This is a genomic window from Actinophytocola sp. (genome assembly GCF_035942955.1).
GTDB lineage: Bacteria > Actinomycetota > Actinomycetes > Mycobacteriales > Pseudonocardiaceae > DASYTH01.
The window spans coordinates 1-57671 of sequence record NZ_DASZCQ010000204.1 but is presented as its reverse complement, the minus strand read 5'-3'; the positions used below and the strand labels follow the sequence as shown (position 1 = coordinate 57671).

Below are 57671 nucleotides of genomic sequence, written 5' to 3'. Positions count from 1 at the left end.
AACCTCGAGATCCCCAGGAAGTTCGAGCAGCTGGTCGACCGGGCGCACCAGGCCGCGGCCGCGTTCTTCCGGCCGAACTCACGCAAGTACGACCGGGCCGAGCACACCTATCCCAAGGAGCTGGACACGCTGGCCGCCCTGCTGGACGGATTGAACGCCTCGGGCAGCGGCGCAGGCGCGGGCGGGGTCCGGCGCAGCACCAAGGGCGGCAACGGGCAGGTCGTCAACGGCTCGAACCTCGCGCTGGCGCTCGGCACGATCGAGATGTGCTGGGGTGACGTCGCGCTGCTGCTGTCCATGCCGCGCCAGGGCCTCGGCAACGCGGCGATCGCCTCGGTGGCCAACGAGGAGCAGCTCGAACGGTTCGGCGGAAAGTGGGCCGCGATGGCCATCACCGAGCCCGACTGCGGTTCCGACTCGGCCGCGATCCGGACCACGGCGACGCTGGACGGCGACCACTACGTGCTCAACGGTGAGAAGATCTTCGTCACCTCCGGCGAGCGGGCGGACGCGGTCGTCGTCTGGGCCACCGTGGACAAGTCGAAGGGCCGGGCCGCGATCAAGTCCTTTGTGGTCGAACGCGGAACCCCCGGGTTCGAGCTGGTGCGGCTGGAGCACAAGCTCGGCATCCGCGCCTCGGACACCGCGCACCTGCGGCTGGACAACGTGCGCGTGCCCAAGGAGAACCTGCTGGGCAGCCCCGAGATCAACACCGAGCAGGGGTTCGCCGGGGTCATGCAGACCTTCGACAACACCCGCCCGCTGGTCGCCGCCATGGCCGTCGGCGTGGCCCGCGCCGCTCTCGAGGAGACCCGGCGCGTGCTCGAGGAGGCCGGCATCGAGATCGACTACGACCGCCCGGCCGACTCCCAGCCCGCCGCCGCGGCCGCGTTCCTGGCCATGGAGGCCGACTTCGAGGCGATGTACCTGCTCACCCTCGAGGCCGCGTGGATGGCCGACAACGGCAAGCCCAACTCGCTGCACGCCTCCTACGCCAAGGCCAAGGCCGGCCGCTGCGCCACCGAGATCACCCTCCGCTGCGTCGAACTGTGCGGCAGCCTGGCCTACTCGGAGAACAGCCTGCTGGAAAAATGGGCCCGAGACGCCAAGATCCTCGACATCTTCGAGGGCACCCAACAAATCCAGCAACTGATCATCGCCCGCCGCCTGCTCGGCAAGACCTCGGCGGAACTGAAGTAACACACCGCCGTCCGGACCCGATCACCGGCACGTGCGCGTCTACGTTTCCTCGACCTATAAGGATCTCGTCGAGTGCCGCCAGGTCGTGCACACGACGCTGCGGAAGCTGCGTCAGGACGACGTCGCCATGGAGTATTACGTCGCCGAACCCGATCGCCCCGTCGACGTTTGCCTGCGGGACGTCCGGGACGCGGAACTGTACATCGGACTGTTCGCGTGGCGGTACGGGCACGTTCCGGACGGGTACACCCAATCGATCACCGAGTTGGAGTACCGAACGGCAGTCGAGGCCGGCATCCCGTGCCTCATCTTCCTGCTCGGCGAGGACGCCATGTGGCCGCGGAACATGGTCGATCGCGGCGATGCGGCCGACCAGATCGAGGCGCTCCGCGCCGAGCTCGCCGAAAAGCACACGGTGACGTTCTTTGCCAATGCGCAGGAACTGGGTACGGCGGTGGCCACCGCCATGTCCCGGCAGCTGGTACAGCAGTCCGACATCCCGGAGAAGATTCACCAGCTCGATCCGGAGATGCTCCGCCAGTATTTTCAGCGGCTGCGCCAGCAATACGGCCGCCTCGATCTCGATGCGCTCACTCCGCCGGAGCGGGAGGAATACCTGCAGATCAGGCTCGAGTCGGTGTTCGTCGAGCAGTACGTGCGGGAGGATCCACCACCGATCGAGGTTCCGCGCGAGCTGCTCCAGCGGCTGCTCGCGCAGGGCGAGATCGACGAGGACGAGCTGCCGGACGGTTTCGACGTGGAGCGCCTCCGCGAGGCCCGGGCGGCATACCGCGCGAAGCCCCGGGTCAAGGCCATCGGCGTCATCCAGGGCCCCGCGCGATGTGTGGTGATCCTCGGCGACCCCGGCTCCGGAAAGTCGACACTCGCCCGGTTCCTGATGCTCAGCCTGGCCGGGCTTGGTGAAGACCTCGGCCCACTGACCGGGCATCTGCCGCTGCTGATCGAGTTGAAGCGTTACGTGGCACTGCGCGCGGAGGGGTCGTGCCGCTCGATTCTCGACCTTCTCGATCACCTCTGGGACACGCAGGGGCTCGGCATCGCCCAGGGAGAGCTCGGTCCGTACCTGGCCGGCGGCGGTCCGGCGGTCGCCGTGTTCGACGGTCTCGACGAGGTGTTCGAGCCACGGCAGCGCGAGGAGATCGCCGGCGAGATCGCGGCGTTCGCGGTTCGGTTCCCGTCGGTGCGGATCGTGGTGACGTCCCGCATCGCGGGTTACCGCAGATCACTGCTGACCAATGCCGGGTTCGCGCACTACACGCTGCAGGATCTCGATGAGGACCAGATCGCCGAGTTCCTCCGCAGCTGGTACGCCCTGGCCCTGAGCGACCGTCCGGATCAGGCCGGCAACCGCCAGGCAAGGCTGCTCCTGGCCGTGCGCGAGTCCCGACCGATCGGCGAGCTCGCCGGAAATCCCCTGCTCCTCACCATCCTCGCGATCATCGGCAAGCATCAGGCGCTGCCCCGCGAGCGCTGGAAGGTTTACGACCACGCCGCCCGCGTCCTTGTCCAGCACTGGGACATCAACCGGCAACTGCAGGCGGGAAGCCCGGTCGCCGAGTACCTCGGCGAGGACGACAAGCGCGAGATGCTGCGCAGGCTTGCCTGGTCCATGCAGACGGCCGAGGCGGGAATGGCCGGGAACTTCGTCCACCGCGAGGAGCTGCAGCGGACGTTCGAGGCCTACCTCACCGAGAGGTATGCCAGCGACCCGGCGACCGCAAAGCGTCTGGCTTCGCTGATGATCGACCAGTTCCGGGAGCGGAACTTCATCCTGAGCCGATACGGGCCGGACCTCTACGGCTTCGTGCACCGGGCCTTCATGGAGTTCTTCTGCGCGGATTCCATCGTCCAGAAGTTCCAACGCCACCAGGTCATGTCTCTCGACGACCTGACCACGCTGTTCACCGAGCACGCTCATGATTCCGAGTGGCGGGAGATCCTGCGGCTGCTCGCCTCCGTGCTGGCCGAGCACCACACGGCCGCCATCATCGAGCGGCTGCTACAGCTCGACCGGCCGTGGCCGCTTGGAGTATTCGGTCAGCGACCCCCACTCGGGCTCGCCCTCGCGGTGGAGTGCCTGGCCGACGTCGCGAACCCACGCGCCGTGGAATCGGCATCGGCTGTGCTCAACGAGATCGTGCTGCTGCTGGAACATGGCGTCGGCATAGCGGACGCTCGCGCCAACGACGTTCTCGGCTCCCGCATCATTCCCGCCGCCCGAGCCATCGGCGAGGCGTGGCCCGACCGGGACGCGTTCGCCGCCTGGTATGAGCATCGGGGCTGCCGCATCGTCTGGACCCCGATCTCGACGCACATCGCCCGGCTCGCGGCGGCGGTCCTCGCCGACCGCCCCGCGGCGCTCCTCCCCATGGTAATCACCGCCGAGATCACGGATGGACGCGCATGGACTGCCGTGCGGGCCGGGATCGAGGAACTCGTCAGACGCTCACCACGAGTCGCTGCGACCGGTACCGTGCGTGTCGATCCGCCATGCACACCAAGCGATCCACCGAGCCGGCTCGTCCGGCGGCTCGAAGAGCTCGCAAACGCCGAGCGTAGACTGCTGCGCGCTCTCGGGACGGCGTTACACGACCGGCTGGCACCGGACGATCCCCGCATCACCGACACCCTGCGCGAACGCCTGCGCAACGACCCTGACGCCGACGTCTTCCGAGCCGCCGCCCAGGCCCTGCTGCGCCGCCACCCCCGCGACCCCGAAGTCCGCCAGATCATCCTCGACAAAACCCGGACCGAAGTGGACGCATATGGGTGGGAGTTGGTGCGCGACCTCGTCAACGCCCAATGGCCCGACGATCCCGACTTCTGGCCCTTCCGCGCCGCGCCCTCCTCCGATTTGCTCGACGATGCACGCGCCGCCAATCTGGTCGCCCAGCTTCCCACCGGTATACCGATCGAAACGATCGTGAACACCCTGCTCGCGATGACCACCCACGACGACAGCTACCAGCGCAAACACAACGCCCTCGCGCTGCTCGACCGCCTGGCCCCCGACGACCCCCGCACCGCCGACACCCTACGCGAACGCCTGCGCAACGACCCTGACGCCGACGTCTTCCGAGCCGCCGCCCAGGCCCTGCTGCGCCGCCACCCACACGACCCCGAAGTCCGCCAAACCCTCCTCGACAAGGCCAAGACCACAGCCGACGAACGGTGGTGGAAGGTGCTGCGCGACCTCGCCACCACCCACTGGCCCGACGACCCCGACTTCTGGCCGCTCCGCGCCATACCCGCGCCTGAGCTACTCGACAACGCACGCGCCACCGACTTGGCCGCCCACCCGCCCACCGACATCCCAACCGAATCGATCGTCAACACACTGCTCACGATGACCACCCAGGGCACCTATCGGCTCAGACACAACGCCCTCGCGCTGCTCGACCACCTGGCCCCCGACGACCCCCGCACCACCGACACCCTACGCGACCGCCTGCACAACGACGATGACGACGACGTCTTCCGAGCCGCCGCCCAGGCCCTGCTGCGCCGCCACCCCCGCGACCCCGAAGTCCGCCAAACCCTCCTCGACAAGGCCAAGACCACAGCCGACAGATGGTGGTGGAAGGTGCTGCGCGACCTCGCCGACACCTACTGGCCCGATGACTCCGACTTCGGGCCGCTCCGCGCTCAGCCGATGTCGGATCCGTTCGACGATTCGCCGGCACCGGACGACGAGATGTGGGCCGACATTCGACGCCAGGTGTCCCGAGACAGCGTCGGCATCGAACACCTGCCAGCGCTCGACCGCGCCGGACCGCAGGATCTGCCGTTGCCAGGCTTCGACGACAGCATCAGGTCGCGTCGCCGACCTCGGGGTACTTGATCCCGGCGCCGGTGTTGAGCACGACGACTTCGTCGTCTTCGCTGAGCCAGCCGGTGGTGCGCAGGTGGCGGACGGCGGCGAGGGTGGCGGCGCCCTCGGGGCAGAGGAAGGCGCCCTCGAGGCGGGCGCAGCGGGACTGCTCGGCCAGGATCTCCTCGTCGGGGACGGCGATGGCCGTCCCGTTGGTGGCGTAGAGCGCATCGAGGATCAGCCTGTCGCCGAGGGGTTTGGGGACGGTCAGTCCGAAAGCGACGGTGTGGGGGTCGGGCCAGGGCTCGGCGTGGGTGGCGCGCTGCTCGAAGGCGCGGACGACTGGGGCGCAACCGGTGGACTGCACCGCGACCAGCCGGGGTGGGGTGCCGTTGAGCCAGCCGAGGTCGCGCAACTCGAGCATGGCTTTGTGGATGCCGATCAGGCCGACGCCACCTCCGGTGGGGTACAGGATGACGTCCGGCGCCCGCCAGCCGAGCTGCTCGGCCAGCTCGAGGCCCATGGTTTTCTTGCCCTCAAGGCGGTACGGCTCCTTGAGCGTGGACACGTCCTGGAATCCCGGGCGCCGCTCGAGCTCCCGCGCGATCAATTGGCCGCACTGTCCGATGTGTCCGTCCACAATGTGCAGCTCAGCGCCGGCGATGGCGCACTCCCGCCTGGTGATCAGCGGCGCGCCGGTTGGCATCGCGATCAGGCTGCGCATTCCGCCGCGGGCCGCGTAGGTCGCCCACGCCGCGCCGGCGTTGCCGTTGGTCGGCATGGCGATCCCGGTCACTCCCAGCTCCCGCGCCCGCGAGGCGCCCACCGCCGCGCCGCGGGCCTTGAACGTGCCGGTCGGGATCAGGCCCTCGTCCTTCATCAGCAGCCGGGGCACCCCGTACTCCGCGCCGAGCCGGGGCAGCGCCACCAGCGGGGTCATGCCCTCCCCCAGGCTCAGCACGTTCTCGGGCGCGCGCACCGGCAGCAGCTCGTGATAGCGCCACAGCGTCGGCGGCCGCCCGGCGATCTCCTCGCGGGCGACGGTGATCCGGTCGAGCCGGTACGCCGCCAGCAGCGGAGATCCGCAGCCGCACAGGTTGGTGACCCGATCGGCGTCGTGCTCCGCCCCGCAGGCCGGGCACCGGAGCAGGTCGAGCGCGGAGTACGCCATCAGCCGGGGAGGGGGTTGTGGGTGGCCAGGAAGGCGTCGATGCGCGGCCACGTGGTGTGCCGGGCGCGGCGGCCGGTGAGCACACCGAGGTGGCCGCCGGGGCAGACGTCGAAGTGGACGGACGCGGCGTTGGTGAGGACGTCGGCGAGCTTGCGCACGGCCGGTTCGGGGGCGATGGCGTCGGTCGCGCCGGCGATCACGAGCACCGGGGCCTTGACGTTGGCCAGACAGATGCGGCGGCCGCCGAGGTCGACCTCGCCTTCGACCAGGTCGTTGGCGCGGAAGAGACGGTGATAGAGCTGGCCGAACGTGCGGCCGGGGTAGGCGACCATGTTGTCGGTGAAGCGGTCCACGGCCTCGAGCTGGGCGAGGAAATCGCGATCGTCCAAATGCGACAGTATGGCGGCGGGCCTTGTGACGAGCTTGTCGATGGCCGAGAGCTGGAAGGCGCGCTTGACCAGGGCGCGGGGAGCGCCGCCGAGCAGCCGGTAGGCGGGCGTGAGGATCCAGCCCTTGGTGACGTCGACCAGCGGCTTGATCGGGGCGACGAGCGGGATGGCGGTCATGTCGATCGGCGCGGCGACCGACACGATCGACGCGATCGGCAGGCGCGGCTGGTCGGCGTGGGTCAGCAGGGACATGATGCCGCCCAGGCACCACGCCACGATGTGCACCGGCGCCCCGCCTGCGTCGCGGCTGACCGCCCGGACCGTGCGCGGCAGGACCTCGTCGATCCAGTGCTCGAGGCCGAGGCGCCGGTTGGCGAAGCTGACCGTGCCGTAGTCGACGAGGTACAGCAGGCGGCCGCCGTCGATCAGGTGCTCGGCGAGGCTGCAGCCGCGGCGCAGGTCGAAGCAGAGCACCGGCGCGGCGAGCGGCGGGACCAGGAGGACGGGCTCGCCGGCCAGCGTGCGGCCGGGAGCGAGGAAGCGGTAGACCGAGCGGGTCGGGCCCTTGTCGATCAGCGTGCGCGGGACGGGTCGCAGGTCGGCGACTCCGCCGCGCAGCGCCTTGGCGAGCACGTTGGACGTGGCTGCGGACACCCACTCGGGAGCCGAGGTCATGGGCCGTCCTCACTGAAGATCGGCGGGTCGGGCCAGCCAACGGTACAACGGCGTCCGCCCGGTGCGCGGGGCCGCGGTTGGACCGGATGGGCCAGCCGCAACCGCTCCAAGGGCGATAGCTGATCATCCGCACGGCTGACTTCCCAGGCCTCATACGATGGGGGCTATGCCGGCCGAGCGACCCTCCTGGGCACCCCAGAACATCGACCTGGAGCGGCCGAACGCCGCCCGGATCTACGACTACTACCTCGGTGGTGCGTGCAACTTCGAGCACGACCGGGACTTCGCCCAGAAGTTCCTGGCGCTGATGCCGGACGCCGAGCTGGCCGCCCGGCGCAACCGGGCGTTCCTGCGCAGGGCCGTCCGGTTCTGCGTCAACGCCGGCATCCGGCAGTTCCTCGACCTCGGATCGGGCATCCCGACGGTCGGCAACGTGCACGAGATCGCCCAGGAGATGGCGCCGGAGTCCCGGATCGTCTACGTCGACAACGAGCCGGTCGCGGTCGCGCACAGCGAGCTGATCCTGGAGGGCAACGAGAACGCCGCGATCGTCCAGGCCGACCTGTGCGACCCGGACACGATCCTCAACTCCGAGTCGACGCGCCGGCTGCTGAACTTCGACGAGCCGATGGCACTGTTGATCGTGTCGGTGCTGCACTTCGTCCCGGACAGCGCCGGCCCCCGCGCGGCGATCGCCCGCTACCTGGACGCCATGGCGTCGGGCAGCTACCTGGTGCTCTCCCACGGCACCAGCCACGGGCGCGACCGCCCGCCGCGGGAGGCCGCGGCGGGATACGAGCGCACCACGACCCCCGGGGTGGACCGCGGCCGGCAGGAGATCCTCAGCCTGATGGCCGGCACCGAGCTGGTCGAGCCCGGCCTGGTCTGGACCCCGCAGTGGCGACCCGACAACCCCGAGGACGCCCACGACCACCCGGAGCGCTCGCTGGTCCTGGCCGGAGTCGGCCGCAAACCCTAGCTCCGGGGGCCGGGGTGCGCCCCGCCGGGAGGGTGGGCCGGGCGGTTTCGTTGGGGTTGGGCCGCGTCGCGGGCTGCCGCTCCTACCAGTCCGGGCGCAGCGGCATTCCCGAGCGGGTGCCGTCCAGCTTGACCGCGAGCACCTGGTGCAGCTGCACGGTGTTGCGCTCGAAGCCCAGCCGCGACGCTGCCATGTACAGCCGCCACACTCGGGCCCGGCCCTCGCCGACCTCGCGTACCGCTTCGTCCCAGTGGGCGTCGAGGTTGGCGCACCATGCGGCCAGGGTGAGCGCGTAGTGCTCGCGCAGGTTCTCCTCGTGGCGCACCTCGAAGCCGTTGTCGTGGATCGCCGACACGATGGTGCCCGGCCCCTCCAGCTCGCCGTCGGGGAAAACGTAGCGGTTGATGAAGCCGCCGGTGCGCGCCGGGGCGTGGTTGTCCGGCCGGGTGATGCAGTGGTTGAGCAGCCGCCCGCCGGGCCGCAGCCGGCTGTGCAGGAACCGGACGTAGGACGCCAGGTTGGCCTTGCCGATGTGCTCGGTGAGCCCGATGGAGCTCACCGCGTCGAAGCCGGACTCGGGGACGTCCCGGTAGTCGAGGTGGCGCACCTCGGCCAGCTCGGAAAGGCCCGCCTCGGCGATGGCCTTCTGCGCCCACTCGGCCTGCTTGCGGGACAGCGTGACGCCCAGCGCGCGCACCCGGTAGTGCCGCGCGGCGTGCATGACCATGCCGCCCCAGCCGCAGCCGACGTCGAGCAGCCGCATCCCCTCGGTCAGCCCGAGCTTGCGGGCGACCAGGTCGTGCTTGGTCCACTGGGCCTGCTCGAGCGTGGTGTCCTCGGTGGGGTACACCGCGCAGGTGTAGGCCATCGACGGGCCGAGGATCCATTCGTAGAACCGGTTGGACACGTCGTAGTGGTGGGCGATCGCCTTCTGGTCGCGCGCCTTGGAGTGCCGCCGGCCGCGCAGCCGCGACTCCACCGGCGGCCGGCGCACCGGCCACCACAGCCGCGACCAGCTCAGCCGCAACGCCAGCTCCGCCTTCACCTTGGCGGGGATGCCCTCCAGGGTGGAGGTGGCCATGCTCGCCAGCGCGGTGTACATGTCCCCGACGATGTCCAGGTGGCCGCTGACGTACGCCCTGGCCAGCCCGAGCTCACCGGGCGCCGAGGCGAGGTAGGACAGCGCGAGCGGCGAGCGCACCTCGACCCGGACCGGCGCGTCCCGATCTCCGGCCCGGGAACCGTCGTAGGCCTGGAACTCGACCGGGGCCTCGTGCCCCATCACACGCTCGAAGATCTCGGCCAGCCGCATGCTCGCTCCTCTCCGTCACCGGTTTCGCACGCACTTGTCGTACAGGTCGGGCAGCCGACCGCGCGGGTCGTAGGCGTCCTTCAGCGTCCGGTACCGCGTTCCGTTGTACAGCGCCCAGAACTCGTCCTCGCCGAAGTATGAGGTGGAATACAGCGACTTGTGCCCGCCGAGCTCGGCGACCTTGCGCTCGATCAGCCGGTTGTGCGTGCCGTCCGGCTCGTCGGGATCGAGCGCCACCGTGGCCCAGAAGCCGACGTTGACGTACAGCGTCGCCGGGTCCATCGGGTACAGCGGCCAGGTCGTGTCGGTCCGCAGCCGCACCGGGCACAGCCACACCGGGCTGATCCCGATGTCGGCGTGGAAGAAGTCCATGAACTCGGCGAGCCGGTCCACCGGGATCTCCACGTCCTGGATGACCGCCTCGCGGGCCGGGTCGTTGCGCAGCCGCCCGATCCGGTCGGACAGCCGGTGCCGGCGGTCCAGCGCGACCAGCTTGCGGTACACGTCGGACCGCAGGTACCGCTTGGGCCACAGCCGGCGGATCACCGGGTGCTGCGCCCCGAGCGCCTTGGAGCACCAGAACCAGTCGGTGTCCCACCGCCACAGGTAGTCGCGTGTGGACAGACGGTCGGTGGCGCGCTCGCGGATGGACTTGTAGTAGATGTCGCGTCCGGTGTAGTCGGAAAGGCCGGACGCCCCGCCGGCGAACGCGCCGAGCGTGAGGTACAACTCGTCGCCGGAGAACACCGTGCCGTCGATGAAGTCGACGGTCCGGCCCTCGTAGGAGCGCTCCGCGCAGATCCGTTCGATCGCGACGGCGCACGCGGCGGTGTCGGCGAAGCGGACGTGCCGCAGCGCCACGGTCGGTTGCACCGGCTCGAGCTCGATGCGCAGTCGCAGGGTGTAGCCGAGCGTGCCGTAGGAGTTGGGGAAGCCGTGGAACAGGTCGCGGTGCTCGTTGTCCGGCCGGGCCAGCACCACGTCGCCGGCGCCGGTGAGGATCTCCATCTCCTGCACGGACTCGTGCGGCATGCCGTTGCGGAACGAGGACGACTCGATGCCCAGCCCGGCCACCGCGCCACCCAGCGTGATCGTCTTGAGCTGCGGCACGACCAGCGGCATCAGCCCGTACGGCAGCGTGGCGTCGACCAGCCGCTCGTAGGTGGTCATCCCGCCGACGTCGGCGGTGCGGGTCAGCGGGTCGACGTACAGCACGTCGCCGAACGCCGAGACGTCCAGCGCCTGACCCGTCGGCGGCTCGCGGAACCGGAACAGGTTCGAGGTGGGCTTGGCCAGCCGGATCGGCGCGCCCTCCGGCAGCGCGGCCAGCTGTTCCCGCAACCGGTCCACCGCCCGGTCGTGCCACACCTGGGTGCTCATTCCTCCGATGCTAATCGGAGGTGTCCACCAGGTACTCGTCGAACAGCTCGGCGACGTACGCCAGGAACAGCCCGGCCACGCCGACGACGCCGGCGATCGGGTGCAGCTGGGCGAACCCGTAGGCCATCTCGCAGCCCTTGTAGGACGGCGCCGACCGGCTCACGTCGGTGAACCAGTCGTAGAACGGCACCCGCAGCCGGGCAAGCGCCGGGTGGATCAGCGGGCCGTACACCGCGAGCAGGTCGAGCACCACCGGCCGGTTGCGCAGCGCCCACCGGTACACCTCGGAGAACTGGTAGAAGCGCCACTCCACTGGCGTGGCGTGCTGACCGTGCGCGGCGGCCAGCGCGTCGCCGTGCTCGGTGGAGGCCTGCTCGGCCTCGCTCCACGCCCGGTCGTGCGCCGACCGGGTGCCAAGCGCCCCGGTGCTGAGCCTGGTCAGGTAGCTGGCCCAGAGCGCCGATCCCGGATTGCCGAACGTGTCGGACGACCATCCCAACGCGATCGCGATCCCACGCTCGATCCCCTCGACGATCCCGGCGTCCACATAGGACACCCAGCTGCCGGACGGCCCGAGCGAATGATCACGGAAGAACGTGATCACGCCCTCGATGTTGCGCCACCGGTCGGTCGCGCCGAGCGCCGCCGCCGGCCCGGCCTGCATGCCGCGCACGAGCTCCAGCCGCTCGGCCATCGTCATCAGATCGATGTCGGCCGCGGTGCAGTCCAGCGCGGCGGCACAGTCCGCCGGGGTGCGCCGGACGTCCGCCGCGGCCGGGACCGCCAGCCCCGCCAGCAGCACGGCCAAGGCGGACAACAACGCGGTGGTGCGGCGCCGAACCAGCATGGGCCCGCAGCCTACTGGCACGGCGCCAATACACCAACCGGCGCGGCCCTCCGGTCAGAACAGGCCCGTCGTACCTCCCACGATCGGCAGCGTGACCTCGCTGCGGGCCGGGAAGACGGTCAGCTCGGTGCCGGGCAGCGGGCGCAGCGTGTAGTGCATGTCGGTGGACACGACCACGAGACCGATCCGGTGCCCGGCCGGGAAGACGTAGTCGTCGGCCTGCAGGTCGAAGTCGAAGGTGTACTCCTGACCCTGCTGGATCGGCCGGCTGCGGTCCAGCTCCCGGCGGTTCTGCACGTCCATCCAGCCGCGGGTCACCATGACCGGCGGGTCGGCGCTGCCGACGGGTCCGTAGTCGACCAGCACGGCGGTCAGGTTCGCCGCGTACCGGTTGTCCACCGACGCGCGCAGCGACACGGTCGGCGTGCCGCTCAGCTGCGCGGTCCTTGCCAGCGGCGGGGACACGTAGACCAGCCGGTTCGGGTTGGCCGTGTCCGGGTTGGGCAGCAGGTCGACGTCGGTGTCGAGCTCGCGCCCGCGGTCGACGAAGCTCTGCCGCGGCCTTGGTCCGGTGAGCTGCGGCTCGGTGCCGAGCCCGCCCGGCTCGGTGGCGTTGGTGGCCGACAGGAACAGGGTGGCGTCGCGGGTGCCGGGGACCGGCCAGTCGGCGAACTTCTGGTAGGTGCCGTCCGGCCGCTGCACGTCGGCCCGGGGATCGTTCATGATCCCGTTGTCCACCCCGAACAGCCAGTGGTCGAACCAGCGGTTGAGCGTGCGCTGGTAGTCACTGGGCGCGCGCGGGCCGCCGTGCCCGTCCTTGTGCAGCCAGATCTTGCGCGGCACGTTGAGCCGGGTCAGCCGGTCCCACCAGGACGCGAACGCCTTGGTCATGACGTTGTAGTCCTCGAGCCCGTGCACCACGAACACGCTGGCCTCGACGCCGCCGGCGCGGTGCAGGTAGTCCCGCTCGTGCCAGTACGGGCTGTAGTCGCCGGTGATCCGGTCCTGGAACTGCAGCAGCTGCTCGGTGATGTGCGCGCACTTGGCGAACCGCGACTCGCCCTGGGTGAAGATCGCCAGCACGTCGAGGTCCTCACCCTGGAACTCGTTGAGGCCCACGCCCGACTGGGCCGAGTGCGGCGCGCGGACCAGGCCGTTGGCCCGGTAGTAGTCGTACCAGCTGGCGATCGCCGACACCGGAACGATCGTGCGCAGGCCCTCGACCCCGGTGGTGGCCACCATGTTCGGCAGGGTCCCGTTGTACGACGTGCCGATCATGCCGACGTCGCCGGTGGTCCAGTCCGCGGCGACCGGCTGCCCCTGCTCGTTCCATCCCTTGGCGCGGCCGTTGAGCCAGTCGATGATCGCCTTGGTGCCCAGCGTCTCCTTCATGTCGCCGATGGTCGGGCAGCCGTCGGAGAACGCCGTGCCGATGCTCTCGCCGAGCACCACCGCGTAGCCGCGCGGCACCCAGAAGTTGTCCAGCCCTCCCGGTAGGTCGGGCAGCGGCCGAGGCTGCGCGGCCTGGATGCTCAACTCCGGCTGTGCTTGCGGCTGGATGAACTCCTGCGGCAGCACGTCGAAGTCCACGTTGTGGTTGGGCGCGCCGTCGGTGCCGAACCGGTACGGGCTGTGCTCGAAGATCACCGGCACCTTGATGCCCTGGGTCCTGGTCTCGCCCGGCCGGGACAGCCGCAGCCGCACCCGGTCGCGCTTGCCGTCGAGGTCCGAGTCGACCACCGTCTCGACGAACACGGTCTCCTCGATCGCGTCGGCCAGCGAGAACTGGGGCTGGCTCACCCCGTCCTGGATCACCAGCCACGGCGGCGGCGTCGGCCGGTCATCCACCGGGCCGGCCGCGGCCGCGACGGGCACGGTGACCGACAGTGCGATCACGGAAGCGGACAGGAGCGCGAGCAGGCGGCGCATGCGAACCTCCATGTCGGCGAACGACAAGGGCGGCTCATCGTACGGCCGGACCGGGCCCGGACGTCAGGTCCGATCTTCGGGCATTTGCCGGGCTCAGCTCTGTCGCAACGCGGGCATCGGGACCGGGATCGCGTACGCCGTCGCGCCCGCGCCGACGCCGCCCTCGCAGGTGTTCGGCGGGGTGGTGGTCACGCCTCGGGTCGACGGCCGCTCGGCCGCCCAGAACATGTAACCGAGCAGGCCGGCCGTGCTGCCCGCGCCGTTGGGCGCCGCGTTCTGCAGCCAGCTCCCGGTGCTGTTCTGCAGCGAGGCGGCGAAGTCGTTGCACTCCGGCCGAACCTTGCCGCCCTCGGCGATGTACAGGCCGCCGGTGAACTTCGCCGGCGCCAGCGGCGGAACCGGCGGCGAGTACTGCGGCTTGCCGTCGATGTGCTCCTGCCAGTTGGCGATCGCGCCGGACGTCGACGGCTGCCGCGCCGGCACCATCGCGTTGGCGTAGTCCAGCACCGGCGCGTCGGGCCGCAACCAGTCCGCGGTGGCCTTGCGGTTGAGGTCGATGAGCCACCGGTCGCCGGCCGCCACGTCGATCGTCAGCCGCGCCGCCGGGTTCGCGCCGGACGCGTCGTACGGCAGCACCGCCCGGTAGGCGTCGATGAACGCCTGCAGCCCGGCCAGGTTCGGCCCGGAGTTCTCCTCGTAGTCGATCTCGATCCCCACCCCGAGCCGGCGCGCCACGTCGGCGGCGTTGCGGCCGAGCTGCGCCGCGTTCGCCGCCAGCGCCTGGTTCCACGGGTCCACGTAGGTGATCCCGCCGATCGACAGCTGCACTCTGATCCCGCGGGCGGTGAAGTAGCCGACCAGCTCCGGCGTGAACCCGCGCGGGATCCCGTTGAGCGTGGTCGAGTCCGTGGTCAGGTTCAGCAGCTTCACCGGATGCACGAAGCTGAGCACCACCAGGTTCACCGACGGCCGCCCGTCGCCGCGGTCGACGATCCAGTGGTTGCGCGCCCGCAGCAGGGCCGCGTCCGGGGTGGGCAGCGTCGCCCAGCGGATCAGGATGAGCACCAGCGCCGCGGCCGCCATGGCCAGCCACAGGACCGGGACACCGCGCACCCGCAACCCGAACCCGGGCGCCAGGATCAGCGCGCCCGCCCCGGCGAGCAGCAGCACCGGAAGCCAGCCGGTGACCCCGCTGCCCCACGCCGTGTACCAGGTCTTCACGCCAAGCGTGCGGAGCAGGTCGACCACCTCCGGGCTGCCCTTCACGTGCCGCCAGGACAGGAATCCGTCCACAAGCGCCAGCGCGCCGGCCGCCACGCCGACCCATTCCAGCGGCGCCACCCGCCCGCCGTCGAACCTGGCCACGTCCCCTCCTTGATCGGTGGCAGCCAGTATGAGGTAGGACTAGCAGAGTGACCACGTCGAGCATCCGGTGCCGGGTCTGGTGGGCCCGGCCGTCGATCGAGACGCCCCGACTGCTCGGCCTGCTGGACACCGTGGAACGGGAGCGGCACGCGGCCTACCGGCTTGCGGTCGACCAGGTCCGGTTCCTCACCGCGCGGGTGGTCGCCAAGGCGCTGGCCGCCGACGCGCTCGGCATCGAGCCGGGGCGGGTGAACCTGGACAGCACCTGCCCGGACTGCGGCCGCACGCACGGCAAGCCGCGGGTCGTCGCCCCGCAGGGCCACCCGCCCGGCCGGGCGCTGCCCGAGCTGTCGATCTCGCACTCCGGCGACCTGGTCGCGGTGGCCATCACCGACGGGCTGCCGGTCGGCGTTGACGTCGAGCAGGAGCGCGACGTGTCGGTGGACGACCTGGTCCGGCTGACGCTGTCGGCGGGCGAGCTGGACAGCTTCGCCGCGGTGGCGCCGCCCGACAAGGACGCCGCGTTCTTCACCTACTGGGCCCGCAAGGAGGCCATCCTCAAGGCCACCGGCCGGGGCCTGGCCATCCCGATGACCAGGATCACCGTCACGCCATGGGACACCGAGCCTCGGGTCGTCGACTCCCAAGCGTCCGAAGTGGACGCCAACCGGATGCGGATGGCCCAGCTGGACGCCGGTTCCGGCTACCGCGCCTGCGTCGCCGTGATCGCCGGCCCCGATTTCCCGGCAACCGGCTGGGTTTCCGAGCACGACGCCGACCCTCTGGTCGCCAAGCTCGCCTAGTAGTGCTTGTTAGCTCGGGCTGTGCTTGTTAGCTCGGGCAAGGCCGCCGGGCGCCTTCGGCGCCGGCCTGGGGTTGGGTTGCTTGGGTGGTTGCGGGCCGGGGTGGGTGGTTGGGTGTCGTGGGTGGTTGGCTGACGGCGCCTGCGGGCAGGGCTCGTTCCTCGCCCTGCCCTGGTCGTCGTGTGGCGGCCGCCCTCGCCAAAGATTTGCCGACCCCGGCGCAGTTTGACCTCAGCGCAGTTTGGCCTGCGCGGTTTGACCCCAGCGCAGTTGATCTCAGCGCGGTTTGACCTCAGCGGATTTGACCTCGGCGCACCTTCGAAGCTCGCGCTAGGACTTCCCCAGCCGCTGGCGGGCGACGCTCAGGTAGTGGTCGACCAGGCTGGTGTCGGGTTGACCGGCGCGCAGGGACTTTGCCTTCTCCAGCAAGGATAGCGCGACACGCGCGGCCTCGGGCGGGGTGAGTGCGGCCGGCCGGCCGTCGCGGATCTGCCCGGCGGCGGTGGCGTCGGTCAGCGCCGCCGATCCGAGGTGCTGCAGGCAGCGCGCCTCTCCCTGCTCGTCGCCGGTGCGCTCGTACCACTCCTTGGCACGCAGCCACCGGTGCACCGCTTCCGGCAGGTCACCGGCGGCCAGTGCCACGCCCTGCAGTTCCACGGCATGCGCCTCGCATCCGGTGTCGCGTTGCTCGGCGGCCAGCCCCCTGGCCCGGTCGAGGTGCTCGAGCGCCTCCCGCCACCGTTGCCGGCCGAGGCACAGCGCACCCAGGTTGAGCCGTACGATGGTCAGCTCAGGGTGGCCGCTCTGCGCGTCGGCGACCCGATCCAGCTCCCGTTCGGCCGCCGCGAGCCGGTCCGGGTCCGCCCGGCCCGGTCCGGCGAGGGCCAGCAGTGCCCGCTCGATCCGGATCCGGACGCGCAGCCCGGCGGCCGCCTCCGCAGGCAACCGGTCGACGTACCGGGCGGCCGCGTCGAGCCGCTGGCCGGCCTCGTCCAGTGCCGCGGCGATGCGGCTCGCGGCCGCCATCCGCACGGCCGCCAGCCCGGCCAGATCCGTGCGGCCGGCCCGCTCGGCAAGGTCGCGCAGCGCCTGGCTGACCGTGAACAGCCCGCCGGACTGCTGCTCGCGCACGTACCACGCCTCGAGGGCGTCCGCGATTGCGGCCAGGTCGTCGATCACCTGCTTGACCAGATCGTCGTCCGGATAGCCGTCCGTGGTGAACAGGGGCCGCAGCGACAGCTCGGCGTCGTGGAACCACTCGACCGCGACGGGCGTGGTGCCGAGCCGGGGCAACCAGAGCGCGGTCTCCCGGGCATGGTGGCGGACCAGCGCGGGCACGGCCTCGTGGGCGTACCTGCGGCGGTCGGACCTCGGGGTGGTGAGCACCTCACGCAGCTCGATGGGCAGCCGGTACCGGCCGTCGTCGGTCTCCCGCACCAGGTTGCGGATCCGCAGCTCCTCGAGCGGATCACCGGTGGTCTCCAGCAGTGCCGCGATCTCGCCTGCGGACAGCGCGGTGACCGGCAGCTCGGCGAGCGCGTGCAGCAGCCACACCGCATCCGCCGACAGGCCGGCCCGGACGTGGTTGAGGTAGACCGTCCACACCCCGCCGCTGCGCAGGGCCTCGACGGTGAGCGTGCTGCCCGGGCGCATCATCTCCCGGACGAATGCCATGAGCACTCCGGGCAGCCCGCCGCAGACGTCGAGCAGCGGGTCCAGCCGGCCGGCCCGGCCGCGGCCGGCAAGCAGCTCCCGCAGGCGCCGCCACCACGGCGTGCCGGCCGGCCCGACCTCCGCCTCCCAGATGGCCCTGAGCCCGTGCCGGCTCAGCTCGCCGAGGACCTCCACGCTGCGGTGCACGGCCGGCCGCACCGCCGACTCACCCGCGATCACCAGCCACGGCCGCCCGGCCACCGGCCACCGGTCGGTCAGCCACTCGACCTCCTCCGGTGCGGAGACGTTGTCGAGCAGCAGGACGTCGTGGGACGACCGCAACGCCCGCTCGAGGCGCTCGCTGGCGTCGGCCAGCCGCTCCGGCGAGCCGTCCGCCGGCTCGTCGAGCCCGAACGTGGACAGCACGCGACCGGCGGCGTCCCGAGCGGTGTCGGGCCGCCGGCTGGACCGGCTGCGCATGTCGATCCGGGTGGCCCGGCCGGCCCGGCGCTCGTCGAGCAGCCGCTGCACCACGCTCGCCGCCACGGCCGAGGTTCCGACGTCGCGCGCTCCGATGACCGCGACGAACCCGTTGTCGAGCAGCAACCGCACCGCATTGTCTACTTCGGACTTCCGGTGCTGGAGCGGCTTCGGCCGCTGCCAGGCCGGCGGCTCGCGCCGCTTGACGGGTTCCCGCTCGGGCGGCTTTGCCTTGCGGCCCAACAGCTTGCGGCCCCAGAGGTAGTGCACGGCCAGAGCAACCAGGCCAAGCGGCAGGCCGGCGACCACGGCGACGAACAGGATGTAGCCCACCAGCCGGCCGATCGCCGTGTCGTTGACCCGGTCGCCGAGCAACTCGAAGCTGAGGTTCAGCAGGATGACACCGAGCGCCGCGATGAGCCAGCCCGCTATCCGGTTGAGGAAGCTCTTGTCGGAACTCACCGCAGGACGCCTCCGGTCAGCCCGGCGACCACGCGGGGCCAGGTGGCCAGCAGCACCGCGACCGGAACCACCGCCGACACGACCGACAGCGCGGCCACGGTGCCGGCCGAGGTGCCGAACTGGCGCGCCTCGCCCCACAGCAGCAACGTGAACGGCGTCTGCCCCGGCCCGCCGATCAGGAACCCGACGATGAAGTCGTTCCACACCAGGATGAGCTCGAGCACGACCACGGCGATCAGCGCCGGCCGGTACCTGCCCCGCCGCCACACCGTGTCCAGCAGGGGCCGCCCGTCGCGCACGTTGGCCACCGGCGCGGCGTCGAAAGCGGTGCGCAGGACCAGGATCGCGAACGGCAGCCCGGCGGCGGCGTGCACCAGCACCAGCGGGGTCCGGCTTCCGGTCAACCCCAGCGAGGTGAACGCCTCGCCGAGCGGCCCGGCGTACATCTGCACCGGCGCCACGGCGAGCACGACCAGCAGCATGGTCAGGCCGCGGGACAGCCAGGCCGGCAGGCGACCCCAGACCAGCAGGTACGCCGCGGGCACGGCGGCCGCCACCACCAGCGCGATGGTCAGCGCCACCAGCAGCACGTTGCCGATCAGCGCCGAGCCCAACCCGGCGTCGGCGACCGCCGCGAACGACCCGAGGCCCAGCCCGGCCGGCCGCCACCAGCCGGCCGAGCCCGCGGCCGCCGGCTCGTGCAGCGCCGTCGCCACCAGGATCACGGCCGGCAGCAACCACAGCACCCCGACCCCGATTCCGATCACCCAGCTCCACCCGCGATGCGGGTCCTGTGCCGGCTCCCGATCCGAAGTGGACCGTTCGGGCCGGCTCGGTCCCGCCCGCACACCGAACAGCGCGATCGCCGCCACGGCCAGGAACAGCACCACGGCCAGCGCCGCCGGCTCACCGTCCCGTGTGGACTCGGAGACCATCCGCCACCAGCGCAGCCCGACCACGTCCACGTCGTCGCGCACCGACGCCGGCGCGGCGATGAGCACCAGGTCGAACACCCGGATCGCGGCCACCAGCACGGTGAGCACGACGATCGTGGTGACCGGCCCGGCCCGGCGGTGCCCGGGGTCGGCGTCCAGGCCGGCGCGGAACAGCACCACGATGAACCCCAGCCAGGTCCAGGCGAACGCCGACGCCAGCACCAGCCAGATCAGCTCCGGCCCCAGCCAGACGATCCCACCGCCGAACAGCGCGCTGGCCATGCCGCGCTCGGGCACCGGGTCGAAGATCATCCGAAACACCGCGCCGGACGCCAGCGCGGACACCCCGAACGGCAGGATCAGCACGTACAGCAGCACCCGCCACAGGCCGTGCACCAGCCGGCTGAGCCGCGCGATGCCGTAGCCCAGCGCGACCAGCAGCAACGCGATGACCACCCACACCAGGCTGCGCAGACCCGCGGCCATGGTGCCCGGATCGGTGAGCACGGCGCCGAAGTTGCCGAGCACCGCGCCGTCCCCGCCGAACGCCCGGACCACGGTCCAGACCATGGGAACCATCAGGAACACCAGCAGGACGGCGGCCAGCACGCCGAGCAGGTAGTACCCCCGGTGCCACCCGGCCGACTCCGGCTCGCCGGCCCGGCCGGCCGACAGCTCCCTGCCGGCGACCTCCAACCGCAGGTCCGGCCGGGTCTCGACATACATGGCTCAGCTCACCCGGATTCGTCGACGTTGACCATGGCGGCGCACGCCGCGTGCGCCGCGTCCGCGCGCGGGGCACCGTCGCCCAGCTCGCGCAGGAAGTCCACCAGCACCCGGTCCAGGCCGCCGCCGACCACACCCAGCTCGTCGGTCAGGTCGAACCGGACGTCGCCGCCACGCAGCTCGGCGGCCAGCCGGCCCAGGATCGGGCTGTACGCGCCGGTGCCCGGGTGGCCGGCGATGAACCCGCCGGTGTCGCGGATCCAGGGCACCGGCGCCTCCGGCCGGCCGAGCCGGTCGACCAGCCGGCGCGCCTCCTCGGTGGCCGGGTGGGTGAGCACGAGCAGGTCGCCGCCGAACACCAGCGGGCCGGTGCCCGACTTCGACGGGAAGGTGAACGTGCCGACCTCGCCGTCCGGCACCCCGAAGTGCCGGATCACCGACTCGGTGAAGTCGGGCGCCACCACCATGGCCGCCCGGTGGTAGACGAAAACCTCGAGCACGGCCTCGGGGAACTGCTGCACCAGCCCGCCGCGCAGCCCACCGGCGAACGCTCCCGGCCGGCCGCACAGCTCGCCGACCATCTCGAACGCGGCCCGCATGTCGGGACTGTCCCACAGCCCCGGCCGGTGCCCGCGCTGGGTCAGCGCGTCGTACAGGCCGGCGAAGTTGCGCAGCAGCACGTTCTCGAAGATCCCGGACAGCATCCACCCGTCCGCGCCGCCGAGCGCCAGCGGCGCGCCGGCCGCCGGGCTGGCGATGATCGACTCATTGAGCGCGAGCCACTCCTCCCAGGTGTCCGGGGGACGCAGCCCGTGCTCGGCGAACAGCGTTTTCCGGTACCACACCACCGACTTGTGCGCGAGCTTGAACGGCAGCGCGTAGCCACCCCCCGGCAGGCTCCGGCGCCAGATCTCGGTGTAGGCGGGGTGGTTCTCGACCCCGAGCACGGGCTCGAGGCGTTTCACGTTGTCCCGGACCAGGCCGCCGCGGGGCAGCGCCACCACGTCCGGTCGCCCCGCGGTCCGCGCGCCGAGCGCGGCGTCGATGTCGTCGCCGAGCGGGATCAGCTCGTAGTTGTCGATGCCCTGCCCGCGCAGCACCGCGCGGAACGCCGCGAGCTCGGTCGCCGACCAGCTCACCGCGATCCGGACCGGGTTCACCAGCCCCACCGTGCGCGCCACGCCGGCGCATCCGGCGGCGGCCCCAAGCGCGGACAGCCCGCCGGCCCGCAGCACCGTTCGCCGACGAACTCCCGCCATGACCCCTCACCTTATGTGAGGCAAACATCCCCCAGTGTGGCAAACGGCTCACTTACACGCGAAGGTCGAGACCCATCGCCCGGAGCAGCGTCTGGAACTTGGCGGACGTCTCGGCCAGCTCCAGGTGGGGTTGGGAGGCCGGCATGATCCCGGCCCCGGAGAACAGCCGCAACGACGCGCCGCTCACCTCCGCACACCGGATCGCGACCGCCCACTGCCCGTCACCGCTGGCGTCGCACCAGCCGACCGCCCCGGCGTAGAACCCCCGATCGAACGGCTCCAGCTCGGCGATCGTGCGCCGCGCCAGGTCGGACGGCGTGCCACACACCGCAGGCGTCGGGTGCAGCGCGCACGCCAACCGCAGCGCCGACACCCCCGGGTCGATCAGCTGCCCGGTCACCCGCGTGGACAGATGCCACACCGCCGGCGTTGCGACCAGCGACGGCTCGGGCGCCACGCTCAGCCGCCTGCAGTACGGCCGCAGCGCCTCCACCACCGCCTCCACCACGACGGAGTGCTCGTCCTGATCCTTCGCCGACGCCAGCAGCGCCTCCGCGTTGCGCCGATCGTCGGCCGGATCGGCACACCGCGGCAGCGTCCCGGCGATCGGGTTGGCTCCCACCCGCACCCCCCGCCGCCGCACCAGCAGCTCCGGGCTGGCCCCCACCAACGTCCGCCGCGCCCCGCTGGACGGCAGATCCACCGCGTACGTGTAGCCCGCCGCGTTGTCCCGAACCAGGTTCCCCAGCAACCCCCGAATCTCCACCGGCGCGTCGAACGTCAACCGCAACGCCCTGGCCAGCACCACCTTGCGCAGCTCCCCGCCGAGCGCCGCCACCGCCCGGCCGACGCACCGCTCGAACTCCCCGGGCTCCGGCACCGGCTCGACGCGGCAACCCGACGCCACCGTGGCCCGCTCGCCCACCCGAGCGGCCCGCGGCGGCCCACCCCACGCCACCGCCTCGGGCACCACGACATGCGGAGCAGCCGCCGAGTCGAACGGCAACGCCCCGACCGCCAGCGGCGCGTCGGAGTCGGCCAGCAGCTTGGTCACCACCGTCGACAGCTCATCGGGATCCCGCTCGTCGACGGTGTCCAACACCCCGGTGGCCAGCAACGACCGCTGCGGCGTAGCCAGAAAGAAGGAGCCCGGCCGGTAGTCCTCCACCAACCCGATCGGGTCAGCATCCAATCCACCGTAAGCGGGACTCACCACCCCATCATGACGACCGAGCGTCCCAATGGCCCGACGCCCCCGGTGTGTCATTGAACACGTTCAACTGGAAGCAAAATGCGATGAAGGGAGCCTCCCTCACGCCGAGCGTGCCGAAAGCCCCCTTCATCGCATGAAACCGCAGCCGCCAATCCAACCCGACCGCCAAGTCACGCCCCGCGGCACCAACCGGCGGCACGAACCCAACTCGACCGCCAAGCCAAGCCCCGCGACACCAACCGGCAGCCGTCGACGCCACCCAACCACCACGTCAAACCCCGCGACACCACCGGCGGCCACCAAGCCAACCCGACCACCGCGTCACGCCCCGCGGTACCAACCGGCGGCCACCAACCCAACCCGACCGCCAAACCAAGCCCCGCGACACCAGCCGCCGGCCGCCAACCCGACCACCAACCCGAAGCGCTGCGCCCCCTCCCCCCGGGGACCCACCTTTCAGTTCAACGCGTCGATCAGCGCCGCGCGCTGCCGTTCCCCCAGACCCGCGACACGCTTGTTGGGGTCGATGCCGGCCTGCTCGAGCAGGGCGGCCGCCTTCACCGCGCCAATGCCCGGGACCGCCTTGAGCAGAGCCGCCACCTTGGTCTTGCCGACGGTCTGGTCATCCTTGGCCCGCTTCAGCACCGACGCGATGGACTGCTTACCGGACTTGATCGACGCCAGCAGCTCGGACCGCGCCTTGCGCGCCTCGGCCGCCTTCGCCAACGCCTCAGCGCGCTGCTCGGGAGTCAACGTGGGCAGAGCCACCTGATGATCCTTCCTAGTCAGAGGTAGTGCCTCCGACCAGTAAACGACAACCCGCGCGGATGCACCGCGCGACACGCGCAAACGTCGCCGCGCTCCCACCCAACGGGGACCAGGCACAACTGTGCGTGACGACCATGCCGCGGGGCCCGCGTGCCGCATAGGGTTGGTGACCATGCGCAGCACGATGCAGGACGGTCAACTGTCCATTGCCAACCTCGTGCGACACGGCTGCCGGGTGCACGCCGGCAGCGAGATCGTCACCTGGACCGGCGAAGGTTCCCGCAGGTCGAGCTATGCCGAGGTGGGTCGGGAGGCGGCTCGGCTTGCGCATGCCCTGCGCGGTCTCGGGGTCACCGGCGACCAGCGGGTGGCCACGTTCATGTGGAACAACACCGAGCACTTCGTGGCCTACCTCGCCGTGCCCGCCATGGGCGCGGTGCTGCACACGCTCAACCTGCGCCTGTTCCCCGATCAGCTGACCTACGTCGCCAACCACGCCGAGGACCACGTGATCCTGGTCGACGCCACGGTGGTGCCGCTGCTGGCCAAGGTGCTGCCGACGTTCCGGACGGTGCGGCACGTGATCGTGGTCAACGGTGACACCAGCGCGCTGCAGGCCCCGGACGGCGTCCAGGTCCACTCGTATGCCGACCTGCTGGCCGGTCAGCCGGAGGAGTTCCCGTGGCCCGACGTGGACGAGCGCTCGGCCGCGGCGATGTGCTACACGTCCGGCACCACCGGCAACCCCAAGGGCGTGGTCTACTCGCACCGCTCGATCTGGCTGCACTCCATGCAGGTGTGCATGACCGACTCGCAGGCGCTGTCCCAGGCCGACCGCGCGCTGGTGATTGTGCCGCAGTTCCACGCGATGTCCTGGGGCCTGCCGTACGCGGCGCTGATGGTCGGCGCCTCGCTGATCATGCCGGACCGGTTCCTCCAGCCCGAGCCGCTGGCCAGGCTGATCGCCGCGGAGAAGCCGACGATGGGCGGGGCGGTGCCGACGATCTGGCAGGGCCTGCTCGCCCACCTCAAGGAGCACCCGCAGGACCTGGCCCCGCTGCGTGAGGTGATCGTCGGCGGCTCGGCCTGCCCGCCGGCGCTGATGCGGGCGTTCGACGAGTTGGGCGTGACGCTCGTGCACGCCTGGGGGATGACCGAGACGTCGCCGCTGGGCTGCGTGTCCCGTCCGCCGGCCGGGCTGCCTCCGGAGCGGGCCTGGGAGTACCGCATCCTGCAGGGCCGCTTCCCGGCGTCGGTGCGCGCCCGCCTCGTCGACGACGACGGCAAGGAGGTCCCGTGGGACGGCGAGAGCGTCGGCGAGCTCGAGGTGGCCGGTCCCTGGGTGACCGAGTCGTACTACCGGATGTCGGAGGGTGACGAGGGGTCCGAGAAGTTCGACTCCGGCTGGCTGCGCACCGGCGACGTCGGCACCATCACCCCGGACGGCTTCCTGCGCCTGACCGACCGGGCCAAGGACATCATCAAGTCCGGCGGTGAGTGGATCTCCTCGGTCGACCTCGAGAACGCCGTGATGGCGCACCCCGCCGTGGCCGAGGCCGCGGTGATCGGCGTCCCGGACGAGAAGTGGGACGAGCGCCCGCTGGTGGCCGTCGTCCTGCGGGAGGGCCACACCGCCGATCCGGAGGAGCTGCGCGCCTTCCTGGCCGACAAGGTGGCCAAGTGGCAGCTGCCGGAGCACTGGGCGTTCGTCGAGGAGGTCCCCAAGACCAGCGTCGGCAAGTTCGACAAGAAGCGCCTGCGCGCCGCCCATGCCGAGGGGAAGCTGGACATTCACCACTTGAGCTGAAATCCCGCCCGTTGCCCGCGGATCGCCGAATTGTGGTGTGCGGGGCGGATATGGTGGGCATTGCGGACGACGGCGGCCGGCTCGTCGCGGGGTCACGGTGGGCCGGGCCGTCCGATGACGTCCAATGGCCGGGTTGATCCGCCGTCACGCGGCTAACCTCCCGGTTGGTATGTATCTTCGGGCCGATCACCCGAGGGAGGTGACCCGCCTGCCAGCCGAGTCCGTGGCCCCGGTGCCCGCGCGCGCCGGCGACCGCACGCGCAAGCTCAACGCGACGTCGTACGTCGTGCTGGGCATGCTGTGCCACGGCCCGGCCACCAGCTACGACCTCAAGCAGCGGATCGCCTACACCATCGGCAACTTCTGGGCGTTCGCACACTCCCAGCTGTACGACGAGCCGATGCGGCTGGTGGCCGACGGCCTGGTGACCGAGAGCGTCGAGCAGGGCGGCCGGCGCAAGCGCACCTACTCGATCACCCGGGCCGGCCGCAAGGCCCTGCGCGACTGGCTGGCCACCCCGACGCGCGAGCAGACCGAGGTGCGCGATCTCGGCCTGCTGAAGCTGTTCTTCGCGGCCTTCGGCGAGCGGGAGGACCTGATCCAGCTGGCCCGCGACCGGTACGAGTCGCATCGCGCCAGGGCCGACGGCTACCTCAAGCAGCACGAGCGCATCGTCGACGTCGCCGACGAGTGGCAGGTCAAGACCCTGGAGCTGGGCCTGCGCTACGAGCGCACGGTCGAGCAGTTCTGGGCGGACTTCCTGGCCGAGCTGGAGGCGGACAAGCAGGACGAGAAGTAGGTCAGGCGAACTATTTACAGGATCTTCGTTGAGCGCGAAAATCACCACCATGAGCGCCCATCCGTTCCGGTCTCGCCTTGCCCACCTGCTCCTCGCCGGACTCGCCGGGGCCGCCATGGCCGTGTCGCTGCCGGCCGGGGCCGCGGCCGACCCGGCCACCGACAGCGCGCCGGTCGACTTCCACCAGTGGCGGTCCCGGCTCGACTTCCTCACCGGCCAGTCCGAGGGCCTGCTCCCGGCCGCCCGCGGCGGGGTGCGGATCGGTTGGCCCGTCGGCACGATCGAGCACACCGAGCCGGGTCTTGGCACCACCCGGCGGTACGACTACGCCCGGTGGACCTCGCCGATGTACCGGCAGGGCTTCGACGCCACCCAGCTCGTCGCGTCCTGGAACGCCAGCACGCCGGCCGGCACCTGGCTGCAGGTCGAGATGCAGGGCCGGACCGCGGCCGGGGCCACCACGTCCTGGTACGTCATGGGCCGGTGGGCGTTCGGCGACACCGACATCCTGCGCACCAGCGTGCCCGACCAGTCCGACGCGTCCGGCTTCGTCGACGTCGACACGTTCGTGGCGGCCAGCGGCGTGACGCTGCGGTCCTACCGGTTGCGCGTCACGCTCTACCGGGAGGCGGGCAGCCGGGTCACCCCGACGCTGACCATGGTCGGCGCCATGGCGTCGGCGATCCCGGACCGGTTCACGGTGCCGATCTCACCGCCGGCCGGCGCGTGGGGCCGCGAGCTGCCGGTGCCGCGCTACTCGCAGAACGTCCACATTGGTGAGTACCCGCAGTACGGCGGGGGCGGCGAGGCGTGGTGCAGCCCGACGTCGACCGAGATGGTCGTGGAGTACTGGGGCCGGCGGCCGAGCTCCGAGGACCTGTCCTGGGTGGATCCGTCCATTGCGGACCCGTCGGTCGACCACGCCGCGCGGTTCACCTACGACCGCGACTACGACGGCACCGGCAACTGGCCGTTCAACACCGCCTACGCGGCGAGCTTCGGCCTGTCCGGCCACGTGACCCGGCTGCACTCGCTCGCCGAGCTCGAGCGCTACATCCTGGCCGGCATCCCGGTGATCACCTCGCAGTCGTTCCGCGAGGACGAGCTGGACGGCGCCGGTTACGGCACTGCGGGCCACCTGATGGTGATCGTCGGCTTCACCGAGAACGGTGACGTGATCGCCAACGACCCCGCGTCGAGCAGCAACGAGGAGGTGCGCAACGTGTACCGCCGGGATCAGTTCGAGACGATCTGGTTGCGCACCAAGCGGTACACGGCCAGCGGCAAGGTCGCCAGCGGCTCGGGCGGCATCGCGTACATCATCAAGCCGGTGGGCCACCCCGGCCCGTAACCTGGATCGAGTGAGCGGAGCTTGCGGAGCGAACCATAGGCACCGTCCTGTCGCCGAGGAACGAGGCGGCAGGGTCGCCATCACCGAGCTTGCGAGGTGATGGGGTGAGCGGAGCTTGCGGAGCGAACCATAGGCACTGCCCTGTCGCCGAGGAACGAGGCGGCAGGGTCGCCATCACCGAGCTTGCGAGGTGATGGGATGAGCGACCGGCTGTTCGTCTACGGCACGCTCCAGCCCGGCGCCACCCACTGGCGGCTGCTCGAGCCGTTCGTGTCGGGCAGCCCGCGGCCGGCGTCACTGCCCGGTGTCCTCTACGACACCGGCCGCGGCTACCCGGCGCTGCGGCTGGACTCCGGCTCGGGCCCGGTGGTGCGCGGCTGGGTCGTGGAGCTGCGCGCGCCCAGCGATGCCGCGCTGTCCGCGATGGACGAATACGAGGGTGTGGAGTACCGCCGGGTCCGGGTCACCCTTTCCGACGGCGTCGACTGCTGGACCTACGTGTGGATCGCGGGTTTCGCCGGACTGCGCCGGCTCACCGAGCCGTGGCCCCATCTTCGGCCGAGCGCTGGTCACGACCGGGGTCCGCGAGGCACCCTTGGCGCATGATCGAGGAAGCCTCCGATCCGCTCGCCAAGATCACGCTGTCCCCGCGTGGGTTCATCGTGGTCCTGGCGACGGTCGCGCTGCTGGTCGGGCTCATCCTGGCATTGATACCGGTGCACGTCGCGGGTCCCGACCCGGCCATGCCGGCCAGTGTGAGTTGCGGCAACACCATCGGTGGGGTGGAGACGGGATCGGTCGCGGCGGGACTCGACCAGCCCGACCGCGAGACCATGGTGTCCTACGTGGACATGTGTGAGCGGGCGATCGGCGACCGGATCTTCTACTCGTGGCCGATGTTCTTCGGTGGCGGCCTGGTGATCATCTGGCTGGGGGTGGTGCGGAGTCGGGTCCGCTGATCGCCGCTACCTGGCCGCGGAACCCGCGAGGAACCAATTTTCGATCATAGCCGCGTCCTGCTTCGAATCCGGCAGCAGCTCCATGCCGGGGTTGGCGATCTTCTCCTTGGCGATGAGGTCGGCGTAGTGCGAGTCGTCCATGATCCGGTTGACAATCGCCTCGTCACTCGACATTCGTAGCAATTTCTGATCGGCGCTGATCACCAGATCCTCGGGCAGCATCTGCAGAATTTCTCGCTCCATGTGAAGCGCCTGAAACTCGGTGCGCAGGGTACCCAGTGCCTGGAACCGCTTCTCGATGACCTGCGCGCGATGCGCTATCTCATGGGTCAGCGCGCCGACCAAGTTTTCATTGTCGCGTAGCATTATCAGATCGTAGGCTTCCACATACATTCCGGCAGTTTTCCGGCCGCCGGCGTTGAAATCCTTGATCAGTCGCACCGCGACGTTGCGGGCATCATCGCCGGGGCGCAGCTTGCCGCTCTCCTCGAGCGCCTTCACCATGCCATTGACCGGACCGCGCGTGGTGCTTCCGCCGATCCGGACGATATGCCGCTTCGACAGCTTTTCCGCGGCCACCCTTATTGCCTCCAGCAGCGCCTCCTTACCGGGAGCGGGCTTCGCCGCGGCCAGGCCGTCGCGGAGGGCCTGCAGCATTTCTTGCAGCGTCCGGCCGGAGTTGGCGAGCACGGTGCCGACCACGCGGCTGCGCGCCGCGACACCGAGGCCGGCCTGATCGGTGGCCTTGATGAGCTCCGGCAGCGCCTTGAGCCCGCCCTTCTCGGCGGCCGCCATCGCCCCGCGCAGCGCCTGGAACGCCTTAGCCGCCCCGAAGACGTTCATTCCCAGGTCGAGCAGATCCCAGGCCAGCCACATCAGGCTCGGGGCCTCCTGCGAGATCGCCTCGGCCTGGTCGAAGGTGGACAGATGCTCGGCGCTGGCCAGGCTGTAGTCCTTGTAGTGCTCGTACAGCGTCGTGAGGCTGTACGCCGTGCTGAGCACGGCGGCGCCGGCCGCGACGCCGGCGACCAGGCCGGAACCGCCCGTCGGGATCGCGCTGAGCAGCCCGAGCCCGATGGCGATGACCGCCCACATCATGGCGTCGTCGTCGCCCGACCCCTTGCGGGCCGCGATCGCCCGCTCGTCGACGACTCGGGCCTCCCATGGCGCCAGCGCCAGCCTCGGTTTGGTGCGGTTGACGATAGTGGGATGCTTCCACGGGTCGTACCGCCCACCCGACTCACGGATCTCGGCGCGTACCTTCTTGATGTTCTCCAGCCGCTCGTCGATCGTCTTGTACAGCGACTCGGCCATGTCCGACGGGCTTCGTGCGGCAAGCTCGCGCAGCTTGTCCGCCGCGTCGTCCCCATACGTGTAGGCGGCGAGCACGGAATACGTGGCCTGCGCCTTGTTGCACGCCTCGCGATAGGCCTTCTCGGCATCCATCCACGGCCGGCGTGCGGCCTCGGTCAGCGCCAGAACTCCCGACGTGTCGGGCGTCTCGCCGGAGGGCTGCCGGAGCCGGTCGTACTGCCGCTTCGCGTCGGTGAATGACTTTCCGAGACCGTCGGCGGTGTCCCGCCTGGCCGCGAGGTCGCGCGCGTTGTCGCGGATGCCCTGTTGCAGCGGCCCACCCGTCATCGAGTAGTCCTTGAACACCCGGCCCGAGACCTTGAGACCGTACCGGGCCAGCTCCGCGCGGAGCTTCGCTTCGCTCTGGTCGAGCAGATCCAGCGTTTCCTTGTCCGCCTCGGAATCGAACGCTCCATCCCTGGCCGGGGCGATGTTCAGGTCGCCGGTGACGTGACCGGTCAGCCACTGCACCCGCTGCTGCCGCGAGGTGATCTCGGCCCGCAAGGTGTCGCGGCACCGGGCGACGAGGGCAGCGTCCCCGCCGTACCTGAGGTCCGTTGCCGGGTCGGCATTGATGAACCGGTAGGCCCAGGCGCTGGTCTTCTGCCATCCCATCTCGCCGATGAGCCGTTCCACGAGCGCCGTGGTTTCGGCGGCACCGGCGGTCAGCCCCCGGTGCTCGTGCAGCACGGCGGTAGCACCGGGCACCCGAGCGACGACCGGCCGTGCGCACTGGATGAAGGTGGCCGTCGCGCGGTTGCCCGCCGTCGCCTGCAGGCCGAGCATCCTTCGTTCCCTCGGTCGCGCCGGCTGCCCGGGGACCGGCGCCGTGCCGCCGGCATCGCGAACCGGCTTCCGACCGTCAAAGTGCCGCATCCCGCCCCCCGACCCTCGTGCCCTTGTCCGATCATCCGCTCGGGTGGCGCCGCCGGGACAGCACGGAAGGACAGCCGTCCGGACAGGTCTGGCGGGCCACGTCAACCCAGGAGCTTGCCCGGGTTCATGATTCCGGCCGGGTCGAGCGCCGCCTTGACGGCGCCAAGCACCTCCAGACCCACCTGGCCGATCTCGGCGGGGAGGTAGGCGGCGTGGTCCACCCCGACGGCGTGGTGGTGCGAGATCGTCCCGAGTGGACCGGCGGGGTCGCCGGAGATGGCGGTGCAGGCGGCGGCCTTGGCGCGTTGCCATTGGCCGACGGGGTCGTCCGGGGAGCGTGGAGCGATCACGGTGAAGTAGAGGGAGGCACCGGTTTCGTAGGCGTGCGAGACGTGGCACGCGATGATCGCGGAGGAGAGCGAGTCGGACAGCGCGGTGTGGACGGCGGTGCGCAGAGCGGGCAGCTTCGACCAGTAGGTGGCGGTTTCCAGGGTTTCGACGCAGACGCCGGCGTCGAGGAGGGCGTCGCGCTGGCGGGGGCCGGCGAAGCGGCCACGGCGCCAGGATTCGCCTGCGGCGGCGCCGAGGCGGACCATGCGCAGGCCGCGGAGCGGGCGCAGGGTTGCCGAGCGGCGTAGCGAAAGGTCGGAGTGGGAGGCGGCTTCCCAGCCGAGGACGAGCAGGCAGGGCTCGGATATGCCGCGTAGCTTCAGGTAGCGGCGCAGGGCGGCGGATTTCCAGCCGCCGGTCAGGTTGAGCGCCATGTCGGTCTCGGTGGGGTCGGACAGGCGGGTGATGTCGGCCAGGACTCGGCTCTGGGCAAGGGAACGGACGGCGGTGGTGGCGGGGTCCCAGCCGTCCAGGATGAAGCCTTCGTAGCGGTGCACCGCGGGGATCGGGCGGACGCGGACGGCGACCTCGGTGATGACGCCGAAGGCGCCCTCGCTGCCGACGACGAGCTGGCGCAGGTCCGGGCCGGCGGCGGAGGCCGGGGCGACGCCGAGGCGCCAGTGGCCGCGCGGGGTGGCGAGGCGGACGCCCTCGACCATGTCCTCGAACCGGCCGTAGCCGGCCGAGGCCTGGCCGGACGATCGGGTGGCGGCGAACCCGCCGATCGTGGCGCGCTCGAACGACTGCGGCACGTGGCCGAGGGTGAGGCCGTGCGGGAGCAGCAGGCGCTCGGCGTCGGGGCCGACCACGCCGGCCTGGAGCACGGCGATGCGGGACACCGGATCGACGGAGACCAGCTTGTCCAGTCGCATCAGGTCGACGGCGACGACGGCGGCCGTCGCGCCGCGCAGCGCCTGCACGCCGCCGACCACGGAGGTGCCACCGCCGAACGGGACGACGCCGATCCGGTGCGCCGCACAGGTTTCCACCACGCGTTGGACCTCGTCGGGATCGGCCGGCACGACCACCGCGTCCGGCACGGTCAGCTCGCCGGCGCCGCGGTGGCGCATCAGGTCCAGATAGGACATTCCGCCGGCGCGGCCGAGCCGGTCGGATCGCTCGATGAGCACGTTCTCCTTGCCCACACCGGCTTCCAGTGCGGCGCGGGCCTCGGCCGGCAGGGCGGACTCGGCGACAGTGAGCGCGGAGTCGGGCGCGACCGGCGTGGTCCGCTCCACGAGGCCGGTCCTTTCCCGCAGCCACCGCATCGCGTGCGCCGGCAGGTGGGGGTCCTCGGCCCCGGCCGGTGTCCAACTGCACCGGACCAGATGGTCGAGCGGGTCGATGGGCTCATGCACCTGTACAGTGTGACACATGGCGGTCAAACGTCACACCGTCGCGTCACCCAGCCGGGTCGACGACGACGTGCTGCTCGACGCCGCGCGGGCCTGCGTGCTCGACACCGGCGTCCGGCGGACCACGCTGAGCAGCGTGGCGCGGGCCGCCGGGGTCAGCCGGATGACGCTCTACCGGCACTTCCCCGACGTCCGCAGCCTGCTCGCCGCGCTGATGACCCGCGAGTTCGGCGCGCTGCTCGCCAGGGTCGACGACACCTCGGGCGGCAGCGCGCGGCAGCGGGTCGTGGCGGCGACGGTGGACAGCGTCTGCGCGCTCGTGGTCGACCCGCTGCTGCGGGCGGTGCTGGATCGCGACGCCGAGCTGATGCTGCCCTACCTCGTCGAGCGGATCGGCGGCGTGCAGCGGATCGCCGAGGAGTTCCTGCGGGCCCAGCTGATCGCCGGGCACCAGGACGGCTCGGTGCGCCGCGCCGACCCGGCCGCACAGGCCAGGGCGATCTTCCTGGTGGCGCAGTCGTTCGTGTTCTCCATGCGGCCGGCGACGGCCGATGTGGACCGCGCCGCGCTCATCGGGGAGCTGACCCGTCTCGTCGAGGGGGCGCTGCGACCATGAAGCCGACGTCGCTGAATGCCGAGCGCCGGGCGCGCGATCTCGACGCGCTTGCCGCGGGCGAGGTGGTGGACCTGCTGGTGATCGGCGGTGGGGTCACCGGGGCCGGGGTGGCGCTGGACGCGGCGTCGCGCGGGTTGAGCGTGGCGCTGCTGGAGGCCAGGGACCTGGCGTTCGGCACCTCGCGGTGGTCGAGCAAGTTGGTCCACGGTGGACTGCGCTACCTGGCCAGGGGGGACGTCGGGCTGGCGCACGAGAGCGCGGTGGAGCGCGGGGTGCTGATGACCACCACGGCGCCGCACCTGATCCGGTCGCTGCCGCAGTTGTTGCCGCTGCACGAGAAGGTGTCGCCGGCCGTGGCGGCGGCCGGGCGTGCCGGGCTGTACGCCGGGGATGTGCTTCGTCGGCTTGCCCGCACGCCGTCGAACCTGCTGCCGCGGCCGCGGCGGGTGTCCGGGCCGGAGGCGCTCGCGCTCGCGCCGGGGCTGCGGGCCGCCGGGCTGCGCGGTGGGCTGCTGTCGTTCGACGGGCAGCTGACCGACGACGCCCGGCTGGTGGTGGCGCTGGCCCGCACCGCGGCCGGGTTCGGCGCCCGGATCGTCACGCGGGCCAGGGTGGTCGCGGTGCGCCGGACCGGCGCGGACGTGCGGGACGAGTTGACCGGGCGCACCCTTCAGGTGCGGGCCCGCGGCGTCATCAACGCGACCGGCGTGTGGGCCGGCGAGCTGGTGGACTCGGTGCGGCTGCGGCCATCCCGGGGCTCGCACCTCGTGCTGGACGGCACCTCGATCGGGGTCACCACGGTGGCGCTGACCATCCCGGTGCCGGGACGGTTCGGCCGGTTCGCCCTGCTGCTGCCGCAACGGGACGGCCGGGTGCATCTCGGGCTCACCGACGAGCCGGTGGACGGGCCGATCCCGGACGTGCCCGAGGTTCCACAGTCCGATGTGGACTTCCTGCTGGAGATCGGCTCCTCGGTGCTCCAGCGGAGGTTGGGCCCGGCCGACGTGCTCGGCCGCTACGCGGGGCTGCGGCCGCTGCTGCCTGGTCTCGGCACGCGCGGCGGCGACCTGTCCCGGCATCACGCCGTGCTCACCGCGGCCGACGGGGTGATCACCGTGGTGGGCGGCAAGCTGACGACGTACCGGAAGATGGCGCAGGATGCCGTCGACGCGGCGGTCGCCGCGGCCGGCCTGCACGCGGGGCCGTGCCGTACCAAGGAGATCCCGCTCGTCGGCGCGGCGCCGCGCAGCCGTTTGTCCACAGTGGAGGCACCGGCGCGGTTGGTGGCGAAGTACGGGACCGAGGCGCCGAGCGTGTGCGCTCTCGGCGAGGTCGATCCCGCGTTGGGTGAACCGGTGGCGCCCGGGGTGGAGCTGACCGCCGCCGAGGTCGTCTGGGCGATCCGGCACGAGGGCGCCCTGGACGCCGACGACGTGCTGCACCGGCGCAGCCGGATCGGATTGGTGCCGGCCGAGCTCGAGGCGGCCCGCGCCGCGGTCACCGGACTTGTCGGGAGATCCCTTCTAGGTCTTGGTTGATCTGGGCCAGCCGGTACCTGATGCCGGCGACCAGGTTGTCCACCGGCATCCAGATGTTGGGGTAGGCCGGCAGGTGGTGGCGCTGGAACACCGGGTCGGTGAGCTGCATCAGACCCTTTGGCGGGTAACCGTTCTGCGCCTCAGGGTGGTTCAGGTTCACCGCGTGCGGGTTGCCGCCGGAGCCCTGGTCGACGATCTGGGCGATGCGCTCGGCGTCGATCCGCGACGGGTCGACGCCGTGCTCGATGAGGATCTGCACGGCCGACCCGATCCACCGCGCCCGGTCCACTCTGGACGCCTGGTATCCCGGACCGGGCGGCGGCCCGCTCGGGCCCCAGGACGGAACTCCGGGCGGTAGCTGGGAAGTCGAGCCCGGCGTGTACCCCTCGTAGGTGTAGGCGGCGCCGGGATCGACGGGCTGGCGGGTGACTGTGCCGGGCGAGCCGCTCGGGGCGGTGCCGGCGGAGATGTTGCCGCCGTAGTTGAGCGGCGCCGGGTCGCCAACCGGCTGCGGCTGATACCGCTGCTGCCCGCCCGCCTTGGCGCCGATGGCCTCCAGCAGCTGCTTGACCGCCTGGGCCAGCTGCATGATCTTCTGGATCAGCTGCATGACCTTCTGCAGCGTCGAGACCAGCTTCTGGATCTTCTGCAACGCCTTCTGCGCCGAGGACACCGCGGTCTGCACCGAGTGCGCGATCCCCTTGGCGATGCTGGCCCCGAACGATCCCCAGGCCGCGGCGAACGCCTCGATCATGATCATGATGATCTTTTTACAGGCCTGGTTGATGATGTCCAGCACGGCCTTGCGAATCTCGGCGAGGGCCTTGCCGGCGCCGGCCAGCCCGTCGGAGATTCCCTTGCACACCTTGGACATGCTCTCCAGGTTGCGCGCCTGGGTCTCGCTGGTCCTACGGTAGGCGTCGGCCGCCCGGCCGCACCAGCCGGTCGTCTCGCGCCGCGCCGCGTCCCGGTACTGGTTGGCCGTCGAGGTGAGCTGCTCGCTCGCCCTCGACCAGCCCTGCGCGCTGTTCATGATCGCGTTCGCGTCGCCGAGCAGCGCGTCGAACGGCTCGCGCAGGAACGAGATCTGCGAGATGAGGAAGCCGAACCCGGCGCTGCCGATGGCGCCGAGCGGATCCCCGCCAAGGTTGATGATGTCCATCGCGACGTTGGTCGCGCCCATCCCGGCCTGCAGCCAGTCGCCCCGCTCGATGGCGTCCGTGGTGCTCCGGACGTCGTTGAACAGGTTGGCGGCCGACTGCTCGGGGGTCTGCTGCGTGGCGGGCCTCGTGGTCGTCGTCATCGCCGGTCGTCCCCCTCGGTCAGGCTGAGCAGCTGCGCGTGGGTCTCGTCGACCTGCTGGTACAGGTTGGCCACCTCGGTCAGGCCGGTGTGGATGTCGGCGATCGACTGGGCCGCCTTGAGGATTCCCTCCCTGGCCTGGTCGCTGGCCAGCATCATCGCCGCCGCGAAAAACTGCCCGATCGTGCCGTACGCGTCGCCGTGCACCGAGGCCCCGGCCGCGCCGACGGCCGAGCTGACCTGATTGGAGATCGTCGAAACGGTGCGGCAGTGCGCGCGCACCTCACCAACGTTGACGTCGAAGCCGTCGCCCATGAGTTCCGCCCGTTCCGCTGGGTTACTTGATGACTTCCGGTGGGTTCTCGAAGTACTCGTCGTCCGGCCGGGTGTCCGGCACCAGGTCCGGGCCACCCACCGCCAAGTCCTCGCCGTCGCCGGCGTACCCCTCCGGCAGGTGGCTCTTGACCACCTCGAGCGCCTCCGATTCGCCGACCAGCTCCCGCATCGCCTCGACCACCTGGGCGCCGGCGTCGCGCTGCGCCTGCCGGGTGGTCTCCAGGATCATGCGGGCCAGCTGCTCGGGCTCCACGTCGCGCACGCCGGGGCGCAGCACCAGACCGGTGGTGGCCCCGCTGGCGCTCACCCGCACCGTGATGTCCCCGTCCGGAGAGGTCGCGGACCCACCGACCTCGCGCAGCGCCTTGTCGGCCCGCTCGGCGCGCGCCGCGACCGCCTTCAGCTTCTCGTCGTACTGCAGGAGCCACTGCTGCGGATCCATGCGCGCCTCCCAATGGTCCTTGACGGATCATCGTGCATCTTTGATGGAGCATGCCCGATTCGGTTCCCGAAGAAGAGTACTTTCGCAGATTTTCTTCTGGTACGGCCCTGACGTCGGCCCTGCTGGGCGTGCCTGGATACTTGCTGCGGAGTGCGGGCGAGGAAGGGGTCCTGGGTGCCAGCAGCCGCACTGGAGATCGACGGCATCGCCAAGCGCTACGGCGAGATCGTCGCCCTGTCGGACCTGAGCTTCGAGGTTCGGGCCGGCGAGCTGTTCGGATTCGTCGGCAGCAACGGGGCCGGCAAGACCACCACGATGCGGATCGCGCTCGGCGTGCTCGCGCCGGATGCCGGCCAGGTGCGCTGGGCCGGCGCGCCGGTCACGCTGGCCACCCGGCGCCGGTTCGGCTACCTGCCGGAGGAACGCGGCCTGTACCCGAGGATGCGGGTGCTCGACCAGCTCGTCTACCTGGCCGAGCTGCACGGCATGTCGACCAACCAGGCGCACCGCTCGGCCGAGCACTGGATCGCCCGGCTGGGCCTGCGCGACCGCCGCACCGACGAGGTGCAGAAGCTGAGCCTTGGCAACGCGCAACGGGTCCAGCTCGCCGCGGCCCTCGTGCACGAGCCCGACGTGCTGGTGCTCGACGAGCCGTTCTCCGGCCTCGATCCGGTCGCCGTGGACATGCTCAGCCAGGTGCTGCGCGAGCGGGCCTCGGCCGGCGTGCCGGTGATCTTCTCCAGCCACCAGCTCGATCTGGTGGAACGGCTCTGTGACCGGGTCGGGATCATCCAGGATGGACGGCTGGTCGCCTGCGGCACGGTGGCCGAGCTGCGCGCCGGCTCCGGGGTCCGGCTCATCGTGGAGGCGCCGAACGCGCCGGCCGGATGGGCCGAAGGGCTGCCGGGCGTGGAGACCCTTCAAGTCCACAATGGACGGACCGTGCTGCTGCTGCGCGAGGGCGCCGACGATCAGGCCGTGCTCGCGGCGGCGCTGGCCACCGGGCCGGTGCGGGAGTTCAGCCGGCACGCGGCGCCGCTGGCCGAGTTGTTCCGTACCGTGGTGCGGCGGGAGGGCTCGTGAGAGGTCGGACCGTCTTCCTGATCGCGCGGCGCGAGCTGAACGCCAAGCTGCGCACCCGGGGTTTTGTGATCAGCACCGCGGTGTCCATTGTGGTGCTGGCCGTGTTCGTGCTCACGCAGAGCGCCGTGTTCGATGCGTCCAACAAGAGCGTCGTCGGGCTCAACGGTCAGGCGATCTCGGTCGGTGGATCGCTCACGGCGGCGGCCGGCCGGCTCGGGCGTCAGATCGAGACCAGGGAGATCACCGACCTGGCGTCCGGCGCGGCCATGGTGGCCGACGGCGAGCTCGACGCGCTGGTCAGCGGGCCGCCCGCGGGGCTTCAGGTGCTGGTCAAGGACGAGCTGGACCAGGATCTGCGGGTCGCGCTGGACGGCATCGTCGCCCAGCAGGTGCTCGAGGCGGAGCTGGCCGCGGTGGAGGATCTGGACGCCGGGACCGTGCTCGGGCGGATCACCAACGCGCACGTCGGCGTGCGGACGCTGGAGGCGCCCGATCCGCAGCGCGGTCAGCGGCTGGCCATCGCCCTGCTGATCATCGCGCTGCTGTACTTCTCCCTTGTGCTGTACGGCACGATGGTCGCCCAGGGCGTGATCGAGGAGAAGTCCAGCCGGGTGGTGGAGATCCTGCTGTCCACCGTGCGGCCGTGGCAGCTGCTGTCCGGCAAGGTGCTCGGCCTCGGCCTGGTCGGGCTGATCCAGCTGGCGATCATCGGCGTGATCGGCCTTGTGCTCGGCATCACGACCGGCGCGCTGGCGATCTCCGGCGTGGCCGCCGGATCCCTGCTGTGGGGCCTGGTCTGGTACCTGCTCGGGTACTTCCTCTACGCCACGGTGTTCGCCGCGGTCGGCTCCCTGGTGTCGCGGCAGGAGGACGCCCAGGCGGTGCTCACGCCGATCACCCTGGTGCTCGTGGTCGCCTTCGTGCTCGGCTTCAGCGTGCTGGCCCAGGACGCGTCCGGCACGGCGGCCACCGTGCTGTCCCTGCTCCCGCCGTTCTCCCCCATCCTGATGCCGGGCAAGATCGCCCTCGGCGCCGCCCCCGGGTGGCAGATCGCGCTCGCGATCGCCTTCACCCTGGCCGCCATCGCCCTGCTCACCATGCTCGGCGCCCGGATCTACCGCAACGCCGTGCTCCACATGGGAAGCCGCGTCCGCCTCCGCGACGCGGTGTTTTCCAGCTCGGGCTGTGTTTTCTAGCTCGGGCAGGGCCGCCTTGTCGCCTCGGTGTTTATTAGCTCGGGCAAGGCCGCCGGTCGCCTTCGGCGAGCGGCCGGGGGTTGGGTTGGCTGGTGGGTTGCGGGCCGGGGTGGGTGGTTGAGTGTCGTGGGTGGTTGGCTGACGGCGCCTGCGGGCAGGGCTCGTTCCTCGCCCTGCCCTGGTCGTCGTGGGGCGGCCGCCCTCGCCAAAGATTGGCGACCTCAGCGCAGTTTCGAAACACTCGTTAGCGGCGGTCGATCGAGACGTAGTCTCGTTCGGTGGCGCCGGTGTAGACCTGGCGGGGGCGGCCGATCTTGGTGGCTGGGTCGTTCATCATCTCGCGCCAGTGGGCGATCCAGCCGGGCAGCCGGCCGAGCGCGAACAGCACCGTGAAGAACTTCGTCGGGAAGCCCATCGCTCGGTAGATCAGGCCCGTGTAGAAGTCGACGTTCGGGTACAGCTTGCGCTCGATGAAGTAGTCGTCGGCCAGCGCCCGCTCCTCGAGGTCTTTGGCGATCGCCAGCAGCTCGTCGCTGCTGCCGAGGCGGCTGAGGATCTCGTCGGCGGTCTTCTTGATGATCGCGGCGCGCGGGTCGTAGTTCTTGTACACCCGGTGGCCGAAGCCCATCAGCTTGACGCCGTCCTCGCGGTTCTTCACCTTCTTGACGAACGTGTCGACGTCGCTCTCGTCGTCCCGGATCCGCTCGAGCATGTCGAGGACCGCGCTGTTGGCGCCGCCGTGCAGCGGCCCGAACAACGCGTTGATGCCGGCGGAGATGCTGGCGAACAGGTTGGCCTCGGACGAGCCGACCAGCCGCACGGTCGACGTCGAGCAGTTCTGCTCGTGGTCGGCGTGCAGGATGAACAGCAGGTCCAGCGCCCGCGCCGTGTCCGGGTCCACCTCGTACGGCTCGGCGGGCAGGCCGAAAGTCATCCGCAGGAAGTTCTCCACCAGCCCGAGCGAGTTGTCCGGGTAGAGGAACGGCTGCCCGACGGACTTCTTGAACGCGTACGCGGCGATGGTCGGCAGCTTGGCGAGCAACCGGATCGTGGAGATCTCCACATGCTGCTCGTCAAAGGGTTTCAGGCTGTCCTGGTAGAAAGTAGACAGTGCGGACACGGCCGACGACAGCACCGGCATGGGATGCGCGTCGCGCGGGAAGCCGTCGAAGAACCGCTTGAGATCCTCGTGCAGCAGCGTGTGCCGGTTGATCTTCTCGGTGAAGTCGGCCAGCTGGTTCGCGCTGGGCAGCTCGCCGTAGATCAACAGGTAGCTGGTCTCGATGAACGTCGAGCGCTCCGCGAGCTGCTCGATCGGATAGCCGCGGTAGCGCAGGATTCCCGCGTCACCGTCGATGTAGGTGATCTCCGACGCGCACGCGGCGGTGTTGACGAAGCCGGGGTCGAGCGTGACCAGTCCGGTGCTGGCCAGCAGCTTGCCCAGGTTGATGCCGGAGGCGCCCTCGGTCGCCGACGTCACGGACATCTCGTGCTCGCCGTCCGGATAGCGCAGCACGACGGTGCCGGAATTAGTGGTCGGGTCAGCCATGGTTCCCATTCTTACCTCGGTGCGCCGCCCGCGCTACGCACAGTTGGGCGTGCGCGACCTGGCTCACAGGATGTCTATCTCTCCAGCGTAGGGCGGTTCGGCCCCGGCGCGCGACACCGTGACCGCCGCGGCCCGCGCGGCGAGGTGCAGCGCCTCGCGCCAGGCCGCAGGACCGACCGACCGCAGCCGGTCCGGATCGGTGATGCCGTTTCGGTGCAGCCAGTACAGCAACGCTCCGTGCACGGTGTCGCCGGCGCCGATGGTGTCCACGACGGTGGCCGGCGCCGCGGGGACGTCCACCCGCTCGCCGGCGCCGGTGAGGGCGGTCAGGCCGCCGGCGCCCCTGGTGATCACCGCGGCGGCCGGGCCCTTGGCCAGCCAGTCCCGGATCGCCCGTTCTGGCTCTCGGCCGTCCCGTCCGGCGAGCCACCGAGCGTCCTCAACGGACAGCTTGAGCAGGCCGATGTCGGGCAGCCAGGACAGGAACCGTTCCCGGTGCGCGTCCGGGTCGGATACCAGCACGGGGCGGATGTTCGGGTCGAGGACCGTCAGCCCGCCGCGCCGCGCATGCCGGCGCAGCATCGTCTCGTAGGTGGTCGCGCCCGGCTCGAGCAGCAGGGACAGCGTGCCCAGCGACAGCAGCGTCACCTCGTCCGGCAGCTCGCCGGGGTCGGTGACCAGGCGGTCGGCCGTGCCCTCGACGTGGAACGAGTAGCGGGCCGAGCCGTCCGGTCCGATCCCGGCGACGGCCAGGGTGGTCGGCTCGGTTCCGCGCTGCACCATCGAAGTGTCCACTCCGGACAGTTCGAGCCGGCGGATCAGCGCGTCCCCGAAGGGATCCGTCGACAGGCGGGACACGAACCTGACCGGCGCGCCCAGCCGGCCGACCGCTATCGCCACGTTGTACGGGCCGCCACCGGGAAGCGGGCGCAGCGGCGCGAGGCTGTCGTCCACAGAGGACGACAGCGGGACCAGGTCGATGAGCGCCTCGCCGCCGACGACGATCATGTCTTCTCCAGCCCACCGAGCAGCAGCTCGGACAGCGCGGTGAACGCCTCGGCGTCCGACACCCCGGTGCGCTCGGCGAGCACGCCGGTCTGGATGCCCTCGATCAGCAGCGCGGCCATCTCGGCGATCAGCTTGGCGTGCACGTCCCGGAACGTGCCGTCCTCGACGCCCTGCCGGATGAACGACCGGATCCGCTCGGCGGCGGCCCGCGAGTTGCGCTGGTAGATGGCCCTGGCCGGCGGGAACGCGGCCACGTCCGCGATGAACGTCGGCGACGCCCCGCTCAGCTCCTCGGTCACACCCTCCAGGTAGGACGCGATCAGCTCGCGCGCGTCCTGCCGGCCGGCGATGCGCTTCTCGATGCGCTCGCTCGCGCCGCGGAAGAACTGCGCCACCACCTTGACCGCGAGCTGTGCCTTGCTCGGCGCGAGCGCGTACAGGGTGGACTTCGAGCAGTGCATCCGCGCGGCCAGGTCGTCGAGCGTGAAGCGCGCGAAGCCCTCGGCGAGGACCAGCTCGACAAGGCCGTCCAGCAGCGCCGCCTGCCGCGGGGTCGGCGGCACGCGGGTCCGCGCCGAGTCGAACGGCGGCTGCGGTGGGCTGACAGCGGTCACAAGGAGGGAGAATACCTGGCAGTACTCTAGAATGTCCGTCAGTACTGCATCCAGTACTCAATGGGGAGGACGTCGATGCCGGCAGAGCGGCTGTTGCCGAGTACCGAGGCCGAGGATCTGCTCAAGCTCACGCGGGAGATCGCCAGGGAGGAGCTGGCGCCGATCGCCTCCCGGTACGAGGAGGAGGCCCGCTTTCCCAGGGAGCAGTTCCGGTTGCTCGGCCGCAGCGGGCTGCTCGGGCTGCCCTACCCGGAGCGGTGGGGCGGCGGCGCCGTGTCCTACGAGGTGTACCTGCAGGTGCTCGAGGAGCTCGCGGCGGCGTGGATGACCATCGGCGTCGGGGTGTCGGTGCACACCATGTCCTGCTTCGCGCTCGCCGAGCACGGCACCGAGGAGCAGCGCGAGCGCTGGCTCGGCGACCTGCTCGGCGGTGAGCTGCTCGGCGCGTACGCGCTGTCCGAGCCGCACGCCGGCTCCGACGCCGCGGCGCTGACCACGCGGGCGGTGCGCTCCGGTGACGTCTATGTGGTCAACGGAACCAAGGCGTGGATCAGCCACGGTGGGCACGCGGACTTCTACACGACGATGGTGCGGACGTCGGACGACGGGGCCCGGGGGATCAGCTGCCTGCTCGTGGACGGTGCGACACCGGGGCTGTCTTCCTCGGCGCCGGAACGCAAGATGGGCATGACGGCGTCCACCACCACGCAGATGATCTTCGAGGACGCCCAGGTGGCGGCCGATCGGCTGCTCGGCGCGGAAGGGGACGGGCTGAAGATCGCCCTGAGCGCGCTGAGCTCCGGGCGCCTCGGCATCGCCGCGTGCGCGGTGGGCCTTGCCCAGGCGGCGCTGGACGAGGCGGTCGCGTACGCCAAGCAGCGCACCCAGTTCGGCAAGGCGATCATCGACTTCCAGGGCGTGGAGTTCCTGCTCGCCGACATGGCCGCGGCCGTAGAGTCGTCGCGCGCGACCTACCTGGAGGCCGCCCGGCGCCGCGACCGGGGCGTGCCGTTCCGGCGCCAGGCCGCCATCGCCAAGCTCGTCGCCACCGACGCCGCGATGAAGGTGACCACCGACGCCGTCCAGGTCCTCGGCGGCGCCGGCTACACCCGCGACTTCCCGGTCGAGCGCTACATGCGCGAGGCCAAGGTCCCCCAGATCTTCGAGGGCACCAACCAGATCCAACGCCTACTCATCGCCCGCGAGCTGCGCAAGGCTGACCCGCCTGTCCGGATTTGACTGCTGTCGTTGCGTTCCAGCGAACGGTGCGGCCTTCGGGTGGATTGTGGCTGGGCGCCGTCACGGTCCCTGAGGTTGCGGTTGGCCGGCACGCACGCTAACTCAACCTCGCCGAACATGGCCAACTCACCCTCGATGGAACGGGCTCTCGGTGACGCCCTCGCCGGTGGTCTCGTCGAAGTGGTAGACCTCGCGGCCGGCGATGAACACTCGCATGGCGCGGCTCATCACGTCGAGCGGATCGCCCGACCAGACAACGAGATCGGCGTCCAGGCCCGGCCGCAGCGCGCCGACCCGGTCGTCGAGCCCGAGGATCTCGGCCGGGTTGACGGTGATCGAGCGCAGCGCGGTGTCGGCGTCGAGCCCCTCCTTGATGCACAGGGTCGCCTGGTGCACCAGGAAGTGGATGGGCACCACGGGATGATCGGTGGTGATGGCGATCTTCACCCCGGCGCGGGCCAGGATGCCGGGGTTGCGCAGCGAGCGCCGCCGAACCTCTACTTTGGACCGACCGATCAGCAGCGGGCCGATGACCACCGGAATCCCCTTGTCCGCCAGCAGATCGGCGATCAGGTGGCCCTCGGTGCCGTGGTCGATCACCAGCCGGTAGCCGAACTCCTCGGACAGCCGGATCGCGGTGACGATGTCGTCGGCGCGGTGGCTGTGCTGGCTCCACGACAGCTCCCCGTCGAGCACCCTGACCAGCACCTCGAGCGTGGTGTCCCGCTCCATCGGCTCGCCGACCCGCTCCGCGTGCTGCCGGCGCAGCTTGTAGTCCTGCGCCTTGGTGAACGCATCCCGGATGACCGCGGCCACGCCGAGCCGGGTCGACGGAAGCTTGCGCTGCTCGCCGTAGATCCGCTTGGGGTTCTCGCCGAGCGCGCTCTTCACGCTCACCGGCTCGCGGATGACCATCTCGTCGACCGCGCGGCCCCACGACTTGACCGCGACGGTCTGGCCGCCGATCGGGTTGGCCGACCCCGGTTTGACCACGATGGTGGTCACCCCGCCGGACAGCGCGTCCCGGAAGCCCTCGTCGTCCGGGTTGATCCCGTCCAGCGCGCGCAGCCGGGCGCCGTTCGGGTCGGTCTTCTCGTTGGCGTCCTCGCCGACCCAGTGCTCGCCCTCCTCGAGCACCCCGACGTGCCCGTGCGCCTCGACGAATCCCGGCAGCAGCCACGAACCCGACACGTCGACGATCTCGGCGTCGTCCGGCACGTCCACCTCGGCGGCCGACCCGACCGCGACGATCTTGTCGCCGTCGACGAGCACCGTGCCGTCCTCGATCGGGGCCTGGGCAACGGGGACCACATGTCCCCCAACGAATGCGGTACTCACAGCGGCATGATCCCCCAACGTCCGGCCCAGGACTTCCCCGGCTCGAGATGGATCAGATCGGTCCCCGAGTTCAGCGCGTCCGGCGGGCAGGTCATCGGCTCGATCGCCACCGCCAGCCCGCCGCGCGCCCCCGGAAAGTCGTGCGGCGTATACACCTGCACCCACCGGAAGCTGCGGTCCGCCCACACCTCGACCCCGCCCCGCAGGCTCGAGATCCCGTGCCTGATCAACCCGTCCCCGCGCGGCTTGCACCCGCCGAAGGCATGATCGAGAGCCGGCAGGTCGCAGATCAACCGGCCGCGCCGGAAGTCCAGATCGGTCCCGCGGACCTCGGTCAGCCTCCCGGTCGGCACCATCCGCACCGGGTCCAGCTCCAGTGTCGTCGTCGCGGCCAGCTTCAGCTCGCAGTCCTCCATCTGCAACGCCCCCGGCCGGACGTACGGATGCGCCCCCACTCCGAACGGCATCACCGCGTCCCCAAGGTTCCGCACCGTGTGCGTGACGTTCAGCCCGCGCAGACCCAGCTCGTACGACACCCCGGTGCGAAACGGAAACGGCCACCCCGCCTGCGCGTCGACCGTGACCTCCAGCGTCACCCTCGACCGGGAATGCTCCGTCACCGTCCACTTCTCGTGCCGCACCAGGCCGTGGATCGCGTTCCCCCGCGCCGGCTCGGTCACCTCCAGATCCTGGGGCTGGCCGTCGAGCACCCACCGCGCGCCCGCCACCCGGTTCGGCCACGGCACCAGCACCGCCCCGGCACCCTTGGGCGGCTCCTCGTCCTCCCCGAACGTCTCGGTGTACAGGACGCCGTCCACCTCGTAGGCCCGCAACCCCGCCCCCACCGTGGTCACGATCGCCCGCGCCCCGGACTGGCCGATCTCCAGCTGTTCCCCGCTCGGTCCGCTCATGCTCCGAGCCTAGGGGGCCGGCCTACTTCGTCAGCGCGGTCGGGTCCATCTCCTTGATTTGCTCGCCCTTCCACCGCAGGTAGCCCCAGTTGACGATCCACAGCACGATTCCGACGGCGATCAGGGCGAGCGCGATGTAGTAGTCGCTGGCCGGCCGGCCGGACAGCACCGGGATCGCGAGGTACCCGCACAGCACGGCGGCCAGGATCGGCGCCCAGGTCGGGGCCACGAAGTGCTTGTGGCTCACGGTTTCCCGGCGCAGCACCAGGACCGCGACGTTGACGACGGTGAAGACCACGAGCAGCAGCAGGGCGGTGGTGCCGCCGAGCTTGCTGACGCCGTCGGCCCCGGCGGTGGCGACGAGCACCGCGGCGATCGCGGTGGTGACCAGGATGGCCACCCACGGGGTGCGCCGGAACGGGTGCACGGTGCCGAACGCTCTTGGCAGGATCCGCTCGTTGGCCATGCCGTAGAGCAGCCGGCTGGCCATCAGCATGTTGATCAGCGCGGAGTTGATGACGGCGAACAGACCGATGAACGCGAACAGGCGCAGCGGGAAACCGGGCGCACCGACCGTGATCACCTGCAGCAGCGCGTTGGATCGGGCCGCGGCGAGTTGGTCGGCGGGGATCAGCAGCGACGACGTGATCGCGACCAGGATGTAGATCAGGGCGGCCGCGCCGAGACCCATGAGCAGCGCTCGCGGGAAGATCCGCGGTGGGTCCTGGCACTCCTCGGCCATGTTGACCGAGTCCTCGAAGCCGACCATCGCGAAGAACGCCAGCGACGCCGCGGCGGTGATCGCCAGCAGCATGCTCTGGTTCGCGGTGTCGATCTCGGTGAGCCGGCTGGCCTCACCCTTCCCACCGGCGACGGCGAAGATCCCGATCGCGATGATGATCAGCAGGCCGGACAGCTCGATGCAGGTGAGCACCACGTTCGCCTTGACCGACTCGGACACGCCGATGAAGTTGATCGCGGCGAGCATCAGGACGAACAGCACCGCGACGATGGCGATGACGGTCGCCGACACCGTGATGTTGAACGACGCCGGCAGGTAGGTGGCGCCGAAGGCCCGCGCCGCGGCCGACGCCGAGGTGATGCCCGAGCACATGACGGCGAAGGCGACCAGGAAGGTCAGGAAGGGAACCCGGAACGCCCGGTTGGTGTATAGCGCGGCCCCCGCGGCCCGGGGGTACTTGCCGGACAGCTCCAGGTAGCTGAACGCGGTGAGGAAGGCGACCACGAACGCCACCAGGAACGGCACCCACAGGGCGCCGCCGATCCGGCCGGCCACACTTCCGGTCAGCGCGTAGATGCCGGTGCCGAGGACGTCGCCGATCACGAAGAAGAACAGCAGCTTGGGACCGATGGCCCGCTTCAGCTCCGGTTGGCCGGCGGTGGGTTCGGTGGACTCTGCAGTCGCCATGGCTTGAGAGTGTGCCTCATCTCACTCACGGCGACCATCTCAAAGCCGTTACTTCTTCACCGGCTCGGCCGGGGCGACGTAGCGCCAGAAGGCGGGCAGGCAGGCGATGGCGCCGATGGTCAGGAGGATGACCAACAGGCCGCCGAGGTAGGTGGCGGCCGCGGTGCCGATGGCGGTGGCGGCCCAGCCGTGGACCAGGTCGGCGATGCGCGGGCCGCCGGCGACGACCACGGTGAACACTCCCTGGATGCGGCCGCGCATCTCGTCGGTGGACGCGGTCTGCAGGATCGCGCCCCGGTGCACGGCGCTGATCAGGTCGGCCGCGCCGCCGATGGCGAGGAACAGCACGGCGATCCACAGCAGCTGGGACAGCCCGAAGCCGATCATCGCGGCGCCCCAGCCGAGCACGGCCACGGTGACGACGACGCCCTGCCGGGTCAGCCGGGAGATCGAGCCGGACAGCAGGCCGCACAGCGCGGCGCCGATGGGAATGGCGGCGTAGAGCCAACCCAGCGCGAGACCGCCGCCCGTCGGGTCGCCGAACGTGCGCTCGGCCAGCTCCGGGAACAGCGCCCTCGGCATGCCGGCGACCATCGCGATGATGTCCAGCAGGAACGACGCCAGCAGCACCTTCTGCGTTGCCAGATAGTGGAAACCGGCCACGATGTCGCGCAGGCCAGCGCCCTGCCTTGCGCCGGGGCCGGGCGGTATCGGCGGCAGCGGAAGCAGGACCAGCAGCACGACGACCAACGCCACCGTGTCGATCAAGTACAAAGTGGACAGTCCGAGCCACGGGATCAGCGCGCCCGCGGCCAGCGGCCCGAACACCATGCCCATCATGAACACGGTGAAGCTCAGCGCGGTCGCCGGCGCCACCAGCTCGGCGGGCACCAGCCGCGGCACGACCGCGCTGCGGGCGGGGAAGTTCACCGCCACGAACGCCTGCTGCATGCCGAGCAGCGCGAACACGACCCACACCGACCCCAGACCGGTGAACGCCTGGGTCCACAGCAGACCCGAGGTGACCGCGATGCCGGCGCCGCTGACGATGATCACCTTGCGGCGGTCGAACGCGTCGGAGATCGCGCCACCCCACAGCCCGAACACGATCAGCGCCGCCAGGCCGACCGCGCCGGTCAGTCCCACGTAGCCGGACGAGCCGGTCAGGTCGTACACCTGCTTGGGCACCGCGACCGCGGTGAGCTGGCTGCCGACCGCGGTGACCGCGGAGGACACCCACAGCCGCCGGAAGTCCCGGATCCGCAGCGGTCGCGTGTCGATCACGATCCGGCCCAGCAGCCGGGCGGCGGACCGCGGGCGCGCCTCGGTACGGCTGCCCTGGTCCACGCTCAACCCATCACCTCGCAAGCTCGGTGATGGCGACCCCGTCGCCTCGTCCCTCGGCGACGGGGCAGCGCTTATGGTTCGCTCCGCAAGCTCCGCTCACGTAGAGAGCTTAGCCCTGCTAACTAGTTGGCCGGCAGTGATTTAGCTCAAGGCTCAGGGGGCGACGCGCTCAACCTGCCAGGTGTCCAGGACCAGCTTGTAGCGCAGCCGGTCGTGCATCCGGTCGGCGCGGCCCTGCCAGAACTCGACGACCTCGGGCCGGATCCGCCAGCCGCCCCAGTGCGGCGGCACCGGCACCTCGTCGGTGTCGGCGAACCGGCGTTTGATGTTGGCCAGGGCATGGTCCAGCGCGGACCGGCCGCTCACCACGCTGGACTGCGGCGAGGCCCAGGCGCCGAGCTGCGAGCCGCGTGGCCGGCTGGCCCAGTACGCCGCGGTCTCGTCGGGGCTGACCTTCTCCACGATGCCGCGCACGGTGGCCTGGCGGTGCAGGTCGTACCAGGGGAAGGTGGCCGACGCATACCGGGTGGCCATCAGATCGTGGCTCTTGGCCGAGGTGTAGTTGGTGAAGAACACCACTCCCCGCTCGTCGAGACCCTTGGCGAGCACGGTGCGCGACGACGGGAGCCCGTCGGCATTGGCGGTGGCCAGCACCATCGCGTTTGGCTCGGCGACGCCCGCGCGGGTCGCGTCGTCCAGCCACCGTTGCAGCTGTGCGTGCCAGGTGTCGGCCAGCTCCGACTCGTGCAGCGAGCCCTGCTCGTAGGACACCCGCATCGAAGGAAGGTCCACCGCGATGTCGATGCCGAGGTCGCCGTCGGCCATAGTCGTCTCCTCCCGCCAAGGATCCTTTGACCGTACGGGTTTTCGGCAGGAACGGAAACCGCCGCTACGGTGACTCCGCCCACCTATCGATTGACCGGCCGGGTGATGGTGGCGATGAATATCGCGCGGATCTCGTCGGCGAGGTCGCTGGCCGGCACCGGCGGCTCGTGCGTCTGCCACTCGCGCAGCAGCCCGGTGATGGCGCCGACCAGGGCGATGGCCGTGAGGCGGTAGTTCCGCTTCGGCGCGAGCCCGGCCTCGGCGGCCCGGTCGCATTCCGCCTCGATGAACTCGACGTACCGGGTGAACCAGTCCTTGTGCTGCCGCTCCATGGCCGCGCTGACCCCGGGCGCCTCCACGTAGTTCAGCCGCGGGTAGCGCGGGTCGGAGGTGACCGCCTCGACGAACGCGTCCACCAGGGTGGTCACCCGGGTGATGGCATCCGCATGGGTGAGCGAGTCGAGCAGCGGAAGCATGCGCTTCATCGCCACCCGGTTGATGTGCGCGTGCAGCTCCAGCAGCAGGGCCTCCTTGCTGGCGAACTTCTCGTAGAAGTTGCGGGTGGACACCCCGGCCCGCGCGCACAGATCGGCGATCTTGGTCTTGTGGTAGCCCTTCGAGGTGAACTCGTCGAGCGCCGCCTCGAGCAGCTTGTCCCGCCGCTCCGCCCGGCGCTGCTCGGTGTCGACGCCCGCATAGGTCCGGCTCCTCGTAGCCACGTCCTGAGCCACTCCTGATCGCCTCCTTGCGCAGCGTTTACCCATCTCACCACGGAAGTCGCAATCTGAGACCTGTGGTCGGCAAGGTGCGCTCGGGTGGAGTATCTGACAATCACGTTCCGCACCCGCGGGCCCGGATTAAGCAATCCATTACGGTGATAACGTCGTCTGCCAGAGCGGTGGACACCCACCCAGACGAGGCCAACGGAACGCGCGACCACCAGTCGCCCCCGGCCGCCGGACCGGGATCGGCGTCGGAGATCAGGATCTCGGTGCCCAGCACCCGCCGGCCGGCGAGGTGCGCGACGCTGGCGTCCAGCTCGGGGTCGCCGATCTCCAGGCGCTGGCGCAGCACCGGCCGCCCGGCCCGCACCACCTGGATCGCGCTGCTCAACCGGCCGGGGCGCTCGCCGGCGCGGCCGAGCACGAGGACCTCGCGGCAGTGCAGGACGGCGCCCGCGGCCAGCTCGGCGAGCAGCCGCGACTCGTGCCGGGCCCGCCCGGTGATCACGGTCGGCTCCGGCAGGTAGGCCACGGCGGCGCGCTCGGCGAGCTCCAGCCGCACGGTGCACCGGCTCGGCCCGAACCGTTGCCCCGGCAGGGCCAGCGTGGCCGCGACCCCTTCGAGGGTGAGCCGGGCGCCGGGGCCGACCCGCACGGTCAGCTCGAGGTCGTCCCCGCCGAGCGGCGCGGCCGCCGAGTTGAGCAGGCGCACGACGGCCGGCCCGCCGCCCCGGTCGCGCGCGGGCATCACGGTCAGCGGCGCGGCCGAGCGCAGCCGGCGGATCACGCTGTGGCCGCGGTCGTCGAGCTCGACGGTCAACCCGGCGCGTGCCCTCACGCCGGCGCCGCCACCGCCGCGAGCTGCTCGCGGACCCAGCCCGCCACGGCCGGCGCGTCCGGAGTGTCCACAAGCGACTGACTGATCACCGGGAGGCCCTTGCGCACCCGGTGCGCGTCGGTCGTCATCACGTCCAGGTCGGCGCCGACCAGTGGGGCGAGGTCGGTCTTGTTGATCACCAGGAGGTCCGCGGTGGTGACTCCGGGACCACCCTTGCGGGGGACTTTGTCGCCACCCGCCACGTCCACCACGAAGATCTGCCGATCCACCAGTCCCCGGCTGAACACCGCGGTCAGGTTGTCCCCGCCGCTTTCGATGATCACCAGGCGCAGCCCGGGAAACCGGCGCTCAAGGCCGTCGACGGCGTCCAGGTTGGCCGTGATGTCGTCCCGGATCGCCGTGTGCGGGCAACACCCGGTCTGCACGGCGACGATGCGCTCGCGGTCGAGCACCCCGGCGGCGCGCAGGAAGTCGGCATCCTCGGTGGTGTAGATGTCGTTGGTCACCACGGCCAGCTCGACCGCCGCGCCGAGCGCCCGGCACAGCGCGGCGACCAGCGCGGTCTTGCCGCTGCCCACCGGGCCGCCGATACCGAGCCGAAACGCCCGCCCGGCAAGGGGTTCATGCGGATGGGGGTCGTGGTGCCCGCCGTCAGCTGGCAAAGAGACGCACCTCCTTCTCGTGGTGCCGCCGGTGTGCCTCGGCGAGCAGATCGAGCCCAGGCGCCGCGGGTGCGGGCAGCTCCGCCGGATCGCGTGCCGCGCACTCCGCCGCCCGCTCCGCAACATCCCGCATCCATTCGGACAGCGCCACGACCACGCCGTTGACGGCAAACGGATCGAGACCCAGCAACCGAACCGCCGCACTGGCCGGCCCGCTCACGGAGAGGTAGGCGGCGGTCAGCGCGGCATCCACCGGCAGCCCCCCGGCCGCTCCCACCACCGCCCCCAGCACGATCGCATGGTGCGGCCGTGCCCCCAAACCCGCTACCACTCCACCGAAGGTGGCCTTCAGATCCGCCGGAACGAATGTGGCCCTCGCCGCCGCCGGAGCGAAGGTGGCCCCCGTCGCCGGTGCGGGAGTGAAGGTGGCCTCCATCCCCGCCGCCGAAGCGGGAGTGAAGGTGGCCTCCGCCCCCGCGGGCGGGGCGAAGGTGGCCTCCATCCCCGCTGCCGGAGCAAAGGTGGCCTTCGCCGCGGCTGCCGGTGCAAAAGTGGCCTCCGCTCCCCCTGCCGGAGCGAAGGTGGCCTCCGTCCCCGCCGCCGGAGCGAAGGTGGCCTCCGTCCCCGCCGCCGGCGGAGAGAAAGTGGCCTTCGCTGCCGCTGGCGGGGTGGAGATGGCTTTCAGGTCTGTGTGAGCGAAGGTGGCCTTGGCGGCGCGGAGGGTGGCAGCGCCTTGGGTGCGGGAGGTGTCGCGTTGGGCGGGGGATGGGGTGCGGGCGTCGAGCTCGGCGTCGAGGGTGGCCCAGAACGTGGGGGTGGCGTTTCGGCGGGCGGCGTGGGTCGCGGCGGCGGCGAACACGGCGGCCAGCTCGCCGGCCGTGCGCAGGCGGCCGAGCAGGAACGGCGCCAGATCGTCCTCATTGGACACTTGGGCGCGGGCGGCGGCTTCCTCGAGCCCGCCGGAGTGCACGTGGCCGCCGCCGGGGAAGCGGGAGTCGGCCAGCAGGAGCGCGCTGATGTCCATGTCAGAACAGGAAATAGCGTTGGGCCAGAGGGAGCTCCTCGGCGGGGGCGGGTTCGACCAGCTCGCCGTCGATGTGGACGGCGAAGCTGTCGGGGTCGACCTGGATGTGTGGCAGGGCGTCGTTGCCGATCATGTCGGACTTGGTGAGGCGGCGGGTGTTGGTGACGGCCACCATCGGGGTGGCGGTGCCGGTCTGCTCGGCCAGACCGGACTCGATTGCTTCCGGGGCAACGAAATGCAGGCTGCTGACGGCGGCGACCCTTGGCGCCGCGCCGAACATCGGGCGGGCAAGGACCGGTTGCGGGGTGGGGATGGAGGCGTTGGCGTCGCCCATCGCGGCCCAGGCGATGAAGCCGGACTTCAGCACCACGCTGGGGCGGACGGCGAAGAACCGGGGATCCCACAGCACGAGATCGGCGAGCTTGCCGACCTCGACCGAGCCGATCTCGGTGGCCATCCCGTGAGCGATCGCCGGGTTGATCGTGTACTTGGCCACGTACCGCCGGGCCCGCAGGTTGTCGGCGGCGCCGTCGCCGGGCAGCGCGCCGCGTCGGCGCTTCATCACGTGCGCCGTCTGCCAGGTACGGATGATCACCTCACCGATCCGGCCCATGGCCTGGGAGTCCGAGCTGATCATGGAGATCGCGCCGAGGTCGTGCAGGACGTCCTCGGCGGCGATCGTCGTCGGCCGGATGCGGCTCTCGGCGAAGGCCAGGTCCTCGGGCACGGACGGGTTGAGGTGATGGCAGACCATCAACATGTCCAGGTGCTCGTCGATGGTGTTGACCGTGTGCGGCCGTGTGGGGTTGGTCGACGACGGCAGCACGTTGAGCTCGCCGACCAGCCGGATGATGTCCGGGGCGTGGCCGCCGCCGGCGCCCTCGGTGTGATACGCGTTGATCGACCGTCCGGCTATTGCGTCCACAGTGGACTCGACGAAGCCGGCCTCGTTCAACGTGTCCGTGTGGATCGCGACCTGGACGCCGGACACGTCGGCGACCCGCAGGCAGGCGTCGATGGTCGCGGGCGTGCTGCCCCAGTCCTCGTGCAGCTTGAACCCGCCGGCGCCGCCGCGCAGCTGTTCCCGGAGCGCCTCCTCGCTGACCGTGTTTCCCTTGCCCAGCAACAGAAGGTTCAGCGGGATGCCGTCCATGGCGCGCAGCATCCGGCCGAGGTTCCAGGCGCCGGGGGTCACGGTGGTGGCCTTGCTGCCCTCCGCGGGACCGGTCCCGCCGCCGACCAGGGTGGTCAGGCCAGCGGCCAGCGCGGTGTCGGCGAGTTGCGGGCAGATGAAGTGCACGTGGCAGTCCACCCCGCCGGCGGTGAGGATCTTTCCGTTGCCCGCAATGATTTCCGTCGAGGGGCCGATCACGAGCGCGGGGTCGACACCGTCCATCGTGTCCGGGTTGCCCGCCTTGCCGATGCCGACGATCCGGCCGTCGCGGACGCCGATGTCCGCCTTGATCACACCCCAGTGGTCGAGCACGACCGCGCCGGTGATCACCAGGTCGGGGGCGCCCTCCGCGCGGGTGGCCAGGCCCTGGCCCATGGACTCGCGGATCACCTTCCCGCCGCCGAAGATCACCTCGTCGCCGGACGCCGGGCCCCGGCTGCGATCCTCGGTCACCTCGATCAGCAGATCGGTGTCGGCCAACCGGATCCGGTCCCCGACCGTCGGCCCGAACAGCTCCGCGTACCGGTCGCGGTCCAACGACCTCATCGGTCCAGCTCCCCGGCGAACTCGTGCCGCAGTCCCGGCACCACGCGGCGACCGGCGATCGGCACCAGGTCGACCTCGCGCTCGACGCCGGGCTCGAACCGCACCGACGTCCCCGCCGGGATGTCCAGGCGGTAGCCCCACGCCTCGTTGCGGTCGAAGTCGAGGCCGAGGTTGGCGGCGGCGAAGTGGTAGTGCGAGCCGATCTGCACCGGCCGGTCGGCGGTGTTGCGCACCAGCAGCCGGACCCGGTGCCGGCCCGGGTTCAGTGCGACCGGTTCGGGTCCGGTGATGATCTCTCCTGGTCGCATGGCTCTCCACTCACACGATCGGATGGTGCACGGTTACCAGCTTGGTGCCGTCCGGGAAGGTGGCCTCCACCGCAACGGTGTCGATGAGCTCCGGCACGCCGTCGAGGACCTGGTCGCGGCGCAGCACGGCGCGGCCGGACTCCATCAGGTCGGCGACCGAGGCCCCGTCGCGGGCGCCCTCGAGGACGTGGTCGGTGATCAGGGCGACGGCCTCGGGGTGGTTGAGCCGCAGGCCCCGGGACAGGCGGCGGCGAGCGACGTCGGCCGCCACATGGACCAGCAGCTTGTCCCGTTCCTGCGGCGAGAGGTGCATGGCAGATAGATGTACCACCCGGGCCGGAATCAGAGATACTCCACAAACTGAATCGATCACTTAACCGTGACGGACGACACCAGGGCGCATGATTGCACCCTGACGGTCGGCCGAGGCATGGTTGGTTACCCGCCGCGCGAAATCAGTCGGGGCAATTGGCGTGGAAGGCGAGAGAATGCACGGCGTTGTGCAGCACATCGACAAGACTCCCATGAACCAGCCCGGCGTGCCGCCCAATACCGACGACGGGTTCCGGCCGGGTCTCGAGGGAGTGGTCGCGTTCCGCACGGAGATCGCGGAGCCGGACCGCGACGGTGGCGCGCTGCGCTACCGGGGCGTGAACATCGAGGACCTGGCCGGCAAGGTCACCTTCGGCAACGTCTGGGCGCTGCTGGTGGACGGCAGGTTCGGCCAGGGTCTGCCGCCCGCCGAGCCGTTCCCGATCCCGGTGCACACCGGCGACGTCCGGGTCGACGTGCAGGCCGCGCTGGCCATGCTGGCCCCGATCTGGGACTACAAGCCGCTGCTGGACGTGCGCGACGACGAGGCCCGCGAGCAGCTGGCCAGGGCGTCGGTGATGGCGCTGTCCTACGTGGCGCAGTCGGCCCGCGGCATCGGCCGGCCCGCGGTGCCGCAGAGCCGGATCGACGAGTGCACGACGATCACCGAGCGGTTCATGACCCGCTGGCGCGGGGAGCCCGACCCGGCCCACGTGAAGGCCATCGACGCGTACTGGGTGTCGGCCGCCGAGCACGGGATGAACGCGTCCACCTTCACCGCCAGGGTGATCGCGTCCACCGGCGCCGACGTCGCGGCCTGCATCTCCGGCGCCATCGGCGCGATGTCCGGCCCGCTGCACGGCGGCGCGCCGGCCAGGGTGCTGCCGATGATCGAGGAGGTGGAGAACGTCGGTGACGCAAGGAAGGTCGTCGCCAACGTCCTCGACCGCGGCGACCGGCTGATGGGCTTCGGGCACCGGGTCTACCGGGCCGAGGACCCGCGTGCCCGGGTGCTCCGGCGGACCTGCCAGGAGCTGGGCGCCGAGCGCTACGAGGTGGCGGTCGCGCTGGAGCAGGCCGCGCTCGCCGAGCTGCGCGAGCGCCGGCCGGACCGCGCCATCGAGACTAACGTCGAGTTCTGGGCCGCGGTGATCCTGGACTTCGCCAAGGTGCCGCCGCACATGATGCCGGCGATGTTCACCTGCGCCCGCACCGCCGGCTGGTGCGCGCACATCCTCGAGCAGAAGCGCACCGGCCGCCTGGTCCGCCCGTCCGCCCGCTACGTCGGCCCCGCGCCGCGCCGGGTCGAGGACGTGGAGGGCTGGGACACCGTCGCCCACGGCTGACCGTCCACCGTTCGGTGGGCAGCCGCATTCAGTCGAGCGGGCGCCGGTCCGGCGCGGCGCCGTGGCGCCATGGACGCGATCACGGCGCACGGCCTGACCAACGCGGAGACCGGCAGGCTCGGCGTGTCCGACCGCACCGCCGCGGCGGCGCGCGGCCTGCCCGGCCGAGGGGCTACGTCGGGTAAACGTGAAAGCTGCGGTCTGCGCCCGACTGTCGACAGAATGCCTGCATGCTGCCCACCACCGAGTTAGCCCTCTTGCGCCGCGTCGCCGCCGAGCAGGCCGACAGTCGCGCACCGTCACTGATCGCCGCCGTGGTCCGCGGCGACGAGGTCCTGTGGACCGGGGCCCGCGGCCGGGTGGATGGCCAGCCACCGACTGCCGACACCCAGTACCGGATCGGCTCGATCACCAAGACCTTCGTCGCCGTGCTGGTGATGCGGCTGCGCGACGAGGGCCGGCTCGACCTCAACGACCCGCTGGACAAGCACGTGCCCGGCACCAACCTCGGTCACCTGACCGTCGCCCAGCTGCTCGCGCACACCGGAGGGGTGACCTCCGAATCGCCCGGCGAGTGGTGGGAGCGGTCGCCGGGCGGGGACTGGCATGCGCTGCAGAGCAGCCTGGCCGACGGGGCGCTGCGGCACCGGGCCGGCGCGCGGTTCCACTACTCCAACGTCGGCTACGGGGTGCTCGGCGAGCTGGTGGCCCGGCTGCGCGGGACGAGCTGGTTCGACGCCCTCGTCGCCGAGGTGCTCCAGCCGCTGGGGATGCGCCGCACCACCCCGGACCCGCGGGCGCCGCACGCCCTCGGCTGGGCCGTGCACCCGTACGCCGACGTGCTGCTTAGCGAGCCGACCCCGGACACCGGCGCGATGGCCCCGGCCGGGCAGCTGTGGTCCACGGTCACCGACCTTGCCAGGTGGACCCGGTTCATGGCCGGCGACACCGGCGAGGTGCTGAACCCGGACACGGTCGCCGAGATGCGCGAGCCGGCCCACGTGGACGACGCCGACGCCTGGACGTCGGGCTACGGCCTCGGGCTGCAGGTCCTGCGCGACTCGGGGCGCCGGCTGGCCGGGCACAGCGGCTCGATGCCCGGCTTCCTGGCCAGCGCGCTGACCGACCCGCGCACCACCACCGGCGCGCTCGCCTTCGCCAACTGCACGGCCGGCGTGGCGATCATGAGCCTGGTGCTGGACCTGCTCAAGACGGTCGACGAGTACGAGCCCGCGCTGCCGGCCGAGTGGCAGCCGATGGCCGGGCCCGACCCGGCGCTGCTGGCGCTGACCGGCCCGTGGTACTGGGGTCCGATCCCCTACACGCTGCACCTGCTGCCGGACCGCTGGCTGAGCCTGCGCCCGGCCAGCGGCTCCGGCCGGGCGTCCCGCTTCCGGCCGGAGCCCGACGGCACGTGGACCGGGCTGGACGGCTACTACGCCGGCGAGACCCTGCGGGTGGGCCGCCGCGCCGACGGCTCACCCAGCCACCTCGACCTGGCCACGTTCATCTTCGCCCGCACGCCCTACGACCCGGCCGCGCCGATCCCCGGCGGGGTGGACGAGGCGGGCTGGCAGGGGTCGTGAGCCTTGTGTGGTGCGATTGCCCCACAGAGACTCACGACGTCAGGCAAGGGCCTCGGTCGGGGTGAGCCGCGCCGCCCGCATGGCCGGGTACACCCCGGCCAGGGCCCCGACC

Annotated in this window: 47 protein-coding genes and 2 pseudogenes (1 of these 49 running past the window's edge); 16 read left to right on the top strand and 33 right to left on the bottom strand. The window is 71.1% G+C overall.

The genetic code is table 11. The features are described from left to right. Nucleotides 1-1200, top strand: partial view of an acyl-CoA dehydrogenase family protein gene (locus tag VGX25_RS20265; RefSeq protein ID WP_326919408.1) — the 3' portion only. 6 nt of this gene lie to the left of the window's left edge; 1200 of the gene's 1206 nt are visible here — the last part of the coding sequence; its start codon lies off the left edge, out of view; the stop codon is at nucleotides 1198-1200. Nucleotides 1201-1231: 31 nt separating this feature from the next. Next, nucleotides 1232-5062 carry a DUF4062 domain-containing protein gene (locus tag VGX25_RS20260; protein ID WP_326919407.1) on the top strand — a complete coding sequence of 1277 codons (3831 nt, stop codon included), beginning with the start codon at nucleotides 1232-1234 and terminating at the stop codon, nucleotides 5060-5062. Here the strand turns inward: VGX25_RS20260 and VGX25_RS20255 are convergent. Both VGX25_RS20255 and VGX25_RS20250 read right to left on the bottom strand, forming a co-directional pair. Beyond that, nucleotides 5031-6203, bottom strand: a complete 1173-nt coding sequence (locus tag VGX25_RS20255) for a threonine synthase (RefSeq protein ID WP_326919406.1) — start codon at nucleotides 6201-6203, stop codon at nucleotides 5031-5033. The two genes, VGX25_RS20260 and VGX25_RS20255, sit on opposite strands and share 32 nt — an antisense overlap. Next, nucleotides 6203-7267 carry an alpha/beta hydrolase gene (locus tag VGX25_RS20250; RefSeq protein WP_326919405.1) on the bottom strand — a complete coding sequence of 355 codons (1065 nt, stop codon included), beginning with the start codon at nucleotides 7265-7267 and terminating at the stop codon, nucleotides 6203-6205. Before VGX25_RS20250 ends, VGX25_RS20255 begins: the two co-directional genes overlap by 1 nt. A gap of 166 nt (nucleotides 7268-7433) precedes the next feature. Between VGX25_RS20250 and VGX25_RS20245 the strand changes: the two genes are divergently transcribed. Then, nucleotides 7434-8246, top strand: coding sequence for an SAM-dependent methyltransferase (locus VGX25_RS20245; protein ID WP_326919404.1), 813 nt, complete (start codon nucleotides 7434-7436; stop codon nucleotides 8244-8246). An 82-nt stretch (nucleotides 8247-8328) separates the two neighbouring features. On the opposite strand, the gene VGX25_RS20240 is transcribed toward VGX25_RS20245, so the two are convergent. The 5 genes from VGX25_RS20240 to VGX25_RS20220 all read right to left on the bottom strand — a co-directional run bounded on the left by VGX25_RS20240 (nucleotide 8329) and on the right by VGX25_RS20220 (nucleotide 15079). After that, entirely contained in the window at nucleotides 8329-9558 is a 1230-nt protein-coding gene (locus VGX25_RS20240; RefSeq protein WP_326919403.1) for a cyclopropane-fatty-acyl-phospholipid synthase family protein, read from the bottom strand. A gap of 15 nt (nucleotides 9559-9573) precedes the next feature. Further along, nucleotides 9574-10938 (bottom strand): FAD-binding oxidoreductase, encoded by a 1365-nt coding sequence (locus VGX25_RS20235; RefSeq protein ID WP_326919402.1) that lies wholly within the window; start codon nucleotides 10936-10938, stop codon nucleotides 9574-9576. Nucleotides 10939-10948: 10 nt separating this feature from the next. After that, nucleotides 10949-11785 (bottom strand): hypothetical protein, encoded by an 837-nt coding sequence (locus VGX25_RS20230; protein ID WP_326919401.1) that lies wholly within the window; start codon nucleotides 11783-11785, stop codon nucleotides 10949-10951. A 54-nt stretch (nucleotides 11786-11839) separates the two neighbouring features. Beyond that, on the bottom strand, nucleotides 11840-13714 hold the full coding sequence (locus VGX25_RS20225; protein ID WP_326919400.1) for a Xaa-Pro dipeptidyl-peptidase: 1875 nt from the start codon (nucleotides 13712-13714) through the stop codon (nucleotides 11840-11842). 93 nt (nucleotides 13715-13807) lie between these two features. Then, nucleotides 13808-15079: a hypothetical protein gene (locus VGX25_RS20220; protein WP_326919399.1), complete on the bottom strand. Its 1272-nt coding sequence runs from the start codon at nucleotides 15077-15079 to the stop codon at nucleotides 13808-13810. A gap of 47 nt (nucleotides 15080-15126) precedes the next feature. On the opposite strand from VGX25_RS20220, the gene VGX25_RS20215 reads away from it, so the two are divergent. Beyond that, nucleotides 15127-15882: a 4'-phosphopantetheinyl transferase family protein gene (locus VGX25_RS20215; protein ID WP_326919398.1), complete on the top strand. Its 756-nt coding sequence runs from the start codon at nucleotides 15127-15129 to the stop codon at nucleotides 15880-15882. A 330-nt stretch (nucleotides 15883-16212) separates the two neighbouring features. Here the strand turns inward: VGX25_RS20215 and VGX25_RS20210 are convergent, their stop codons facing one another. The 5 genes from VGX25_RS20210 to mihF all read right to left on the bottom strand — a co-directional run bounded on the left by VGX25_RS20210 (nucleotide 16213) and on the right by mihF (nucleotide 23378). Then, complete coding sequence (locus tag VGX25_RS20210; protein ID WP_326919397.1) at nucleotides 16213-18477, bottom strand: hypothetical protein; 2265 nt, start codon at nucleotides 18475-18477, stop codon at nucleotides 16213-16215. Then, nucleotides 18474-20138 (bottom strand): hypothetical protein, encoded by a 1665-nt coding sequence (locus VGX25_RS20205; RefSeq protein WP_326919396.1) that lies wholly within the window; start codon nucleotides 20136-20138, stop codon nucleotides 18474-18476. Before VGX25_RS20205 ends, VGX25_RS20210 begins: the two co-directional genes overlap by 4 nt. A gap of 8 nt (nucleotides 20139-20146) precedes the next feature. After that, nucleotides 20147-21397, bottom strand: a complete 1251-nt coding sequence (locus VGX25_RS20200; RefSeq protein ID WP_326919395.1) for an ABC transporter substrate-binding protein — start codon at nucleotides 21395-21397, stop codon at nucleotides 20147-20149. A 52-nt stretch (nucleotides 21398-21449) separates the two neighbouring features. Next, the gene (locus VGX25_RS20195; protein WP_326919394.1) at nucleotides 21450-22610 is read right to left on the bottom strand and encodes an isochorismate synthase; all 1161 of its coding nucleotides are present in this window, start codon (nucleotides 22608-22610) and stop codon (nucleotides 21450-21452) included. 456 nt (nucleotides 22611-23066) lie between these two features. Beyond that, nucleotides 23067-23378: an integration host factor, actinobacterial type gene (gene mihF, locus VGX25_RS20190; RefSeq protein WP_326919393.1), complete on the bottom strand. Its 312-nt coding sequence runs from the start codon at nucleotides 23376-23378 to the stop codon at nucleotides 23067-23069. A 172-nt stretch (nucleotides 23379-23550) separates the two neighbouring features. Between mihF and VGX25_RS20185 the strand changes: the two genes are divergently transcribed. The 5 genes from VGX25_RS20185 to VGX25_RS20165 all read left to right on the top strand — a co-directional run bounded on the left by VGX25_RS20185 (nucleotide 23551) and on the right by VGX25_RS20165 (nucleotide 28294). After that, nucleotides 23551-25185, top strand: a complete 1635-nt coding sequence (locus tag VGX25_RS20185; protein WP_326919392.1) for a long-chain fatty acid--CoA ligase — start codon at nucleotides 23551-23553, stop codon at nucleotides 25183-25185. 199 nt (nucleotides 25186-25384) lie between these two features. Further along, complete coding sequence (locus tag VGX25_RS20180; RefSeq protein WP_326919391.1) at nucleotides 25385-25984, top strand: PadR family transcriptional regulator; 600 nt, start codon at nucleotides 25385-25387, stop codon at nucleotides 25982-25984. A 49-nt stretch (nucleotides 25985-26033) separates the two neighbouring features. Then, complete coding sequence (locus VGX25_RS20175; protein ID WP_414635885.1) at nucleotides 26034-27335, top strand: C39 family peptidase; 1302 nt, start codon at nucleotides 26034-26036, stop codon at nucleotides 27333-27335. A 198-nt stretch (nucleotides 27336-27533) separates the two neighbouring features. Then, a complete protein-coding gene (locus VGX25_RS20170) occupies nucleotides 27534-27941 on the top strand; it encodes a gamma-glutamylcyclotransferase family protein (protein ID WP_326919390.1) in 408 nt (135 codons plus the stop codon). Further along, nucleotides 27938-28294 carry a hypothetical protein gene (locus VGX25_RS20165; RefSeq protein ID WP_326919389.1) on the top strand — a complete coding sequence of 119 codons (357 nt, stop codon included), beginning with the start codon at nucleotides 27938-27940 and terminating at the stop codon, nucleotides 28292-28294. Before VGX25_RS20170 ends, VGX25_RS20165 begins: the two co-directional genes overlap by 4 nt. 6 nt (nucleotides 28295-28300) lie before the next feature. Here the strand turns inward: VGX25_RS20165 and VGX25_RS20160 are convergent, their stop codons facing one another. Then, on the bottom strand, nucleotides 28301-30433 hold the full coding sequence (locus tag VGX25_RS20160; protein WP_326919388.1) for a hypothetical protein: 2133 nt from the start codon (nucleotides 30431-30433) through the stop codon (nucleotides 28301-28303). 191 nt (nucleotides 30434-30624) lie between these two features. Then, complete coding sequence (locus tag VGX25_RS20155; protein ID WP_326919387.1) at nucleotides 30625-32289, bottom strand: FAD-binding oxidoreductase; 1665 nt, start codon at nucleotides 32287-32289, stop codon at nucleotides 30625-30627. Here VGX25_RS20155 and VGX25_RS20150 point away from each other — a divergent pair. Further along, a complete protein-coding gene (locus VGX25_RS20150; RefSeq protein WP_326919386.1) occupies nucleotides 32288-32884 on the top strand; it encodes a TetR/AcrR family transcriptional regulator in 597 nt (198 codons plus the stop codon). The genes VGX25_RS20155 and VGX25_RS20150 overlap by 2 nt on opposite strands. Then, on the top strand, nucleotides 32881-34422 hold the full coding sequence (locus VGX25_RS20145; RefSeq protein ID WP_326919385.1) for a glycerol-3-phosphate dehydrogenase/oxidase: 1542 nt from the start codon (nucleotides 32881-32883) through the stop codon (nucleotides 34420-34422). Before VGX25_RS20150 ends, VGX25_RS20145 begins: the two co-directional genes overlap by 4 nt. On the opposite strand, the gene VGX25_RS20140 is transcribed toward VGX25_RS20145, so the two are convergent. Genes VGX25_RS20140 through VGX25_RS20130 form a run of 3 tightly spaced genes read right to left on the bottom strand, consistent with a single transcriptional unit; the run spans nucleotide 34382 to nucleotide 36502 of the window. Continuing rightward, on the bottom strand, nucleotides 34382-35725 hold the full coding sequence (locus tag VGX25_RS20140; protein ID WP_326919384.1) for a transglycosylase SLT domain-containing protein: 1344 nt from the start codon (nucleotides 35723-35725) through the stop codon (nucleotides 34382-34384). The two genes, VGX25_RS20145 and VGX25_RS20140, sit on opposite strands and share 41 nt — an antisense overlap. Further along, complete coding sequence (locus tag VGX25_RS20135) at nucleotides 35722-36039, bottom strand: type VII secretion target (RefSeq protein ID WP_326919383.1); 318 nt, start codon at nucleotides 36037-36039, stop codon at nucleotides 35722-35724. Before VGX25_RS20135 ends, VGX25_RS20140 begins: the two co-directional genes overlap by 4 nt. Before the next feature lie 22 nt (nucleotides 36040-36061). Then, nucleotides 36062-36502, bottom strand: a complete 441-nt coding sequence (locus VGX25_RS20130) for a YbaB/EbfC family nucleoid-associated protein (protein ID WP_326919382.1) — start codon at nucleotides 36500-36502, stop codon at nucleotides 36062-36064. Nucleotides 36503-36676: 174 nt separating this feature from the next. On the opposite strand from VGX25_RS20130, the gene VGX25_RS20125 reads away from it, so the two are divergent. Both VGX25_RS20125 and VGX25_RS20120 read left to right on the top strand, forming a co-directional pair. Beyond that, nucleotides 36677-37585 (top strand): ATP-binding cassette domain-containing protein, encoded by a 909-nt coding sequence (locus tag VGX25_RS20125; RefSeq protein WP_326919381.1) that lies wholly within the window; start codon nucleotides 36677-36679, stop codon nucleotides 37583-37585. After that, a complete protein-coding gene (locus tag VGX25_RS20120) occupies nucleotides 37582-38781 on the top strand; it encodes an ABC transporter permease (RefSeq protein WP_326919380.1) in 1200 nt (399 codons plus the stop codon). The genes VGX25_RS20125 and VGX25_RS20120 overlap by 4 nt, the downstream gene beginning before the upstream one ends. A 244-nt stretch (nucleotides 38782-39025) precedes the next feature. Here VGX25_RS20120 and VGX25_RS20115 read toward each other — a convergent pair whose 3' ends face one another. The 3 genes from VGX25_RS20115 to VGX25_RS20105 all read right to left on the bottom strand — a co-directional run bounded on the left by VGX25_RS20115 (nucleotide 39026) and on the right by VGX25_RS20105 (nucleotide 41952). Then, nucleotides 39026-40330: a citrate synthase gene (locus VGX25_RS20115; protein WP_326919379.1), complete on the bottom strand. Its 1305-nt coding sequence runs from the start codon at nucleotides 40328-40330 to the stop codon at nucleotides 39026-39028. Between the two features lie 63 nt (nucleotides 40331-40393). Further along, nucleotides 40394-41338, bottom strand: coding sequence for a carbohydrate kinase (locus VGX25_RS20110; RefSeq protein WP_326919378.1), 945 nt, complete (start codon nucleotides 41336-41338; stop codon nucleotides 40394-40396). Continuing rightward, complete coding sequence (locus VGX25_RS20105) at nucleotides 41335-41952, bottom strand: TetR/AcrR family transcriptional regulator (RefSeq protein WP_326919377.1); 618 nt, start codon at nucleotides 41950-41952, stop codon at nucleotides 41335-41337. Before VGX25_RS20105 ends, VGX25_RS20110 begins: the two co-directional genes overlap by 4 nt. Before the next feature lie 75 nt (nucleotides 41953-42027). Here VGX25_RS20105 and VGX25_RS20100 point away from each other — a divergent pair, with 75 nt between their 5' ends. Further along, on the top strand, nucleotides 42028-43191 hold the full coding sequence (locus VGX25_RS20100; protein WP_326919376.1) for an acyl-CoA dehydrogenase family protein: 1164 nt from the start codon (nucleotides 42028-42030) through the stop codon (nucleotides 43189-43191). 126 nt (nucleotides 43192-43317) lie between these two features. Here VGX25_RS20100 and VGX25_RS20095 read toward each other — a convergent pair whose 3' ends face one another. The 13 genes and pseudogenes from VGX25_RS20095 to VGX25_RS20035 form a co-directional block, all read right to left on the bottom strand. After that, nucleotides 43318-44529, bottom strand: coding sequence for an amidohydrolase (locus VGX25_RS20095; RefSeq protein WP_326919375.1), 1212 nt, complete (start codon nucleotides 44527-44529; stop codon nucleotides 43318-43320). After that, on the bottom strand, nucleotides 44526-45440 hold the full coding sequence (locus VGX25_RS20090; protein WP_326919374.1) for an aldose 1-epimerase family protein: 915 nt from the start codon (nucleotides 45438-45440) through the stop codon (nucleotides 44526-44528). Before VGX25_RS20090 ends, VGX25_RS20095 begins: the two co-directional genes overlap by 4 nt. 22 nt (nucleotides 45441-45462) lie before the next feature. Further along, nucleotides 45463-46869 (bottom strand): APC family permease, encoded by a 1407-nt coding sequence (locus VGX25_RS20085; protein ID WP_326919373.1) that lies wholly within the window; start codon nucleotides 46867-46869, stop codon nucleotides 45463-45465. A 48-nt stretch (nucleotides 46870-46917) separates the two neighbouring features. Beyond that, nucleotides 46918-48222: an MFS transporter gene (locus VGX25_RS20080; RefSeq protein ID WP_414635884.1), complete on the bottom strand. Its 1305-nt coding sequence runs from the start codon at nucleotides 48220-48222 to the stop codon at nucleotides 46918-46920. Between the two features lie 147 nt (nucleotides 48223-48369). Further along, entirely contained in the window at nucleotides 48370-49041 is a 672-nt protein-coding gene (gene pdxH, locus VGX25_RS20075; RefSeq protein WP_326919372.1) for a pyridoxamine 5'-phosphate oxidase, read from the bottom strand. 83 nt (nucleotides 49042-49124) lie between these two features. Further along, nucleotides 49125-49772 (bottom strand): TetR/AcrR family transcriptional regulator, encoded by a 648-nt coding sequence (locus tag VGX25_RS20070; RefSeq protein WP_326919371.1) that lies wholly within the window; start codon nucleotides 49770-49772, stop codon nucleotides 49125-49127. A gap of 100 nt (nucleotides 49773-49872) precedes the next feature. Further along, nucleotides 49873-50601: an urease accessory protein UreD gene (locus VGX25_RS20065; protein WP_326919370.1), complete on the bottom strand. Its 729-nt coding sequence runs from the start codon at nucleotides 50599-50601 to the stop codon at nucleotides 49873-49875. Further along, nucleotides 50598-51263 carry an urease accessory protein UreG gene (ureG, locus tag VGX25_RS20060; RefSeq protein WP_326919369.1) on the bottom strand — a complete coding sequence of 222 codons (666 nt, stop codon included), beginning with the start codon at nucleotides 51261-51263 and terminating at the stop codon, nucleotides 50598-50600. The genes VGX25_RS20065 and ureG overlap by 4 nt, the downstream gene beginning before the upstream one ends. Beyond that, a pseudogene (locus VGX25_RS20055) lies at nucleotides 51253-51573 on the bottom strand (urease accessory UreF family protein); the annotation flags it as partial. The pseudogene VGX25_RS20055 and the gene ureG, both read right to left, overlap by 11 nt. A gap of 333 nt (nucleotides 51574-51906) precedes the next feature. After that, a pseudogene (locus VGX25_RS20050) lies at nucleotides 51907-52287 on the bottom strand (urease accessory UreF family protein); the annotation flags it as partial. A gap of 1 nt (nucleotide 52288) precedes the next feature. Beyond that, complete coding sequence (locus VGX25_RS20045; RefSeq protein ID WP_326919368.1) at nucleotides 52289-54007, bottom strand: urease subunit alpha; 1719 nt, start codon at nucleotides 54005-54007, stop codon at nucleotides 52289-52291. Next, nucleotides 54004-54315, bottom strand: a complete 312-nt coding sequence (locus VGX25_RS20040) for an urease subunit beta (protein ID WP_326919367.1) — start codon at nucleotides 54313-54315, stop codon at nucleotides 54004-54006. The genes VGX25_RS20045 and VGX25_RS20040 overlap by 4 nt, the downstream gene beginning before the upstream one ends. Before the next feature lie 10 nt (nucleotides 54316-54325). Further along, nucleotides 54326-54628 carry an urease subunit gamma gene (locus tag VGX25_RS20035; protein ID WP_326919366.1) on the bottom strand — a complete coding sequence of 101 codons (303 nt, stop codon included), beginning with the start codon at nucleotides 54626-54628 and terminating at the stop codon, nucleotides 54326-54328. 211 nt (nucleotides 54629-54839) lie between these two features. Here VGX25_RS20035 and VGX25_RS20030 point away from each other — a divergent pair, with 211 nt between their 5' ends. Together VGX25_RS20030 and VGX25_RS20025 are read left to right on the top strand one after the other, a co-directional pair. Then, nucleotides 54840-55973, top strand: a complete 1134-nt coding sequence (locus VGX25_RS20030) for a citrate synthase 2 (protein ID WP_326919444.1) — start codon at nucleotides 54840-54842, stop codon at nucleotides 55971-55973. Nucleotides 55974-56203: 230 nt separating this feature from the next. After that, nucleotides 56204-57559, top strand: a complete 1356-nt coding sequence (locus VGX25_RS20025) for a serine hydrolase domain-containing protein (protein ID WP_326919365.1) — start codon at nucleotides 56204-56206, stop codon at nucleotides 57557-57559. The last annotated feature ends 112 nt before the right edge of the window (nucleotides 57560-57671 follow it).

Coding starts and splice junctions, on each gene's coding strand:
- VGX25_RS20255 (WP_326919406.1), bottom strand. CDS start 6,203: ATGGCGTACTCCGCGCTCGACCTGCTCCGGTGCCCGGCCTGCGGGGCG.
- VGX25_RS20250 (WP_326919405.1), bottom strand. CDS start 7,267: ATGACCTCGGCTCCCGAGTGGGTGTCCGCAGCCACGTCCAACGTGCTC.
- VGX25_RS20245 (WP_326919404.1), top strand. CDS start 7,434: ATGCCGGCCGAGCGACCCTCCTGGGCACCCCAGAACATCGACCTGGAG.
- VGX25_RS20240 (WP_326919403.1), bottom strand. CDS start 9,558: ATGCGGCTGGCCGAGATCTTCGAGCGTGTGATGGGGCACGAGGCCCCG.
- VGX25_RS20235 (WP_326919402.1), bottom strand. CDS start 10,938: ATGAGCACCCAGGTGTGGCACGACCGGGCGGTGGACCGGTTGCGGGAA.
- VGX25_RS20230 (WP_326919401.1), bottom strand. CDS start 11,785: ATGCTGGTTCGGCGCCGCACCACCGCGTTGTTGTCCGCCTTGGCCGTG.
- VGX25_RS20225 (WP_326919400.1), bottom strand. CDS start 13,714: ATGCGCCGCCTGCTCGCGCTCCTGTCCGCTTCCGTGATCGCACTGTCG.
- VGX25_RS20205 (WP_326919396.1), bottom strand. CDS start 20,138: ATGTATGTCGAGACCCGGCCGGACCTGCGGTTGGAGGTCGCCGGCAGG.
- VGX25_RS20200 (WP_326919395.1), bottom strand. CDS start 21,397: ATGGCGGGAGTTCGTCGGCGAACGGTGCTGCGGGCCGGCGGGCTGTCC.
- VGX25_RS20185 (WP_326919392.1), top strand. CDS start 23,551: ATGCGCAGCACGATGCAGGACGGTCAACTGTCCATTGCCAACCTCGTG.
- VGX25_RS20175 (WP_414635885.1), top strand. CDS start 26,034: ATGAGCGCCCATCCGTTCCGGTCTCGCCTTGCCCACCTGCTCCTCGCC.
- VGX25_RS20170 (WP_326919390.1), top strand. CDS start 27,534: ATGAGCGACCGGCTGTTCGTCTACGGCACGCTCCAGCCCGGCGCCACC.
- VGX25_RS20165 (WP_326919389.1), top strand. CDS start 27,938: ATGATCGAGGAAGCCTCCGATCCGCTCGCCAAGATCACGCTGTCCCCG.
- VGX25_RS20160 (WP_326919388.1), bottom strand. CDS start 30,433: ATGCTCGGCCTGCAGGCGACGGCGGGCAACCGCGCGACGGCCACCTTC.
- VGX25_RS20150 (WP_326919386.1), top strand. CDS start 32,288: ATGGCGGTCAAACGTCACACCGTCGCGTCACCCAGCCGGGTCGACGAC.
- VGX25_RS20155 (WP_326919387.1), bottom strand. CDS start 32,289: ATGTGTCACACTGTACAGGTGCATGAGCCCATCGACCCGCTCGACCAT.
- VGX25_RS20145 (WP_326919385.1), top strand. CDS start 32,881: ATGAAGCCGACGTCGCTGAATGCCGAGCGCCGGGCGCGCGATCTCGAC.
- VGX25_RS20140 (WP_326919384.1), bottom strand. CDS start 35,725: ATGACGACGACCACGAGGCCCGCCACGCAGCAGACCCCCGAGCAGTCG.
- VGX25_RS20135 (WP_326919383.1), bottom strand. CDS start 36,039: ATGGGCGACGGCTTCGACGTCAACGTTGGTGAGGTGCGCGCGCACTGC.
- VGX25_RS20130 (WP_326919382.1), bottom strand. CDS start 36,502: ATGGATCCGCAGCAGTGGCTCCTGCAGTACGACGAGAAGCTGAAGGCG.
- VGX25_RS20115 (WP_326919379.1), bottom strand. CDS start 40,330: ATGGCTGACCCGACCACTAATTCCGGCACCGTCGTGCTGCGCTATCCG.
- VGX25_RS20110 (WP_326919378.1), bottom strand. CDS start 41,338: ATGATCGTCGTCGGCGGCGAGGCGCTCATCGACCTGGTCCCGCTGTCG.
- VGX25_RS20100 (WP_326919376.1), top strand. CDS start 42,028: ATGCCGGCAGAGCGGCTGTTGCCGAGTACCGAGGCCGAGGATCTGCTC.
- VGX25_RS20090 (WP_326919374.1), bottom strand. CDS start 45,440: ATGAGCGGACCGAGCGGGGAACAGCTGGAGATCGGCCAGTCCGGGGCG.
- VGX25_RS20085 (WP_326919373.1), bottom strand. CDS start 46,869: ATGGCGACTGCAGAGTCCACCGAACCCACCGCCGGCCAACCGGAGCTG.
- pdxH (WP_326919372.1), bottom strand. CDS start 49,041: ATGGCCGACGGCGACCTCGGCATCGACATCGCGGTGGACCTTCCTTCG.
- VGX25_RS20045 (WP_326919368.1), bottom strand. CDS start 54,007: ATGAGGTCGTTGGACCGCGACCGGTACGCGGAGCTGTTCGGGCCGACG.
- VGX25_RS20040 (WP_326919367.1), bottom strand. CDS start 54,315: ATGCGACCAGGAGAGATCATCACCGGACCCGAACCGGTCGCACTGAAC.
- VGX25_RS20035 (WP_326919366.1), bottom strand. CDS start 54,628: ATGCACCTCTCGCCGCAGGAACGGGACAAGCTGCTGGTCCATGTGGCG.
- VGX25_RS20030 (WP_326919444.1), top strand. CDS start 54,840: ATGAACCAGCCCGGCGTGCCGCCCAATACCGACGACGGGTTCCGGCCG.
- VGX25_RS20025 (WP_326919365.1), top strand. CDS start 56,204: ATGCTGCCCACCACCGAGTTAGCCCTCTTGCGCCGCGTCGCCGCCGAG.